The sequence below is a fragment of the Bacillus sp. 2B09 genome (assembly GCF_003946835.1).
Taxonomy (GTDB): Bacteria; Bacillota; Bacilli; order Bacillales; family Bacillaceae; genus Bacillus; species Bacillus altitudinis.
This window is the reverse complement of record NZ_RPSG01000001.1, coordinates 516,399-573,050: the sequence shown is the minus strand read 5'-3', so window position 1 is coordinate 573,050 and position 56,652 is coordinate 516,399. Positions and strand designations below refer to the sequence as shown.

The window sequence follows — 56,652 nt, the reverse complement described above, 5'->3', positions numbered from 1 at the left end:
ATTGTGACTGTTCCAATGGAGAAAGGCAACATATAATAATGGAAAGACAAGCTTGCCTTTCAGATAGGAGAGATAGAGATGAACAAAGGGAAGATACTCGTGGTAGAAGATGAAAAGAAAATTGCAAGAGTGCTGTCATTAGAACTTGAATATGAAGGATATGAGGTCACAGTCCAAGATACAGGGATGAAAGGACTCCAGGCACTCGAGGAGGAGAGTTTTGATTTAGTGCTTCTAGATGTCATGCTTCCAGAATTAAGCGGACTTGAAGTGCTTAGAAGGGTTCGAAAGACAAATACGGCAACACCGATCATTTTGATTACCGCAAGAGGAAGTGTTCCCGATAAGGTCAGCGGTCTTGATCTTGGGGCAAACGATTATATTACAAAACCCTTTGATATAGAAGAATTATTAGCGCGAATTCGTGCACAGCTGAGGTTCAATCACAATGCGCAAGAGGAAAAGGAAATTGAGCTAAGTATTGCAGATTTAACGGTGAATGAGAAAACAAGAGAAATTCAAAGAGGCGATCAGACGCTTGAGCTGACACCGAGAGAATATGACTTGCTTGTTCATTTATTGAAACATCAACAGCAAGTGCTCACAAGAGATCAGCTTTTAACAGCTGTTTGGGGTTTTGATTATTTTGGTGACACGAACGTGGTTGATGTCTATATTCGCTATTTAAGAAAAAAAATCGATTACCCGTTTGAAAAACAATTGATTCACACAGTGAGAGGTGTGGGTTATGTGATGAAAGGATAAAGCATGAGATTAAAAAATAAGATCCAGCTTTATACATCGTTGTCCTTGTTTTTAATGGTGCTGCTGTTTCATACAGCGATTTATTTTATTTTTTCGATGACCTTGACGCAAAAAGATATGTCCAGACTGTCGGAAGTAGCTGAAAATATTGCGATTGCACTAAAGAAGTCAGAAGAAGAGGGGCTTCCATCTTCAGAGCTTCTGAAAGCGTATCTGCCTCAAAATGGTATGATCCGTGTCGTCACAGAGAAAGGTGAATCAAAGCTGACCGTCACGAAGGAATCTACGTTTAGCTCACTTCCTTTTACATACGAATCTGGTCAGACAGCAGAAATTCAAGAATACAATAAGCATATGATTGCGTTCGCGGCTATCCCTGTCATTTGGACAAATGGGGACATTGTGTCGCTGCAAGTATATGAAGAAATTGAAAATACAGAAGAGAACTTGGCGTTATTAAAAATGATTTTAATCGCTACTGGCGTTTTGTTTATTGTGCTTTCTTATTTTGCAGGCCACATTTTAACGAAACAAATTGTCCGCCCAATTAGTCGAATGACCAATACGATGAAAGCAAGTATGAGAGAAAAGGCATTTAAACGAATTGAATTAACAGGCGATTCAAAGGATGAACTGTATCAAATGGGTCAAACCTTTAATGAAATGGCCGAAATTCTCGAGAAACATTATGAGAAAGAGCAGCAATTTTTGCACGATGCTTCTCATGAATTGAAAACACCCATTACCGTCATCATGAGCTACAGCAATTTACTAAAACGCTGGGGGCAAAGCCGGCCAGAGGTCGTAGAAGAATCCTCTCAAGCCATTCATGATGAGGCGAAAAAAATGAAAAGGCTGACAGATCAACTACTCACACTGGCGAAAAATGGGCAGCCGCTTTACTTGGACATGAAGCCGGTTGATCTTGGTCATTTGTGCAGCCAAGTTGGGCATACACTTGAAGTGGCAACCAATCGAACCATCCTTACTCATGTACAAACAGATCAGCCTGTGATTGCTGAAGGAGACGAAGAGAAGATCAAACAGCTTTTGACCATCTTGATTGATAATGCGGTTAAATATAGTGCAGAGCCAGTTGATGTGAACTGCGGACGAGCAGGAGAGAAACCGTTTATTTCGGTTGTTGACAAAGGAATTGGCATAAAAGAAGAGGATCTGCCGAAAATCTTTGACCGCTTTTTCCGTGTGGATGAAGCGAGAAACAGTGAGACGGGCGGGACTGGACTTGGCCTGTCAATTGCGAAGCAAATTGCTGAAGAGCATGGGGCTGAGCTAAAGGTAGACAGCCGTATCGGTGAAGGAACCGTGATGACCATTCTTTTTCAGAAATAAGTAGGTCTTTTCTCATCAATTTCTCATTTCCTCCTTATAAAATAGGAAATAGGAAGGAGGCGCTGCATGTCTAAAAAAATGAAAATGCTGCTTACGCTCGCAGGATGTCTTTTCATTCTTGTGGCCTTTGCAATGCTCATGATTCAAACCATTGACAAAAAAATATTAAGCGAAGCAGACATTAAAAAAATCATCGCAAAAGACTACAATGGAAACATCACAAATATTGATCTGATCAATCATAAACAGGACTATACATTGACGCTTGAAAATTCAAATGGCATCTATCAAATCATTGCATCTTCCTCAAGCGGTCAAATGAAAGAGATGAAACAGTTAAAGAGCTATCAAAAACCAAATGAGAAAAATGCCGAACTCCAAGCAGAAGAAGTGGCAGTGAAAAAAGTGAAGGGTACCGTGATTCAAAAGAAAGAAAAATCGGATCGCTTTATCTTTACGATTCAATCAAAAAAAGAACTGTATCAAGTGGATGTTGAGAAAGACACGTTCAAGGTGATTGAAGCAGAAAAGAAAAAGCCAACCTCTAAAGAAAAGAAGCTGACAAAAATAACGGTAGAAGAGGCCATTCAGATTGCCGTAAAAGAAGTGGGCGGCACAGTGGATGATGCAGATCTTGAAACTTTTAGCGGAATGCTCGTGTTTGAGGTAGAGCTCGATTTGCCGGATGGAAGAGAGGCAGAGGTGTTAGTGAATGCCTATACAGGAGATATTGAAGGCATTACGTACGAAAACTAATCATTTTCTCATGATTTTCTCATGTTCCTTTCCTTCCTTTATCATCTTGTTTTTTTAAGATAAAGGAGAAATCAAACAGAGGAGGAGTTAAACATGATAAAAAAAGTACTAGTAGCTACAGCATTCACAGGAGCCCTTGTCGCAGGTGGTTTCACCCTTCAAGCGCAAAATACCAATCAAACGGCAAATGCCGAACAAGTGGTGCAAAAGAAATCTTCATTTGTCTCAAAGAAACAGGCTGAAAAAGCAGCATTAAAAGTTGTGAAAGGCTATGTAGATGATGTAGATCTTGAGCGTAAAAAAGGAAAATGGGTATATGAGGTCGAGATTAAAAAAGGCGGCTTTGAATATAAAGTATATGTCGATGCCAAAACAGGCAAAGCGCTCAATGATCCAGTCAAAGAAAAGAAACAAAATGTAAAAATCACCAAAAAACAGGCTGAACAAATTGCCCTTGCAAAAGTAAAAGGAACAGTCACAGATTCGGAATTAGATAAAGAAAATGGTGTGTACTTGTATGAAATTGAAATTACGACACCAAGCGGCGAAGAAGTTGATTTTGAGATTTCCGCTAAAACAGGCAAAATCCTCAAGCAAGAATGGGACGATTAAGCCATAAATGAACCTTACACTTTTATGTGTAAGGTTTTTTCATTGGGACAAACTACTGGAAAGGAGGCGAGAGAATATGATGAAGAAAAAAGAAGAAGAACAGACGATGGATCGTGCGGAATATGTTCCCCATCCTGATGGAGAGGGATATGCTTTGTTTTTGCATGATTCCTTTCATCTCCTCTCCCAAGAGGATATGAATCAGCCAGAAGAGGAATAAAAGACATGAAAGGGCGATGGTCAACTTGTCTATCGCTCTTTTTTTTGAAAAGTAAGCGAATACATCAGGAAACTTGGCATCTTGCTTATTGACATCATTGCGCTTTTTCTGTAATCTCAGTGTGTCAACAATATGAGACTTCGTTAGGTGAGGCTCCTGTATGGAGATACGCTGCTGCCCAAAAATGTCCAAAGACGCCAATGGGTCAACAGGAATCATCGACATAAGGTGATTTTTAATGCAGCTGGATGAATCCTATGCCATACAGTGCTAAAGCTCTACGATTGAAGGAGCAAGTGTTTATTTGTCATGCTTACAAAGCGCCTTCATTCGGTTGAAGGTGCTTTTTTATGAGAAAAGGAGGTGTGGGGATGGATCATCCCGATTCGAGACACATAGAGAGTATGTCAAAAGATCAGATTGACGCATCAGATAGAGGAGATCCTGACCCCCGCACAATCTAAGGGATTCGGGTATCTCCTGATTTTGGGGAGGTAACAGCGATGATACAGAACATTACGTACGATGAACTCATTTTACGCATCATTATTTTACTAAGAGATGGAAAACGTAAAGAATTTAAAAACATTATGGAAGAACTGCAGCCTTATGATATGGCCTACTTATTCAAGGAGCTTCCAGAAAAACACCGCGGCCGCTTTCTCAGCTTTTTAACAGTCGATGACGTGACGGAAATGATGGGTGAACTGGAGCGGGAATATCAAGAGATTGTTCTTGAAAAAGTAGGGAAAGACAAAGCCACCTTCGTCACAAACAAAATGGATAACGATGACCTTGCCAACTTGTTTGATGAGATGGAGGATGAGCTGAAGGATCAGCTTTTATCTAACATGGAGGCAGAGGAATCCAAAGCCGTCCAGCTTCTCATGAATTACCCTGCTGAGACAGCAGGTCGGATCATGACCAATCGGTACGTTTGGATTCCGCAGCATTATACGGTTCAAGATGCCGTGGTGAAGCTGAAAAGCTTTGCTGAAATTGCCGAATCGATCAACTACTTATATGTCATAAATGATCAAAAACAGCTTGTAGGGGTACTCTCATACAGGGATCTTATTTTAGGTGAACCAGATGAAAAAGTGCAGGATCTTATGTTTACAAGAGTCATTGCCGTTGGTGCCTTTCAAGACCAGGAAGAAATCGCAAAGCTCATTGAACGATATGATTTCCTTGCCATCCCTGTTGTAGAAGAGAACAATGTCTTAGTCGGAATTGTGACAGTCGATGATATCATTGATGTTGTGATTCAAGAGGCAGGAGAAGACTATGAAAAGTTTGCTGCCTCTGGTAAAGATATCACGTTCGACACACCGGCATTTGTGGCGGCATACCGCCGTCTTCCATGGCTCATTTTGCTCTTATTCATTGGGCTGATTTCAGGTAGTATCTTAAATTATTTTGAAGATACCCTGCAGCAAGTCGTTGCTTTAGCATTCTTCATGCCGATGATTGCAGGTATGACAGGGAATACAGGGACACAGTCTCTAGCGGTTGTCATTAGAGGATTGTCAAAAGAAGAATTAACGAAAAAAACCATTATGCGCTTGATTTTCAGAGAGCTGAGAACAAGTATTTATATTGGGATTGTTTGTTCAATCATTATTACGGTCGTTGCCATGGTATGGCAGGGCAATATGATTTTAGGTTTTGTTGTTGGTTCCTCGCTTCTTGCAACACTGATTATTGGGACAATGGCAGGTACGGTCGTGCCGATTATTTTACACAGATTAAACGTCGACCCAGCCATTGCATCTGGACCGCTGATCACAACATTGAATGATATTTTATCCTTACTCATCTATTTTGGAATTGCAACAGCATTTCTTCATACACTGATGTAGTCAAAAGACTGTAAAATGTAACGTTTTACAGTCTTTTTTGAATAAAGATTGCATATAGCGCTTCCATCCTTTACATTTTAAGGAGAAGGTGGGAGAGAAAAATGAAGAAGCTTTTATTCATTTTCATGTGCATTGTTTTGCTAAGTGCATGTTCAAGAGAAGACGAGGGAAAAGATAGAAGACTGGTAGCATCAGAGCATATGCTTGAAGCGATAACTGAAGGAAATAAACGAAAAATGGACAACGTCTATGTCGAAGGCGCAGTCCCAAGTCCAAGTGACATTCTTAAATCGAAAAAGGAATGGGGAATTGAGACGCTTTCTTATGAAGATTTTCAATTGGAAGAAGCCAGCATCCACGTCTTTCATGCAAATTATAAAGATGCAAACACTGGAGAAAAAAAGGCGCTTGCCTTTCGGGTGAAAGAAGATCCTGAAAAAGGCGGCGTACGAATTGACTTTGTAGGGGTTGTTGAAGGAACTGATGCTTCATCTAAATAAAAAGAATCGTTCATATGCTTGGCATAAGTTGAGATAATGTAAAAGGATAGAAGAGCTGAAAGAATGTCGCTCTATCTATCCTCTTTTTTGTATCACACATGATCTTATTAATGAAAACAATGATCTGTCTCAGATCACATATTCGTAATGCCTATTAACTCCATAAATTGTGACAGGGCACTGGTCATGTACGAATCACGTCGCCTGATCAACACAGTGGGTACGATTCGATGTGGTTCTGGTAATGGATGACAGGTAAATTTGCCTTCTCCCCGAGATTCAACCATAGATTTTGGTAATATAGTCACTCCCAGCCCGCTTTCAACACATTTAAGGACGCCCTCTAACGTACCATATTCCATGACCTTCATAGGGGGATAGCCGTTGTTCTCTAGCCACTTTTGCCATCGTCCTAAATAAATACAATGGGCGAATGACGAGAGCAACGGCTCATGTAAAATAGATTCTACCTGGAATTGCTCCGTGGAGTAGCTTGTAATGAGAACGAGGGATTCTTCCAATACAGGATACTCGATGATTTCTGGATGAAGAATTGGCCCATCTACCAAGGCCCCGTCTACTTTGTAGTTGAGGATAGCGCTAACTTGGTCGACTGTAGGTGCCATATACAAGCTCAATTCTACTTGTGGAAATTTTTTGTGATATTCTGTGAAAATGCTGGGCAATCTTGTAGATGCGGTAGACTCTATAGATCCAATGTGTAAAGATCCCCGCGGAGTAGAGGAAAGCTTTACTGCTTCTATCGCTTCTTCGTAATCGTATAGTAATTTATTTACATAGGGCAGCAGTTCACGTCCTGCAGGCGTTAAAGATATTTTCTTATGATATCGATAGAGAAGAGGTACACCTAACTCTTGTTCAAGACGTTGGATTCTTGCGGTGACATTGGACTGCACATAATTTAATTTTTGAGCAGCTTTTGTGATGCTTTGTTCAATGGCAACGGATTTAAATACTTCCAAAGATTTAATATCCAAACTAACTCTCCTTTTTTTGCATCACAAATTGTGATGATCTATATACTATTTTTTGATTTTACGTGATCCAAAGAAGTATGTAAACTAAATGATAGAAGAGGTTGAGGCTCATTGCGTCCCTTTTATCTGATCGAGAGGAGAAAATGAGAATTTTTTAGCTGTGACAATTCAAACAGATGTTTCCATTTAATGAGGAGGGAATCGATTGATTTCAAAGGTAAATATCGAAGAAAAATTTTCGCAAATAAATGATTATTGGAATCCTAGAATAGGTGGAGAGTTGAACGACTCATACATGAAAATGGTGAAAATTAAGGGTGAATTCATTTGGCATCACCATGATGATGAGGATGAAATGTTCTTTGTGTGGAAAGGCAATCTAGTCATCCGTTTTAGGGATAGGGAAATAACGCTTCATGAAGGGGAATTTCTTGTGATTCCAAAAGGAGTTGAACATCAGCCAATTGCTGAAGAAGAAGTTCACTTGCTCTTAATAGAACCCAAAACGACGCTAAACACGGGGAATGTGCTCAATGAACGAACTGTTTCGATTCCTGAACAAATTTGAAAAACTAAATCGTTAAAGATCAAGTATCTTAGGTGATAAATAGTTGAATGGTTGTTTTAGCTAATAACGAGGCTGCAATTGCTGCCTCGTTTTGTTGCTTCAATGATTCAGATGAGCTGTAACGCATTTGTTTTCGCTACCTGAAACTCTTCAGCAAGAATCGGTCTTTGGGTCGGTTTGTGCTTTCATCGTTTCATATTCAGGACGATCAGATACTAAGTCTATTTTGCTGAGTAAGCGATTGTTATTTAGTTCATCGATTCTTGTACCGGAAGTGCGCGTTAATTTGACCTTCCAGCATCTTTTTCTTATATTGTCCGCTTTTTAATGCCTGTTCTTTTTTCTTCATGTCTTTCAAAATCTCCGCTGTCTGCACACCATCTTCCCGTTTATTGGCGATATCCATTAAACGTTCTACATCAGAAAAAGAATATTTCCGTGTGCCTCTTGTTGAGCGCTGGGGATAGATGAGTTTCCGTTCCTCATAATATCGGATTTGCCTGACGGAAAGTCCTGTTAATTCACTGACAATCCCGATTGAAATGACTTTTTTATCTTTATAAGATACATCTTCCTGCGTCATATCCTCACCCCTGCAAGTCTTTTCTTCATATTATATCCAACAGTCAGTAAAAAAACCTAACGTTTGTTAGATAATATAACACAAAAATGAATAAAGTGAAAAACAATGGAAGGAAAATTGACATATAAAGTGCAAATCATATCACGTAAACATATGATAAGAAAAAGAAAAAATGAGGAGGAGGCGCACTTGATGGAGGAAACACAGATCATCCGTATGGCAAAAGAAATCATCGCATTAGATGTGAAGAGGGATGAACTGCTGGAGCAGTTCATGCAGGCTGCGGGTCAGAATGCACATGCTCTTCTTAGAGCCGTACAAAATGATTTGTATAAAAAGTCCTCATAAGCACCCGATCCATATCCATTGATAGGAGGGGAGATGTCATGCGGCGTATATTAAAAGAAGCTTTAGCGAAAGAAAGACATTATTATACGAAGCAGCTTTGCTCACTTGGGGTGTACAGCCCTGATATGACCAAGAACATGACAATTAGTGACTTAAAAAAAGAGTATCATTTCTTTTTCAACAAAACCGATCGCTATCTTTAACATCCCTTATCATGTGCGTTGTCACATGAAGGGTCTTTTTTTGTGTGTTTAATATTATAGCAATATTGAATTTTGTAGAAATTTGACGAATCAAATGTAAGAAAATATAGAGCCTTTACAGATTATGTTAAAATTTGTCGTAACATGATGGTTTGCTGGAAAAGCTTTTTTTCGAGATGATTGTGAAAAATAAGAAGGATTTTAAAAGTTTATATCGAAATCTTATACATAACACGAATGGAGTCACTTATGTGGTTGAAAGGGTTTTCAAAAACGTACTTCTATTTTTTACGAAAGGCTCCAACTGCACCGCAAGAAAGCCTTGAAGTTAAAAAAATATTATAAGAGGTAGATATGTGATGAGACTATCGTTTAATGAAGAAGAAGTAGAACGTTCAATGACGCTTTACAAAGTTTTTGCAAGGGCATTTAAAAGCGTTTCCGAACACAGTATTAGAGACAGCAAGGAGCATGGATTCAATCCAACTGAATTTGCCGTTCTCGAATTACTGTATACGAGAGGTGCTCAAAAACTTCAGCAAATCGGCTCAAGACTCCTGCTTGTCAGCGGGAATGTGACGTACGTAATTGACAAGTTAGAACGAAATGGTTTCATTGAAAGAGAACAGGACCCAAAGGATAAACGGTCAGTTTATGCCCATTTAACGGATAAAGGGCGCAGTTATTTGGATAAAATTTATCCAATCCATTCTCTTCGAATTGCGCGGGCGTTTTCTGGTCTTTCGCGTGAAGAACAGGAGCAATTAATTAGTCTGCTGAAAAAAGCAGGTATTCACAGTCAGCATTTGTTATTTAGATAAAACGAAAAGGTGCCACGATGGGCACCTTTTTTATGTATCCAGCTGATGAGCAGGATAGGCGATAAATTTTTCAATATCACTAGCTGGAAGTGGCTTGGCATAATAAAAGCCTTGTAGATCGTCACAGCCCTGCGCAGATAAAAGTTGTGCTTGTGCAAAAGTTTCAACACCTTCAGCAATGACTTCTAGAGATAGCTGGTGCCCCATTGCAATAATAGCCCCTGTGATTTGCTCAGACTTTGAATCGCTCAAAATATCCTCGATAAATGATTTATCAATTTTCAGGCGGTGAATCGGCAAATCCTTCAAATAGCTTAAAGAGCTGTGGCCTGTACCAAAATCATCAATACTAATACGGACGCCAAGTTGTTTTAGAGATGTCAGTACTTGTTTTGACTGCTTGATGTTGTCCATTGTCATGCTTTCTGTCACTTCAAGCTCAAGAAGTGATGGTTGAAGGTCGTATTTTTTTAGCGTTAGTTTGATCAAATCAATTAAGTCTTCAGAGTTAAACTGCTTAGCAGATAAATTGACCGCTACAGGGATTTTCAATTGCTTGTCATACCACAATTTTGCCTGCTGACATGCCGTGTCAATGACCCACCTTCCAATATCGATAATCAGGCCGGATTCTTCAGCAAGTTCAATGAAAGCCTCGGGTGATTTTAGAGAACCGTCTGGTGCTTTCATTCTTAATAGAGCTTCAACACCTGTCATCTGTCTTGTTTTGGCGCTGATTTGCGGCTGATAATGAAGCACAAACTGCTTTCTTTGAATGGCATCTCGTAGCTCCAGTTCGCGATTGAGTCTGTCCTCACTCAATCTTTCCATAGATTCAGTAAAGAATTCATAGCGGCTTTGTTTATGTTTCTTTGATAAATACATGGCCATATCTGCTTTTCTCATCAATTCCATACCATTCTTTCCATTTTGCGGAGAGATGGCGATTCCAATACTAATGGATGTAATGAGCTGATGGTTTTGAATGAAAAAAGGACGTTCAAATTGGCGAATGATGTTTTTCAAAAGCTGTTCAATTTTATGTGTGTTATGCTCCATGTGAGGAAAGATCATTAAAAATTCATCCCCGCCAATTCTTGCAATAAAGCCATTGTCAGGCAAACATTTGGTTAGTCTGTTTGCGGCGGCTTTCAACAGCAGATCGCCTATGTTATGACCAAGGGCATCATTAATAATTTTAAACCGATTTAAATCAAGAAAAAGAACTGCCGTTGACGTTTTTGTCTCTTCTTGAGCGGATAAAACATCATTTAAATGATTAATTCCGTGACGACGGTTCGGAAGTTCAGTTAATGCATCATAATGTGCCATCACATGAATTTCTTTTTCAGCAATCTTCTGCTGGGTTAAATCCTTTAAAACGAGATAAATGCTGTCAAGTGTATGGTTGACGTGTACGGGTATGTATGTAACATGATAATAATAAAAACGATCTGCTGCTTTCAGTTCTGCTTCACGCGTAATTGCTTTTTTTGATTGATAAATAAAGTCTTCCCACATCTCAGTCGGCATGACGTATTGACTCACATCATCACCAATCCAGGAATTGCACATTTTCAAAATGTGTTTGCCTGGGTCATTCGCAGATATCACTTTTCGATCAACAGATAATACGATAATACCATCTATATTATGCTTGATCAGTGATTGGAACCGCTGTTCATTTTCTTTTAGCTGATCTGATTGTGACATAATCCGGTGATCAATATAGGCGCCGAAAATCATGAGTGATTGGACGATAAGTGTCATCAGGCCGATGAAAATGGACAGGCTAAATGGTGACATTTCAAGAGAACCACCCGCAGCGACCTGACCATCTGAATGAAAAAACATCGTCGAAGACGCCATGCTAGTGTAATGCATGCCCGCAATAGCACTGCCCATCATCAGTGCACCCGCTATTTTTAACAGCTGATCCTCCCGCCTTTTCTCAGAGCGATGGAGCCGGAAAAAAAGGTGTAATGAAAAGAATGAAGCGAGCGCACCAATAAAAAACGAAAGAAAAAAGAGAACAGGGTCATAGCTGATGGTGACATTCGCCATTGATTCCAATCCGAGATAGTGCATGCTGCAAATAGCTGAGCCCATCGTGATCGAACTAATCAAAAGTCGTCTTGTGGAAAGTTGCTGCTGAATACATATTGAAAAAGCAATGAAAGAACCGATAAAAGAGGCCAAAATCGATAAAATGAGTAAGGGTGTTTCATATGTGATACCAGAGCGTAGATGAAACGCCATCATGCCAATAAAGTGCATCGACCATATCCCCATCCCCATGATCATCGCACCAATGATCAACCATACTCTTTTCTTTGCGCCGCTCGACTGGATCACCCGGCTGGCTAATTGAAGAGCTGAGTAGGAGGCGACAGCGGCGACAGCGACTGACAGAAAGACAAGCCATCCGTTGTAGCTTCCTGTTAAATGTGTCATGTAAGAAAACCTCCTGTATCTAAAAACAGACATATACTTAATATATCGGATCAAGTGGCGCCTGTGTTCACTTTTCCTTTACTTAAAAAGGGCATTCAGCATTTTTTTTGACCATTTTTTATAGTAAAATCAAATTTAATGTAAAAAAACGAAGAAAAGTGAATCGTTTTTGGTTTTAAATTCGTTTAATAGGTGGCACGGTACGATTTGCAAGCATAGCCTGTCAAACTGATTATGTGTGAAAGGGATTGATAAACATCGAAGATTTTATTATTTCATTAGCTGATGCCTTTAAGAATTTGTCGTACTTCGGCATCTTTCTTGCATTATGCATTGAATTTGTTCCTGCTGAAGTGGTGTTGCCTCTTGCAGGTTACTGGGTTTCAAAAGGGGACATGGCCTTCATCGGTGTTGTGGCTGCCGGTTCTATTGGCGGTGTGGCAGGCCCCTTGACCTTGTACTGGTTAGGGCGTTATGGAGGGAGACCCTTTTTAAATAAATATGGGAAATATTTCTTTGTGAAACCTGAGTCACTTGATAAATCGGATGCCTTTTTTGAAAAGCATGGCGGATTTGTTGCGTTTAGTGGCCGGTTTATTCCAGGGGTCAGAACCCTTATTTCCATTCCGTGCGGGATTGCGAAGATGAATGTGTGGGTTTTTTGCCTGTATACGTTTTTGGCGATTACGCCAATTACATTTGTATATGTGTACCTAGGATTTGTCCTTGGGGAGAACTGGCAAGAGGTTGGAACCATTTTAGAACCATATGTATTGCCGATTGGAATTGGTATGCTCTTATTGTTTGTTCTCTACGTGTGGCTGAAACGAAGAAAAAGAAAAACAGAAACACCAACGGCTTAATCAGTGGGTGAAGATGAAAAGTCACCTGTTGACAATACGGGGTCTGTTGATTATGATATAAGTAATCTAAATATTCTTAATCCCACCAAAGGGGAGTAGCGTCCGGTTTTTACCGGAAACAAAGTCGTCATTACATGGAACCTCATTCCATCGGCTTTGTTGGCATGATTTACATATCACATGTCTAGCAAGACCTTTGCCATTACAGGCAAAGGTCTTTTTTGCATTCATAAGCCTTTGTCTGTTGTGGGACAATAGATAAAAAATAAGGAGGAATGATGATGGATGCAGCAATTATTTTAGAGTACGGGTGGGTTCTTCTCGTATTGATTGGATTAGAAGGGATTTTAGCAGCTGATAATGCGCTGGTTATGGCTGTGATGGTCAAACACCTTCCTGAAAAACAAAGAAAAAAGGCATTATTTTACGGACTTGCGGGAGCATTTGTCATGCGATTTGGTTCTCTTTTTCTTATTTCGTTTTTAGTAGATGTGTGGCAAGTTCAAGCCATTGGCGCAATATATCTTCTCTATATTTCGATTCACCATATTTTAAAATCGCACGTATTTAAGAAAAAGGAAGCAGACACAAACATGAAACAAAGCGGCTTTTGGGCAACCGTCGTGAAAGTTGAGCTTGCTGACATTGCATTTGCAGTAGATTCTATTTTAGCAGCTGTTGCATTAGCTGTGACTCTGCCAGCAACAAACCTTCCACAAATTGGCGGGCTTGATGGCGGTCAATTTATTGTCATTCTATTGGGCGGTATCATTGGTCTAGTGATCATGAGGTTTGCGGCGACTGTATTTGTGAAACTGCTTAAAACGAGACCAAGCCTAGAAACAGCAGCATTTGTCATTGTCGGATGGGTTGGCGTGAAGCTGACGCTCTATACACTTTCTCATCCAGCCATTGGGGTCGTGTCCTCTCATTTCATTCATTCAACATTATGGAAAGTCATTTTCTGGACGGTTCTTCTCGCAATTGCAGCATTTGGTTGGTTTTTATCAAGTCCATCAAGAAAAGGCGGCCAGCAAAACGAGGAAAAACAAGAGATGCGGCTGGAAGAGTAGGTTTTTTGAAAGAAATATCATTTCATTTTCATAACACGTATATTACAAAAAAGGGGGGATACCCCCTTATTTCTTTGCTTTTAAACGAAACGTTGTAAAGTAGATAAAGAAATACATGTCACAATTGAGTAACAGGAAATGAATTCCTCATTTCTTCCTTTGCGCTTCCCTCATAAATTAGCTATCATAAATGAGTAATATAGGGAGAACTGAGGTGAAACCATTGCTTAGCCTTTTGTTTAAAAAGGGAAAGAAAAAGCAAACATTAGAGCAGTCGGCAATCAACATCCAACAGGGTGATACCGAGCTGCAAAATGCATTAATCGAGCAATACAAACCATTTGTCGCTAAGACGGTTTCATCCGTTTGTAAACGATATATAGATGAAAAAGATGATGAATTTAGCGTAGGCTTAATTGCCTTTAATGAAGCGATAGAAAAATACTCTGCCGAAAAAGGCAACTCACTCCTTGCATTTGCGGAGTTAATTATTAAAAGAAAAGTAATCGACTATATTCGAAAAGAAGCAAGAAACGCGCCAACGGTTCAAATGGACCTTCAAGAAAGTGAGAATGGCGAATACTCACAAAGCATGATTGAAGCAGAGCTTTCTGCAAATGAATATAGGCGTTTAATTGAACAAGAACATAGAAGAGAAGAGATTGAACATTTTAAAGAACGATTGAAAGTATATGGTCTTACGTTTCAAGAACTGCTTGAGCATTCACCAAAGCATGCGGATGCGAGACAAAATGCCATTAAAGTGGCCCATACACTCGTGAAGCACGATGAACTGAGAACCATTTTATTTCAGAAAAAACAATTGCCAGTCAAACAGCTGGAAAAGCTAGTGGAAGTCAGCCGCAAAACGATTGAGAGAAATAGAAAATATATTATTGCGATGGCGATCATTATGACAGGTGATTATGTGTATTTGAAAGATTACCTAAAAGGGGTGCTTAATTCATGAGAAGAGGCATTATAGTAGAGAAAAACAAAAAATATGTCACACTGCTGACCCCTGATGGACAATTTCTGCGGACAAAGTATGAACAGCAAGACTATGAAATCGGTCAAGAAGTGACGTTTCCGAATGAATCACGTCTCGAAAGAAAAAGAGCCGGTTTTTTTGACCTGCTTCGTTTACGTCCGTTAAATGCAGGAATTCTATCAATTGCAGCAATTATTGTCGTGATTTTCACTATGATGCCATCTTTCTCAAGTCAAAAAGCATATGCATATATGACGATTGACATTAACCCAAGCTTTGAGCTGAAACTCGATCACAATTATCAAGTGATCGGTGTCACTCCGCTGAATAAAGATGCGAAGCAAGTACTGGCCAGTATGAAAGATTTAGAAAAAAACGACATGACCAAAGTCGTGCAGGAAATCATCGATGATTGTGATAAAAAGGGATACGTGAACCACTCTAAAAGCATTTATATTTCAACTGTTTATGAAAACAAGCAGGATCATACATACAAAACAAACGTAAAAAGTAAAATCAGCACCATCTCGGGGGAATATCAAAAGCGCAATTATAAGCTAGAAACTGTGGAAGGTGACCTGGAAACAAGAGAAAAGGCACAAAAAGCAGGCATCTCAACAGGAACTTATATTAGAAATCAAGAAATGCAAGACAACGAACAAGAGGACGTTAAAAAAGAAGATGAAGATCCAGCAGATGATGAGGCTGTCAAAGAAGAAGAGCCGAAAAATGCTGATGAAGATCAAAAAGACGAAGACAAAAAAGAAGACATCAAGACAGACGGTAGCGATGAGATGCAGCCGGATAAAGAGGCTCCAGAAGGCGAAGACAAAGAGCAGAAGGAAGTTGAGAGGGAAGAGCAAGGAGCTGTTCAAAAGCCTCACCAAACAAGCCCTAATCATGAAAATAAAGAGAAAAAGGGAAAAGAAGAAAAGGACCGCCCTTTTGAAAAAGACAAAGAGCAAAAAAAAAATCACTCGACTGATCCTGATGAAAAAAGACATCCAAATGGCACATCACGTGGTGATGCTGAAAAGCATGTAAAAAAAAACGACAGTGGTCAGAATCGTCCGTACGTCGAACGTAACAGAGATGGCGTCAAACAAAAAGAAAAAAACACACCGCCCTCATACCGTGAAAACCGGGATGAGCCTACATATGAACAGTAAAAAAACGCCAGAATAGATCCGGCGTATTTCACCATGTCTTTATTTAGTTGAATGGCCCATTTGAGATTGCGCCTGCTGTACGAGTCTTTTTGTCATCTCGCCGCCAACAGAACCGTTTGAACGTGCGACTGTATCTGAACCGAGATTCACGCCAAATTCTTGAGCGATCTCGTATTTAAATTGATCTAAAGCTTGTTCTACTCCAGGAACAAGAAGTTGATTTCGATTTGCCATCACATATTCCTCCTTTCACCTCATGTTTGTTGCGCCTTCTTATTTTGAAAAAAACAGCCTGCAATTATGCTGGCAATTGCTGCACAAAAAAGCCGAGGTGATGAAGGTCACCTCGGGCTCAGTTTTAAGCCTTTTTCAGCTGAAGCGTATTCAACATCATTTCTTGCGCTGTGCTTTGCAAGTGAGAAGTGAAAACGGAGAACACGGTAGAACTGATAATGCCTTTAATCAAATGCCATTGCGGCTTCGTCAATTCTGTAAACTCTTCGTGGAGTTTGTCCGTCTGCTCTTCTGTCATTTCTCGTAAATTCGTTTCCTTTAATGGAAAATGTGTATGGTGATAAATAAAATCAAGGACGTGCGCATATGCTTCATAAAAACGGATGGGGCTGATAATATCATCCGTTCGATCTGTGATCGTATTAAATAAGGCAGATAAGATCGTACGAATAGAATCAAAATCAAATACTGATTTTAAATCCCGGACAATTAATAAAATAACGACTTGATCAATGGAGTACTTCTTGCCAAGCTCTGGATGGCCGATCATATCTTTAATATCGCGCTTGATCCAGTTTTGAATGGCTGTCGATTTAAGAGAAGTCAGTTCACACAAGTTGCCAAGCTCAACGATTTCGTTCGTTGAAAGCCCGTGCTCTGATTTTTGCTTCCGCCGTTCGAGTTTTTCAAAAAACGAAGGGATTCTTAATTCATCATATTCATGTTCCTTATCGCTTTTTACAGATAAATTCAAAAGCTGAAGCGGAGTCAGATCTCCCTCGCCTTTTAGAGAATACAGAAGTCTCGTCATGTCAATTCTCGTTAATTTAAAAGTCACCATGTTCCACCTCATTTTGTACGTCAAAAACGTGATTATTGATCTAATTCAACATCATAATCTCTTTTTAATGAAAATGCAAAATAAACTAAAATAGGACCGGTGCGTCACAATTTGTTCACTTGTTTGCGGATGCAAGTAGCGTAATCATTGAAATGACGAGGTTTTAGCCAGTATGATAAACATAGAAAACGATTCCTTTTTCCTTGCAATTTGAGACGTTTATTTTTATAATTTTATTAATAAGTTCAAATGAACTTAATATGACAGCGGAGGTTATGTATGGGTAAAAGAATATTTCTGTTTATATTAACGAACATTCTTGTTATCACTACGATTGGTATTGTCCTATCGGTTATTAGTGCAGCAACTGGTGTTGGTTCTTATATAGGAGCAGACGGAAGACTTAATATCCTTTATCTTCTTGTATTCAGTGCAGTTGTTGGTTTTGTAGGCTCGTTTATGTCACTAGCGATGTCTCGCTGGATGGCAAAAATGATGATGGGTGTGCGTGTGTTAAATCCAGAAAAGGATTCACTAACATATGATGAGCAGCAGCTTGTTGACCGCGTTCACAGACTATCAAGAGCAGCAGGCCTTTCTAAAATGCCTGAGGTCGGTATTTACCAATCATCTGAAGTAAATGCATTTGCGACAGGTCCTTCTAAAAGAAGATCGCTTGTTGCCGTATCAACTGGATTGCTTCATGAAATGGATGATGCAGCAGTTGAAGGGGTTATCGCTCACGAAGTCGCTCACGTAGCGAACGGTGACATGGTTACAATGACGTTACTTCAAGGAATCGTCAACACGTTTGTTGTCTTCCTTTCAAGAATTGCGGCATGGATCGCAAGCCGTTTCGTTCCACGTGAAGAGCTTGTGCCGATTGTTCACTTTATCGCTGTGATCGTCTTCCAAATTATTTTCTCTATCTTAGGAAGCCTTGTCGTATTTGCTTACTCTAGACATCGCGAATTCCATGCAGACCGCGGCGGTGCGGACCTTGCAGGAAAAGATAAAATGATTCATGCGCTCCGTTCACTAGAGGCGTATACATCAAGAATTAAAGATGATGATCAAACAGCTGTTGCTACACTGAAAATCAGTGGTAAAAGAAAAGCTTCTCTTTTCTCAACACACCCTGATTTAAACGAAAGAATTAGAAGACTCGAAGCAAAATAAGAAAGATCAAAAGACATTCTGCCTAAGGATGTCTTTTTCTTTTTGATGAAAAAGTAAATAAAGCACAAAATACCTTTAAAATCTTCTTTCTTTTCATTAAAATGATATAGTATTCGAAAAGAAAGATAAAAGAAGGAATAACCATGAATCCAATGAAAAAACTAATCGACCGGCTGTCGGCTTTTCAGCTGATTGCCCTTTATTATTTTCTTGCTGTGACCGTGTCGTTCATTCTACTCAGTCTGCCAGTGGCTCACCAAGAAGGAGTCAAATGGACATTTATTGATGCGCTATTTACAGCTGTGAGTGCTGTCAGTGTCACGGGTCTGACTGTTGTCGATACGTCACAAACATTTAGTGTGACCGGGATGTGGATCCTTGCATTTGTTTTGCAAATTGGGGGTATCGGCATTATGACCCTTGGTACATTCGTCTGGCTGGTTATGCGAAAAAGGATCGGCATTAAAGAAAGAAAATTAATTATGGCAGACCAAAACCAGAGCAACTTATCAGGAATTGTAAAACTCATGAAGCAGGTCTTATATTTAATCTTACTGATTGAGTTTGTAGGCGGTCTGATTTTAAGTATGTATTTTCTAAAGTATTACGATGTGCAAGGCGCTTTTTTACACGGATTTTTCTCTAGTATCAGTGCCACAACCAATGGAGGCTTTGATATTACTGGGAATTCGTTAATTCCTTATAAAGATGACTATTTCGTCCAATTTATTACGATGCTGCTCATCATTTTTGGCGCTATTGGCTTTCCGGTACTTGTCGAAGTAAAGGATTATTTATTCAATCAAGACCGAAAACATGCATCGTTTTCATTGTTTACGAAAATTACAACAATCACGTTTGGTCTCCTTGTTGTCGTTGGGGCAATTGGGATTTATGCACTTGAAGCTCGGTTTACTTTTCTAGGGAAGAGCTGGCATGAAATCTTGTTTTATTCTTTGTTTCAATCAACAGCTACTAGAAGTGGCGGGCTTTCGACATTAGATATTACGCAATTGACAGAGCCGACACTGTTATTTTTATGTTTGCTGATGTTTATCGGGGCATCTCCAAGCTCGGTAGGGGGCGGAATTCGGACAACCACGTTTGCCCTTAATTTACTTGCTTTGTTTCATTTTGCGAGAGGAAATAAGTCCATTAAAATCTTTAAAAGAGAGCTTCATCAAGCGGACATTAATAAATCCCTCATGGTGACGATGATGGCCTTTATTTTAGTGTTTGGTGCTACGTTTCTGTTAACTTTATCAGACCATCATACACTTCTTGAAACTTTATTTGAAGTTTGTTCTGCCTTCGGAACAACAGGACTGTCGCTCGGAATTACGTCTGACTTGTCCGTATTTGGTAAGTGTATTATTATGGTCGTCATGTTTATAGGACGGATTGGAATTCCAAGCTTCTTGTATTTAATTGGCCGCCGGGAAAGTGAAGCGAATTATCATTATCCGAAAGAGCGTGTGATCATCGGCTAACCAGCATTCCTACTGAATACTGGTTTCAGCGTGTAGACCAAACCCTCGCATTCGTTGTCAAATCTGTGCTCCGGTGCTCACGAATGTCAAATTCGCTCCGCTCCGGTGCTCGACTTTCCTAGACTGCAAAGGTTTTCTATCACGCTGAAAAGAAGAAGAGCTAAAATAAAGATCATTTTAACTCTTTATCAACAATCAGACCAGCATTCCTACTGAATGCTGGTTTTTTATTTCCATTATATAACTGGCTAAATCACAAAGGATGTTCGCAATCTATAGGTAAGAGGTGAAAGAGACGTGCTGGATGTGTTATGGAAAGCAATTGTAATGCTGCTCGTTGGTACTTTGCTGCTGAGAATAGCAGGGCCTAAATCCATTAGTCAATTAACGGTTCAACAGACAGTCATCATGATTTCGATTGGATCGATTATTATCCAACCCTTTATTGAGCATAATTTACTTGAAACCATTTATGCGGCCGCCATTTTTATTGTGGCGCTTGTGATTATGGAAAAGCTGTCGATTCAATTTGATTTTTTTGAAAAATTGGTTTCAGGGAAGTCTGTGGTGATTTTAGAGGATGGAGAAATGCTTGATCACAAGCTGAAAAAAACGCGGCTGACAAGGGACCAATTCAAAATGCGCTTAAAGCAGCAGGGCATCACAGACATCAGCAGTCTCAAAAAAGCAACGCTAGAAGCGAATGGGCAAATTGGATATGAGTTAAAGCCTGAGGAAAAACCAGTGACAGTCAAACAAATGAAAGAGCTATTTGATCAATTGAGCGAAGAACTAAACATGTTAAAAAGGAATGATGACAAATGAAAAGAAAAACAGCAAAAAATGAAGCACTCACGAATAATATGACGCCTACAGAAAGCATGGCACACGATCAAGGACAAACACAATTTGACGAGCAATCAGAAGACCGCCAGGCGAACCGAAATTCTCATCAAGGGAAACAGGGGGGAGCATCTCGTGACTAAAAAACATGTGAAAAGTAAAGATATGAAAGACCATAAAAAACCGATGAACCCCGATATCTTGGAAGAGGAATTTGGCAGCGAGCTGGGAGATATAAACAGCAGTAAATGGATTGATACCTTAATGAAGCCTAAAAAAAACGATGAATGTCACACTGAACAGAAAAACAAAAAATAAATAGAAAAAAACGATCCAGAGAGATCGTTTTTTCTATTTAATATAACTGTTTTGTCTGCCAGTAATGGTTCGCATTAGACTGGTCATTTTGAGCTCGATGACTGGTTGTGCAACAGTTTTAACAAATGTACTAGATAGGGTAAAGGTTAAGAGGACCGTAAGTAGCAATAGAATCAATACACTTGCCGTATTTAGAGCCCAATCATCAAACCAAGTCGTTCTTAAAAGCTTAATCACAAAGCCATGAAGTAAATAGACATATAACGTTCTTGTGCCCCATTTGGTAAAGAAAAACCGGCGTGTAGGGACTAATGCAAAGAAACTAAAGGTAGCAGCAAATGCAAGTAAATACCATGCCATTCGTTTCATCGCTGCAATGAGTCCTTCATCTCCAAGAGAAGCGTAAGACTGTGACCCAAATAAAAAGGAATAATCGAATTCATAAAAATAGCAAAACATGAACACGGCCATCAGTACAAGAAGTGCAGTCAGTTTCCCTTTGCTTGTTCGGATAAATTCAAAGTGCTGCTTTTTTAAATAAAAGCCAGCTAAAAACATCGGCAAAAAGACAAATGTACGAGATAGGCTGAGTGTATCGCTAATGCTGTCCACGTAACCGACAAGTAACGCCATCGATAAACTGACGATCATTGCCCAGTGGAATGGCAGTTTTGAAAAAGGAATGAGTAGTAAGTTCCAAAAGAATAAACTGATTAAAAACCATAAAGACCATTGCGGATCAATCGGATTTAAGTTAGAGATGCTTTGATCCTGTAAGAAATAATAATACACAGAATAGATTACCTGAAAAATCAAATATGGGATGATCAGCTTAACTGCGACTTTTTTCATAAAACCTGGTTTTCTAAAACCTTTGGCAAAGAAGCCAGACACCAATATAAAAGCGGGCATATGGAATGTATAAATAAATTTATATAAGTAGAGTATCCAGTCATTATCATGTATGAATGACCGTAACAAATGACCAAAAACAACTAGAAAAATCAGAAGAAATTTTGCATTATCAAAATAACTGTCTCTCGTGGACGTCATAACATCACCTTTCCTGCTTCATTTCGAACATAAACGTTCTAAGTGCACTGTTCCCTCATTTGCCCCATTTTAAAATACAAATTGGCTCATTTCGCTATTTGATGTGAAATTGTAGAGCGGTTGTAAAAGAAGCGTAAGAAAAGAGAATCGTTATACAATCGTGTCATCCAAATGAAACAAATGAAGCAAGCCTCGTGTAAAAAGTTCTCTTTTTTTATGAGTCGAATGAAGGAACAATGAAAATCTTGTAGAAATATTGTAGAGGAATGAGGCTGGAAAAGGAGTGTAAGAGAATGACTGAAACGCTCGATGGTGCGAAAAATATCAGAAAATTAGAAAAAGAAAACGAATATTTGCGAAATGAATTGATACAGCACAAAATGCTGTTAAATAAGACGTTAGATGCCATTTTTATATTTGATCAGCACCTCAACATTATCCAAGCCAATGAAGCGACATGCAGGCTTGTCCAAACACCGAAAGAAGACCTCCTCAATAAATCCGTTCTAGATTTCCTATACGGCATCCCGAAAAACAAAATTGACTGCTCACTTGAGATTTTTTTTCGAAAAGGAACTTTAAAAAGAGAGATCTCTATTCAACTAGAAAATGGAGAGACAAAATATATTGAATTTGCAGCAGAGCACGACGTGGTGAATCAACAATATATTGTCGTCATGCGTGATATTTCTTCAAAGAAAATATTAGAGCGAGAACGCTCGATGAATGAGCAGCTGTTTAAAGATTTATTTGATCGAGCGATCGACGGTATGGTCATTTTTGATCAGGATGGTTGTATGATTGACGCCAATCACTCTTTTTGCCAGAGCTTTGAACTTCAAAAAACAGATTTAACAGATCGCTACTTAAATGAATTTGTTGAAGAAGAAAATCTTCCAGCGCTCCAGCAGCTCTTAACTTCATTGAAAGAAACAGGGAAAGCAAAGGGAGAACTTCCTGTTACCCTTCAATCTGGGCAGAACAAATTATTCGAACTGACCATCACATCCAATGTGATGAGTGGTTTTTACATGTCCATCATGCGTGATATTACAGAAAAAAGATTAATGGAAGAAAAGCTGCTAAAAAGTGAAGAACGTTTTAGAGAAATATTCGAAAATGCGATGGATGCCATCATCATTTGGGCGGATGATGGAGAGATTGTCAGGGCAAATGAATCCGCCTGCCGAATTTTCGAATTACCGATGCAGCAGCTGATTGGCAAGAAACTCATGGATTTTCTAGTCAAATCTGATCGCAGATACCGGCCGACAAGAAGACGGTATATCAGGAATCTTGAAATCAGAGAAGAACTCCTCTTTAGAATGGCGAATGGCCAATTCAAAGAGCTTGAGTTCACCTCTAAGCATGCGGTATTAGAAGGGCAGCACTTAACCATTTTACGGAATGTCAGTGACAGAAAGCGAATGGAAGAGGAGCTGCGAGAAAGTGAGCTCAAATTCCGTAAAGTATTTAATGGCTCTATGGATGGCATTGTTCTTTTCGATAATCAATACCGGATTATTGATGTGAATCCTTCCGCAAGTGAACTGCTTGGCCTCAAAGATGATCACTTAACGGAAATGAACCTTTTTCATATCCTTGCGCCATATCAAATTGAAAATTTGGCGCAGCCAGCTCAGGCGATGTCATTAGACGAGATGGACAATGAAGTTCCATTTGTGCTTAACCATCCAGATCAACGTATTTTGGAGTTTTCTTTTAAACGAAATATTATTCATAACATGAATTTGGCCATCTTTAGAGATGTGACTGAACGCAAGGAATTAGAAGAGCGGGTAAGAAAATCGGATACGCTTCATGTTGTCGGAGAGCTTGCCGCTGGAATTGCTCATGAAATTAGAAATCCAATGACAGCTTTAAAAGGCTTCATTCAGCTGCTCAAAGGAAACATTGAAGGGGAGTATTCGCTCTATTTTAATGTCATCACATCAGAGCTAAAAAGAATCGAATCCATCATTACAGAATTTTTGATTTTAGCGAAACCGCAGGCCATCATCTATGAAGAAAAAAATGTCGTGCAAATTGTCAAAGACACGATGGACCTTCTTCACGCACAGGCCAATCTTGGCAATGTGCAAATGCACTTAAATGTGCTGGATGATATTCCGCTCATCTACTGTGAACAAAATCAGTTAAAGCAAGTCTTTATTAACATTTTGAAAAATGCGATTGAAGTAATGCCTCAGAAAGGAAATGTTTACGTGAGCATTCAAAGGAAGGGGGAGGAGCACATTGTGATTTCTCTTCGTGATGAAGGCTGCGGCATGACAGAGGATAAACTAAAGCGTCTCGGAGAACCATTTTATACAACAAAAGAAAGAGGCACTGGACTTGGGTTAATGGTTAGTTATAAAATTATTGAAGAGCATCAAGGAACCATTGAAGTAGAGAGTGAAGAAGGGGTCGGAACAGTGTTCCATCTCACGCTTCCACTCCGGCAGCAGAAACAAGAAGGGGAGCTTTAATGTGTATTATACAGTCTATACCGCACCAATCGGGGCATTATACATACTAGAGAAAGATGGTGCCATCATTGAAGTGAAGTTTGATGATGAATCGTTTTTGGTCAAAGAACAGAGAGGCCATTTTAAACAAGAAGACACGCCTGTATTAAAAGAAGCGAAAAAACAGCTGGATGAGTATTTTAAGGGCGATCGGAAAGTGTTCGATCTCCCGCTCAAGCAAGCAGGCTCTCCGTTTCAAGAGCAAGTGTGGGAGGCACTTTCTACTATTCCGTATGGTGAATCAAAAAGCTATGCTGATATTGCAGAAGCGATCGGCAATCCAAAGGCTGTCAGAGCCATTGGACAAGCTAATAGACGCAATGCATTGCCAATTTTTATCCCGTGTCACCGGGTCATTGGAAAAGACAGGACTCTGACTGGCTATGCAGGGACGAAGACAGGGATGAAAGCGATCCTGTTAGAATTAGAAGGCATCCCATTTGTTCAAAAATAAATGAATTGACCTGTTCCAAATGTTTAGTGAGCGACATATCCTTTTATTAAGCTAAAAAAGTTGGTCTAGGGAAAAAGGAGGCTGCTAACATGTTATGGGGCAAAAAAGATAAAATGTACGCCGTCACATCACTATGTGTCAAAATGAACGTGTTGACAGAAGAACAGAAAAAAGAAATATTAGCAAAAACAAACGAAACAAAAAAGCGCGGTGCTCTTAAATGATAAGAATCCCGCGCTTTTGTTTGATTAAAGTGACACGCTTTCAGTAAATAGTGCATCAATCTCTTCTGTATAGTTGGAAGTGATAATGCCTTTTTCTGTAATGATCCCGGAAATGAGATGGTGAGGAGTGACATCAAAGGCAGGGTTAAATACCTGCACCTCAGGAGGCGCAATTTGGATGCCGTTTAATTCCTTTACTTCCTGCGGGTCGCGTTCTTCAATCGGAATATCTGATCCATCCTGAGTTGACACATCAAAGGTCGAAAGAGGCGCTGCCACAAAAAATGGAATTTGAAAGTGTTTAGCCAAAATAGCCAGACTTAACGTTCCAATTTTATTTGCTGTATCACCGTTTCTAGCGATTCGATCTGCACCAACAATAACGGCAGAAATTTGTTTTTCTTTCATCGTATGGGCTGCCATATTATCCGTGATAAGCGTCACATCTACACCGCCCTGCATCAATTCCCATGTCGTCAGACGAGCGCCTTGAAGGACAGGACGTGTTTCACATGCGTAAATGTGAAGATCGAGGTTTTTCTTTTTCGCTAAATAAAAGGGTGCAAGCGCTGTTCCGTACCGGCTTGTGGCAATCGAGCCTGCGTTACAAATGGTCATAATTCGATCACCAGATTTAAAGAGCTGAAGAGCATTTTGACCGATTTGCCGACATGTTTCTTCATCTTCGATTTGAATTTGAATGGCTTCATGGACAAGATCAGTTTTGGCTGCATTCACCGAAGCAGCACGCTCAATGCGCTGATAAAGCCGGTCTAATGCCCAGGCAAGATTCACAGCGGTTGGACGAGCACTGTTTAAATATTCTTTCAGGCGAGCGACTTCTCGCTTAAAGAGATCAATGTCTTCTGTATCAATCTCTTGTGCACTGAGTGCGAGCCCAAAAGCCGCTGTAATGCCAATAGCAGGTGCTCCGCGCACTTTTAGCGTCACAATGGCATCATACACATCTTCTTTTGTATATAAATGCTCAAACACGGTTTCAGCGGGTAATTTTTGCTGATTCAAAATGTTGATACGGTTTTCTTCCCATTCGACGGAACGGGGAACTTCAAATTCTTTAGACAAAACTCGTCACTCCTTTACAGTTTGCTGGAATAATGCGACGAGGTCAGACGCTGTTTCCACTGCTTGATATTGTTTGATGAATGTTTTTCCTAGTGTAAGTGCTGCTTTTTTCTGCTGAAGCCTTCTAGAATGTGATGGAATCGCATCGAGATCAGCCGCATGTGCAAGACCGATGGTTCGGCGAACAAGCTCACAGCCAGCAAAGCCGGTGGCTTCTTTTAAAATACGGTCAAACGTTGTTTCTAAAAAGCTGTCCGATACACTAAACGCTTCAATACTGTCTTCTTTCCATGCTTTTGTGAACACTTCTTTGAATGTTGCCCACACATTGACGACATGATCAAAAAGGTGCTGCTGATCCTGCTCATTCTCATGAGATAAAGCATTTATGAACAGATTGGCAATAAAGTGACCGATATCGAATCCGAAAGGACCGTAAAAAGCGAACTCTGGATCAATGATTTTCGTTTCCGTTTCGTTTGCAAAAATACTGCCTGTATGAAGATCTCCATGTACCAGTGTTTCAGCAGAGGTTAAGAAGATCCGTTTCAATTCGGCTGCTTTTGCTTGCAGTTCAAGATCAGCCCATAGTGCTTGTGCCTCTTCTCTTAATTCCTCTTCGAAGTCATTCGTTTCGCTGTCAAAGAAAGGATCTGTGAAGACGAGTTTTTCTGTAATGTCACAAAGATCAGGGTTCGTAAACTGTTTCACGAATTGTTTTTTGATTTTAGGATTTGTGGCAAAGTCAGACGTGTAAAATAGTGTTTTGCCTAAAAATTCTCCGACATGATCTGATAAATACGGATAATGTTTTCCGGCAATTAGCCCTTTTCTGACGATTTCAAGGTGTGATAGATCCTCCATTGCCGTCACTGCAAGAGCTGTATCCGAATAATAGACGGCTGGTACAAGATGAGGTGCATACTCTGATTGCTTGATGAGTGCTGCACTTTCAATTCTTGCACGATCTAATGTCAGCGGCCAGCTTTCTCCAACGACTTTTGCGTAAGGAAGGGCCTGTTTGATAATCAGTCCTTTTGCTTGTTTGTGATCATAAATATGAAAGACGTAATTTAAATTTCCGTCACCGATTTCAGTGCATGTTAAATGACTGCTCTCCTGAATCAATCCAAGTCTAATGGCAAGTGCAACTGCCGAACTCTCTGTTAATTCTTCATATGATGCCGTAAGTGTAACCAATTGCTTCCCCTCCAAATCATATAAAAAAGCCTCTTTCTCCTGAGAGAAAGAGGCTTGATGGCGTGTATGCTCGAAGCCTCTCTTATCTCTCAGCACATACGTCTGATGGAATTAGCACCGTGCCCTATAAGACAATGAATTGTCTTGGCGCTGTTCTTGCTGCGCCCCACTTCACAGTGGTATTAACGGTCGGTTGCTGTTGGGGTCAAAAGGCCAAATCCCTCGCCCAACTCTCGATAAGAGAAATCAATATGTAATTGTTTCATGTCTGCTTGCATTTCTTAATTCTAGATATTATCAGAGCTGCAGTTCACATGTCAATCTTTTTTCAAAATTGCTTTACAATTCATAAAACAATCCATTACAGTGATTGTATTGTCACGTAACTTGAATAGAAGGTGAAAAAATGGAATTCCAGCAATCAGATGTATTGAAACATTTACCGAAACAATTTTTTGCGTCGCTTGTACAAAAAGTACAGAAAAAAGTGCAGGAAGGGGCAGATGTGATTAATTTAGGTCAAGGAAATCCTGATCAGCCCACTCCTCCACATATTGTGAAAGCGATGCAGGAAGCGGTAGCAAAACCTGAAAATCATCAATACTCCTCATTCCGCGGGACAGCGAAACTAAAAAAAGCTGCAGCTGCTTTTTATGAAAGAGAATATGGCGTCACGCTTGACCCAAAGACAGAGATTGCCATCTTATTTGGAGGGAAAGCGGGACTAGTCGAGCTGCCGCAATGTTTACTGAATCCAGGTGATACGCTGCTTGTTCCAGACCCAGGATATCCTGATTACTGGTCAGGCGCTGTGCTTGCCGGAGCTCATATGGTCACAATGCCTCTTCTTGAACAAAATGACTTTTTGCCTGACTACCACCAACTGTCTGATGAAGATAAGGATCAAGCAAAATTGATGTACTTAAATTACCCAAATAATCCGACTGGTGCGACTGCAACCCGGACATTTTTTGAAGATACTGTTGCGTTTGCGAGTGAAAATAAGATGTGTGTTGTCCATGATTTTGCATATGGCGGCATAGGATTTGATGGCGAAAAGCCCCTCAGTTTCCTGCAAATAGACGGAGCAAAAGAGACAGGTATTGAAATCTATACATTGTCCAAAACGTATAATATGGCTGGCTGGAGAGTCGGTTTTGCAGCAGGGAATGCCTCTGTTATCGAAGCCATTGAGCTTTATCAGGATCACCTGTTTGTGTCACTGTTTAAAGCAACTCAAGATGCAGCAGCAGAAGCACTTTTAAGCGATCAAACGTGCGTCCAAGTACAAAATGATCGGTACGAAAAAAGACGAAACACTTGGATTGCTGCATGCAAAGAGATTGGCTGGGACGTCAGTGCGCCAAAGGGCTCGTTTTTTGCTTGGTTAAAGGTGCCTGAAGGGTATACATCGGAAACTTTTTCTGATGTATTATTAGAAAAAGCACATGTTGTTGTGGCACCCGGGAATGGCTTTGGTGCTCACGGTGAAGGCTACGTCAGAATCGGACTTTTAACAAGTGAGGAGCGACTAAAGGAAGCCGCTGATCGTATCGCTGCCTTGCAGTTATTTGAAAAAAAGCCATTGACAACGTAAAAAAATGGTGCGATAATTCAGGCAATATTTAAGAAAATTGAATATTCTTATCAAGAGTAGGCAGAGGGACTAGCCCAATGAAGCCCGGCAACCGACTTCCATGAAGCACGGTGCTAATTCTTGCAGCAAGCGCTGAGAGATAAGATTCGGATGAATGAGACGAAACCTCTTTAACGCGCTGATCAAGCACTTAAAGAGGTTTTTTTATTGACCATATACAGGACGCAATCGAAAGGGGATTCCTAGTGAGTGAACTACTGGCAACATACGTACTAACACATCGAGAGGATGAACAAATAGACCGAAAAGCAGAGCAGATCGCACTTGGGTTAACGGTCGGGTCATGGACGGACTTGCCGCAGCTCAAAAAGGAGCAGCTGAAAAAACATAAAGGCCGTGTGGTGAGCGTAAAAGATCAGTCTCCCGCAAATGGTGGTCTGTATCAATCAGAGGTGACCATTGCTTATCCTGAGGCAAACTTTTCAGCTGATATACCAGCGGTGTTGACGACGATTTTTGGTAAACTTTCACTGGATGGAAAAGTAAAGCTAGTCGATATCGAATTTTCGGAAAGGTTTAAACGCTGTCTGCCAGGACCGGTATTTGGCATTGAGGGGATACGAAAGAAAGTAGGCGTGTTTGATCGGCCACTATTGATGAGTATATTTAAAGGCGTGATCGGCCGTGATATGGAGGATTTAAAAGAACAGCTCCGCTTACAGGCTTTAGGTGGAGTAGACTTCATCAAAGATGATGAGATTTTATTTGAAAGCCCATTAGCGCCTTTTGAAGATCGAATCAAGGAAGGAAAAAAGATATTAAAAGAAACATATGAAGAGACAGGACATCGCACGCTTTATGCTGTTAATTTAACTGGTAGAACTTTTGATTTGAAAGATAGAGCAAGAAAGGCAGCCGAACTCGGGGCTGATGCGCTTTTATTCAACGTTTTTGCCTATGGACTTGATGTCATGCAAAGCTTGGCTGAAGATCCAGAGATCCCATTGCCGATCATGGCACATCCGGCAGTGAGCGGTGCAATGACATCCTCTCCAGACTATGGATTCTCGCATTCCCTTCTTTTAGGCAAATTAAATCGATATGCTGGCGCTGATTTAAGTCTTTTTCCCTCTCCTTATGGATCAGTCGCCCTTCCGAAAAAAGATGCCATGGGCATTTTCGAAGCATGTGTGAAAGAGGATACAGTTCAACAAACATTTCCTGTTCCTTCAGCAGGCATTCACCCGGGTATGGTGCCGATCTTAATCAAAGATTTTGGACTTGATCATGTCATTAATGCAGGCGGGGGAATTCACGGACATCCGCGGGGAGCAATCGGAGGAGGGAAAGCCTTTCGTTCAATCATTGATGCGGTGGTCAAAAAAGAGTCTATCGAAGAAAAAGCATCAACTTGTCAAGACTTACAAGCAGCACTTGATCTTTGGGGAAGGGTAGCAGAATAAATGAAAAAACCAATTGTATGTTGTGATTTTGATGGCACGATTACGAAAAATGATAATATCATTCGCATCATGAAGCAGTTTGCTCCAAAAGAATGGACGAAATGGAAGGATGGTGTTCTAGCAAAAGAGATCACGATCCAAGAAGGCGTCGGACAGATGTTTCAGTTACTGACGAGTGATCAGAAAGAAGCCATTCGGTCATTTATTTTAGAGGATACAGAGATTCGTGAAGGATTTGAACAGTTTGTCGATGATGTCAAAAAAGCAGACATTCCTTTCTATGTACTCAGCGGCGGTATGGACTTTTTTGTCTATCCCATCCTTGAAGGGATTGTCGAACAAGAGAATATTTATTGTAACCATGCATCATTTAAAGAAGACCATATTCAAATTGAATGGCCGCATGCCTGTGATTCAGAATGCCAAAATGGCTGTGGCTGCTGCAAGCCTTCCATTATTCGAGAGCTGACGCAGGAAGATGATTTTATTATCATGATTGGAGATTCAGTGACTGATATTGAGGCAGCGAAACATGCGGATCTCACGTTTGCGCGTGACTATTTACTGAACGAATGTAAAGAGCTAGGGCTCGTACATAAAGAGTATGAAACATTTGTTGATCTAAAAGCGCAATTTGATCAAATAAAGGAAGTGAAGGAATGGCAGACGAGAAGAGTAAACGCTGGAAGGAACTAGCAGACGTCAAACGTGAATTGGCACAAAGAGACTGGTTTTACGGAACGAGCGGCAATTTATCGATAAAAGTGTCGGATGATCCCATTACGTTTTTGGTGACGGCAAGTGGCAAAGATAAACGAAAAGAAACCGATGAAGATTTTGTTCTTGTTGATGCAGCAGGTCAGCCGGTTCATCCGAATGAGCCGCTCAGGCCATCAGCTGAAACACTGCTTCACACATACGTTTATGAGCGGACGAAAGCAGGATGTTGTCTTCACGTCCACACGATCGATAACAATGTCATTTCTGAGCTGTATGGCGATAAAGGAGAAGTTCGTTTTAAAGGCAACGAAATCATTAAAGCGCTTGGTTATTGGGAAGAGGATGCAGAAGTTGCTGTTCCTATTATTGAAAACCCAGCTCATATTCCGCACCTTGCAGAGCAATTTGCAGTGCACCTGACGGACGATGCTGGTGCTGTACTCATTCGTAATCATGGCATCACCGTTTGGGGGAAAACCGCATTTGAAGCCAAACGAGTCTTAGAGGCTTATGAATTTTTATTTACCTATCATTTGAAAGTAGCGCTTTATCAAAAGCAGCTTGTTAAATAAAAAGGAGGAAACACACATGGCGACCATTTACATTCATAATGAAGAGAACACGTTACTTGAGAACGAACAAGAGGTCCGGGCGTATTTAGAACAGCAAGGGGTCATTTATGAACATTGGGATATTGAAAAACTACCAAAACAGTTATCAGAAAAGTACGATTTAACAGATGATGAAAAGGAAGAAATTTTAACTGTGTTTCAAGAGGAAATAAAGAGTATTTCCGAGCGAAGAGGATACAAAGCGCAGGATGTGATTTCATTATCAGATGCGACCCCTAACCTTGATGAGCTGCTTCAAAACTTTAAACGTGAGCATCATCATACGGATGATGAAGTCAGATTTATCGTGAGCGGTCATGGAATCTTTGCCATTCAAGGCAAAGACGGCGTCTTTTTTGATGTGAGACTGAATCCAGGTGATTTAATTTCTGTGCCTCCAAATATTCGTCACTACTTTACACTTCAAGAAGATCGTCAAGTCGTCGCCGTTCGTATATTTGTCACAACTGAGGGCTGGGTGCCAATTTACGAAGAAGAAACGGTTTAATAGTGGGAGCTGATCATTTCGCATGAGGCGGAAGATCAGCTTTTTTTTAGGAAAATAGACATAAAATGAGAGAGAAAATAGTTGATTTTGGTCTTCTGCATAGGATAAAATTCTGTTTAATCAATGTGTCAGTCCTGTCCAATTTTGAAGTTTACCCCCAGAATTCATTGGGTAAAAGGTCTTTAGGCTGTAAAAAATTAAATAAAATAAGCATATTTAATTTAATTTACAAATAAAGTATAATTTTGGTGTCGGATCATTTAGAGCGTAGACAGACGAATTCATAGCGGGAGCTGAGATCATGAATATTTATGTACGGAAAGAACAGCTATTAATGTCAATTGATGAAAAGAGAAGACAAATGGTAGAAGCTGCTCAAGTAGAAGGCTATACAGGTGAGACGACAATTAAATATAGTCAAGAACTGGACAACTTGATGAATGAGTATCAATATCTTCTTTTTCATGAACAACAATCTGTTGCTTCCTTTCATGATCTTGTATCACAAATGAGTCTCCTTTCTGTCAATCGTCCTTCTTATTGACATCAAAAAACCGGTCTTGCCATTAGCAAAACCGGCTGAATGTTTCAGCTATTAGTGTGCAGAAGGGAGCATGATGATCACGGTTGTTCCTTTATTCACTTCGCTCTCGATATCGATTGTCCCCCCATACATCGAAATGATTCGTTTACACACAACAAGCCCAAGACCTGTTCCTTTTTCCTTCGACGTAATAAAAGGGAGGAAGATATGTTTCAGCATCTCTTCTGGTATACCTTCACCTGTATCTTTCACTTTTATGATGACCTGTTCTTTTTCAGCCTCAATGACAATCTTCAAATGACCGCCATTTGGCATCGCTTCTAACGAGTTTTTCGCTACATTCAATACCACTTGTTTAATGTGATCCTTCGTGCAATACACGCCAACATCTTGAATGGTATTGATTTGCAAATCAACCTCGACATTATAAAGGTTCGCCTCAGAAAATACAATTGGCATGATCTCACTCACAATTTCTTTCACAGAATTATTTTGCCACTTTTCAGCCGTTGGTTTTCCTAGCACAAGAAACTCACTGACGATTTGGTTAATCCGTTTAATTTCTTCCTCGATGACAGAAAAATAAAGCTGATCCTCTTCTGAACGATACTTCTTTTGCAAAAGTTGAATAAACCCGCTAATGCCTGTTAATGGATTGCGAATTTCATGCGCTGTACTTGCCGCGAGTGTTCCAATGAGTTCAAGTTTTTGTGCTTCATTTTGGTGGCGTTCCTGCTGGGTTTGTCGTCTTAAAATGATATATTGGACGAGTGTGAATAAGATATTTAAGAGAATAAATGCACTGGATAAAGGAAACAGCATCACAGACAGTACTTCACTTGTTGTCGCACGCTGCGGAAAAACCTCCAGCTTCCAGCTGTTTTCATCTAAATATGTAGACACGGTACTATCACTTTCAGATGCTGGCTGTGGACCACTTGTAAACACAACGTCTCCATTTTGATTCAGCATCTTAAAATGAAGCTCTGGGTTTAATACATTCATAATATTTCTTAAATAATCAATTTGAATCGCAGCGACTAGCACATCCGTGACTTCGTCGTTTTCATTCAAAACAGGGACACAAATGGAGAGAATCCGCTGCTTAGTAATGCGGCTTACATAGTTATCTGTGATGACGGTCTGTTTTGTGACTTGAATACGTTTAAAGTAATCTCTAAATGACAGGTTGATTTTTTCCTTTAATGGTGTGGTGCTGGCTGTGACATTTCCTTTTTGGTCTAGGAGATACAGGCCTGAAAAACGAGGTTCTTGTTTATAGATTTTCTCTAGGATGTTTTGTACTCTTTTCGTTTCAAGCGGCTGGTCAAATCCCATGGCAAGGGAAGTTAATCTTGCTTCTGTTTCACTGATTAAATAATTCATTTGGTTTTTGTGAATATTTAACATAAGTGTAGCGGTTTGTTTGTTTTTTACATCAATTTTCTCAGTTTCTTTTTCGTAGATAAAATAACTAATGATGAGGGTTGGAATCACGACCAAAATAAGGTAAAGCTTGATCTTCTTCCAAAACCCTTTCAGTATACTCATGATTCATCGCTCCAACGTATTACCTAATAGACTTATTATAGCATTGAACCTATCTTTATTACGATGACTTGTGAGATTTTTAAAAAATTAGGTGATTCGTTCTGGTCTCTTTTTCATGCTAAAAATGGTTCAACATGTTGACATTTTACTTATTGTTTATTAATGTCACATTAGTGGGTTGCATTTCATAAAGGATGATAAAAAATGGAAAATCATAATGTTGAGAAATCTTTGAAATTATTTATTGTACTATCACGTGCCTATCGCTCCATTAACCACCACATGAACAAACATATTGTGAAGCACGGTCTGAATCCAACTGAATTTGCTGTATTAGAATTGCTTTATCATAAAGGTGATCAGCCGCTTCAGCAAATAGGTGATAAGATCTTACTCGCAAGCGGAAGTATCACGTATGTGGTTGATAAATTGGAGAAAAAAGAACTCCTTAGCCGGAAAGCTTGTGCAGAAGACCGCAGGGTGACATTTGCACATATTACGGAGCAGGGAAGAGCTTTGCTTGATGACATCTTCCCAGATCATGCAAAAGAGATTCACGAGATGATCAGTGTGCTTAGTGAAGAGGAAAAGGATGCCTGCATCGATATGCTCAAACATGTAGGGCTGCGTGCCAAGCATTTATATGATCATAAAGAATAAACACATAAAAAAGGAAGCCGCTGGCTTCCTTTTTAGTATGTAGACTAATCCTCGCATATGGTGTCAGTCCTGCGCACCGATAAACGACAAGCGCTTTCAATCGCGCTCATAAGAAAAACAAAGGACTAAAATAAACATCATTTTAGCCCTTTGTCATGATCTGAAAGGAAGCTGCTGGCTTCCTATTTATTTTGCTTTTTTCTCAATTGGCAAAATAAGAACTTCGACGCGTCTGTTTTTACTTCTGCCTTCTGCGGTATCGTTAGAGGCAATCGGTTTAAATTCACCGTAACCTTTTGTGCTAAAGTTCTCTTGGTCTAGGTTGCTGTTTTCAAGGAGAATATTTAAAAAGTTGACCGCACGAATGGCGCTTAAATACCAGTTGGATTCAAATTCAGAATTCCGAATCGGAACGTTATCTGTATGTCCGCTAATGACGATATCACGAGCAGGGTTAATGACGAGCAGTTTTGATATTTCTTTGGCTAACGGAACATCCTGCGAGCGGATCACCGCTCGCCCAGAATCAAAGAAGATGCTGTCTTCAATTGTAATAAGCAGACCTTCATCCGTCAGCTTTGTTTCAAGCTTCGAACCAAGTTTTTTATCCGCAATGAATGAATCTACTTGCTTTTTAACCTTTGTTAAAACCGCTTGGTCACGAGCTTTCGCTTTTGCTTCTTCTTCTTCATCTTCTGCTGATTTTTTGGTTTGATTACTGTTTTCTGTTTCTTCGGTGCTCTGCATGCTCGATTGGTCCATTACGCCAGTGCCGCCAGTAAAGACAACATTAAACGATTTAGCCATCTGTTCATATTTTGCCGCATCAATGGAGCTAGATGCAAACAGCACAATGAAGAGGGCGAGAAGAAGCGTAAGAAGATCGGCGTAAGGGATCAGCCAAGACTCATCTACATGGTCTTCATGATCATGTTTTTTACGTTTCCTAGCCATTCTGTTTTTCTCCTTCTTCAATGACAAGATTTGCACGTTCTTTTGCTGGTAAGTACATCAGAAGTTTTTGCTCAATGACCTTTGGAGACTGGCCTTCAAGGACAGAAAGAATCCCTTCAATCATAATGAGACGCAGCTTTACTTCTTCCTTTGATTTACGCTTCAGCTTGTTGGCAAATGGATGCCACAACACATACCCTGTAAAAATCCCTAGCAGTGTGGCGACGAAGGCAGCACTAATCGCATGTCCAAGTGCTTCAATGTCTCCCATGTTTGCAAGTGCGGCAATAAGTCCGACAACGGCACCAAGTACCCCTAGAGTCGGAGCGTATGTACCAGCTTGTGTAAAGATTAATGCGCCTGACTGATGTCTCTCCGACATGGCATCGACTTCTTCTGTTAAGACGTCGCGAATAAATTCAGCACTTTGACCGTCAACTGCCATGCTTAAGCCGTTCTTTAGAAAATCGTCATCGACTTCCTCAAGATTTGCCTCTAATGCCAAAAGACCTTCACGACGAGCAATTTGTGCCCAGTTTGAAAATAGAGGAATCATTTCTTGTATCGTTGGAAGCTTGCTATCTTTGAAAATTTTGCCGAATAATTTTGGTGTTTTCTTAATTTCACTAGATGGGAAGGCAATGACAACAGCTGAAATTGTCCCAACCACAATGATCAATATAGCCGCCGGGTTGATAAGAGCGGTTAGACTCACACCTTTCAAAACCATACCGACACTCAGTGCAATAAATGCTAAAATAATACCAATTAACGATGTTTTGTCCATTATCTCACCAAATCCTTTAACTATCTTTTTCTATAGTTAATATCGGTGTCTTCTAGAAGGGTTTTAGTCAGAATATAAAATTAAGACAGTTTATGTGAAGAAATTTTGACAAAAGCGCTTTCTGGAAGCCGTAAAAAAAGAAAACTCCCTCATATAAAAGGGAGTTTTCAGCGTGTAGGCAAACCCTCGCATTCTTTGTCAGTCTTGCGTGCTGGTGCTCACGAATGTTACATTCGCTCCGCGCCAGTACTCGTCCTTCCTAGGGCTGCAAAGGTTTTCTATCACGCTGAAAAGAAGACAAAGGGCTAAAATCAAGTTCATTTTAGCTCTTTGTCAACAATCTGGAAACTTCATCTTTTTTGAGCTGTTTCATCTAAGAGCAATTCTTTTAATTTTTCTTCATGTATGATTTTGATCAAATCGTAGTTCCAATTGATCATGTGATCCATGTGATCCACCTCTTTTTCTTTTATCGTAAAGGAAAAGAGGCGGGGGAGCGTCGGCGCTCAGATGGAATTTAGACACTGCCACATGATGGAGCTGAAGATCCTCCTTAGGATGTACTTAGCTCTTTTTCACAACAATTTCGTCATGTTCAACATCGACTGTAAATCCAGTAAGTTTTTCTTCTTCAAGCAAGATGTCCGTCATTTGATCTTCAACATGCTCTTGAATCGTTCTTCGTAACGGACGAGCCCCAAATGCTGGATGGTAACCAAGTTCAGCGATTTTTTCTTTCGCTTCGTTTGTGACGTGAACAGTTAGATTTTGTTCTTTTAACTGCTCTGACAAATCTTTGAGCAGAAGATCCACAATTTTGACTAAATCGTCTTTATCTAATGAATCAAACTGAATGATGCTGTCAAAACGGTTCAAGAATTCCGGTTTGAAATAAGCGCTCAGTGAATCAATCAATGATTGTTCTTCGATGGCTTCTTCTTGTTCAGACTGGAATCCGACTTTGACTGCTTTTTTATCTGTGCTGCCAGCGTTACTTGTCATAATGATAACTGTGTCTTTAAAGCTGACGGTTCTGCCTTGACTGTCTGTTAGACGGCCATCTTCCATGATTTGAAGGAACATATGCTGGACATCAGGGTGCGCTTTTTCGATTTCATCGAGCAAAATGATGCTGTATGGTTTTCTGCGAACCTTTTCCGTGAGCTGTCCGGCTTCATCATGTCCAACGTAACCAGGAGGAGAACCGATGATTTTGGACACGGAATGTTTCTCCATGTACTCACTCATATCTAAACGAATGATCGCTTCTTTTGAGCCAAATAATTCTTCCGCTAATGTTTTAGACAATTCGGTTTTCCCGACGCCTGTTGGCCCAACGAAAAGGAAGGAGCCAGTTGGTCTATGTTTTGATTTTAAGCCGGCTCTGCTTCTTTTTACGGCTTTCGCCACTTTTTCAACCGCATGTTCCTGACCAATGACGCGGGCTTTTAAGCGGACATCAATTTCTTTCATTTTTGTTTGTTCGTCTGCTTGCAGTTTGCCGACAGGGATACCTGTTTTTTGTTCTACAATCGACTGAATGTCCTCAGCTGTGACGACATGTTCTTTGACATTTGTTTTGTTTTGCAATCTCGCTTCAATCGCTTCTTCTTCGTCTCGAAGCTTCGCTGCTTTTTCATATCGTTCTTCATTTAAAGCAGCTTGTTTTTCAGCGGCGATTTGCGCAAGACGGTTTGTTAATTCATCTTCACTTGCTGCATCAATGGAGAGATTCGCTTTTGAACCTGCTTCATCCATTAAATCAATGGCTTTATCCGGCAAGTGGCGGTCTTGAATATACCGCGAAGATAATTGAACACACGCTTTAATGGCTTCGTCAGAATAGGTGACGCCATGATAGGCTTCATACTTATCTTGAATGCCTTTTAATATCTCGAATGCTTCATCCTGTGTTGGCTCATCAACCATGACGGGCTGGAACCTGCGTTCAAGGGCAGCATCTTTTTCAATTTGACGATACTCTTTTAATGTTGTCGCACCTACTAGCTGCAGTTCCCCTCGAGCTAGAGCTGGTTTCAAAATGTTTCCGGCATCCATTGACCCTTCGGCAGAGCCTGCGCCTACAAGAAGATGAATTTCATCAACGAATAAGATGATATTTTTACGGCTTTGCAATTCTTTGATTAATTGCTTCATCCGTTCCTCAAATTGACCACGTACACCTGTGTTTGCCACAAGTGAAGAGACATCTAATAAATAAACTTGTTTGTTCTTTAATTTATTTGGTACATCTCCATTTGCAATTTTTAGTGCTAGTCCTTCGGCTATGGCCGTTTTACCAACACCAGGTTCACCAATGAGGACAGGATTGTTTTTATTTCTTCTATTTAAAATCTCAATGACTCTTGTGACTTCTTCATCACGGCCAATGACAGGATCGATTAAACCAGCATGTGCGCCATCCGTTAAGTTCCGGCCAAGCTCATCGAGTAAGCCTTTTTGTTTAGGCCGCTCTTGGCTCGTCGCATGTCCTGCTTGCTCAGAGAAGAATGAACCGCCTCCGAAAAGGTTAGGACCCATTTTCATTTTTGACTGTTCCATCAAAGAGGTATAGCAGTCTTCACATAAAACCATTTGGCTACGGGACGAATTTACTTGCATATTCAGGCGAATCGTTGCTTCATTTACTTGACAATGTTGACAACGCATGAGCCATGACCTCCTTAAAATAAAGTTTGACTTTATTTGACCAATGAATGTTAAATAAAATGGTCTGTTGTTTGACCATCTTTGACTATAGTATACTCTGACCTATTTTGACTTTCAACTGTTTTGCTCATAGCTGAATGAAAAATCCTTTTTTGCATTTAATCATGGTTTGTCCTTCTTTTCAAGGAACTTGTCTCATAGGATAAAAAAGAGACAATCGAAAGTGATGGGTGCGGAGGGGTCATATGAAACGTTCAAATGAATCCGCTTTTCAGCTTGCCTTTGTATATGTAGGAACAGTGGTTGGAGCTGGGTTTGCGACAGGAAAAGAAATCGTAGAATTTTTTGTTCGTTTTGGCTGGATTGGATTGATCGGGATTTTGATTAGCGGTGTTATTTTTACCGGCCTTGGCGCAAAAATGATGCTGATTTCCAAACGAATTGAAGCGGAGTCTTATCAAGATATGAATCGGTTTTTATTTGGAGCTGCTGCGAGTCGATATATTAACATCGTCATGTTTTTTATATTACTAGGTGTTACGTCAGTGATGATTTCTGGAGCAGGCGCTATTTTTGAAGAACAACTTGGCATCTCAAAAGAATATGGTATTTTTTTAACGATTATTTTAAGTGTCATTGTCCTTTTTAAAGGGTCAAAAGGGTTATTTGGTGTCAATGTACTTGTCGTTCCAATGCTGATTTTCTTTTCGCTGATTGTGTTTCTAGACTCATTTGTGTTTAGTAGCGGTGAAAGCCACGTTCTGGGGCTGCAAATGGGAGAGGGCGAATGGATGTTGTCTGCGATTTCATATGGTGCATTTAATTTAGCGCTGTCTCAAGCCGTATTAGTGCCGGTCGCAAACGAAATGACATCCGAAGCCGTTATAAAAAAGGGAGCGGTGCTTGGAGGTCTGATGTTGACACTCATTCTGCTCGCCTGCTTTTTATCCCTTTCTTCATTAGAAATGCTGGAGGCGTATGATATCCCGATGGCTCAAGTGGTGTATCAAGTCGCAAACTCCATTCATCTCATCTATTTATTCGTGATCTTCGGTGAAGTCTTTACATCCGTTATAGGGAATTTATACGGTCTCGAAAGACAAGTGAGGGTGTATATCCGATTGAACAGTACGTATACGATATCCTTTATTCTTCTTTGCTGTTATGTGATCAGTAAAATTGGATACGGCACACTCATTTCAACGGTTTACCCTGTTTTTGGCTATGTCAGTATCTTTTTTATCCTCTTCCTTTGTCTGAAAAAAGTGCCTGCATCAGGTGATAAGTAAAGAAGGGATAGCTTGTACACCAATTATGTGGTACACTATCCTCTGTGAAAATTGAACAAAAATCCGTGAAAACGGGAGAGGTTCTAGCAAAACCCTCTATAAAAAACTAAGGACTTGCCGTATCCTTGGATGTGGCATTTTTTATTTTTTATGGCTGGGACACCTCATACACATGTAAAGGTGTCTTTTCTTTTGAGAAAATAGGGGTTTTCATGAACCTTTCAGATGCAGCTTTGTGCGGTGGTACGGGTCTGCAAAAGGAGGAAAAGGAAAAATGAAAAATGAAAAAGCGGTCGTTGTCTTTAGCGGGGGACAGGACAGTACGACATGTTTACTATGGGCACTTCAACAATTTAAAGAGGTTGAAACGGTAACCTTTCATTATAATCAGCGTCATCAAGAAGAAATTGATGTCGCCAAAAGAATTGCTGACAAACTAGGTGTGAAAAATCATCTATTAGATATGTCTCTTTTAAATCAGCTTGCACCCAATGCCTTAACAAGAGATGACATTGATATTGAAGAAAAAGAAGGAGAACTGCCTTCCACATTTGTTCCGGGGAGAAACTTAGTTTTCTTATCCTTTGCATCCATTCTTGCGTATCAAATTGGAGCACGTCATATTATCACGGGTGTGTGCGAGACAGACTTTAGCGGCTACCCAGATTGTCGAGATGAGTTTGTGAAATCTTGTAACGTCACGGTGAATTTGGCAATGGAAAAACCATTTGTCATCCATACGCCGCTCATGTGGCTGAATAAAGCTGAAACGTGGAAGCTGGCTGATGAACTGAATGCGCTAGATTTTGTGAAAAATGAAACGCTCACTTGCTATAATGGCATCATTTCTGATGGCTGCGGGGAATGTCCTGCATGTAAGCTTCGGAAAAATGGCTATGACACGTATATGAAAATGAAGGAGGCAAACTAAATGCTTTCTCAAATTTATCCACAAACGGATCACCCATTTTCGTTTGAATTGAATAAAGATATGCATGTATCGGCAGCACACTTTATCCCAAGAGAAGATGCTGGCGCCTGCAGCCGTGTACATGGTCATACGTATACCATCAATATCACGATTGCGGGAGACGAGCTAGATGAATCGGGTTTCCTTGTCAATTTCAGTACATTGAAGAAGCTTATTCATGGGCAGTACGATCACACGCTGCTCAATGATCATGAGGAATTCTCATCAAACGATCGATACGCGATGCCAACCACTGAGGTTGTCGCAAAGACCGTACATGACAAAGTCGCAGCGTATTTATCGACTTTAGCGAACAAGCCGACATGTGTTCAAGTTTTTGTCAGAGAGACACCAACAAGCTACTGCATTTACCGTCCGAAACGAGTTGAGCTCAATGACTAAAGCGATTCCTGTCTTAGAAATCTTTGGTCCAACCATTCAAGGAGAAGGAATGGTCATTGGCCAAAAAACCATGTTTGTCAGAACGGCTGGCTGTGACTACTCTTGCAGCTGGTGTGATTCATCTTTTACATGGGATGGATCAGCTAAGCATGATATTCAGTGGCTTCAGGCAGAGGACATTGTAAAAGAGCTGAAGAGAATAGGTGGAAAGGCATTTTCTCATGTCACCATTTCAGGTGGGAATCCTGCGCTTTTGAAACAAATGGAATCACTTATTGATTTATTGCATGAAGAAGGAATTGATACGGCGCTTGAAACGCAGGGAACGATGTATCAAGATTGGTTTTTGAAGATAGATGATTTAACCATTTCTCCAAAACCACCAAGTTCAAATATGAAAACAGATTTTACGAAACTAACGCGTATCATAGATGAATTGAAAAATGGAAACAGATTACATCATGCAAGCCTGAAGGTCGTCATCTTTGATGATTTTGATCTAGCCTATGCAAAGGATGTCCATGCGAAATACCCAGAACTTCCTTTTTATTTGCAGGTGGGAAATGATGATACAACAACAGCTGATGATGCGTACCTATTGACGCACTTATTAAAGAAATACGAAATGCTTGTAGATCAAGTAGCGCAAGACCCTGATTTGAATCGTGTGAGAGTCTTACCACAACTGCACACGCTATTGTGGGGAAATAAACGAGGCGTATAGAAAGGAAGAGAGACAAAATGACGACAAGAAAACCAGAAGAATTAGAAGGTGTCACTTTACTAGGAAACCAGGGGACCAATTACTTGTTTGACTATGCACCACAAGTGCTTGAAACGTTCCCGAATAAACATACGAATAGAGATTATTTTGTGAAATTCAACTGCCCAGAATTCACATCACTTTGCCCGCAAACAGGGCAGCCAGATTTTGCGACCGTGTATATCAGCTACATCCCAAATGAAATCATGGTCGAAAGTAAATCATTAAAATTATATTTGTTCAGCTTCCGTAACCACGGTGACTTCCATGAGGATTGTATGAATATTATCATGAACGACCTCATTGAATTAATGGACCCAAGATATATCGAAGTATGGGGCAAATTTACACCAAGAGGCGGTATTTCAATTGATCCGTATACGAACTACGGAAAACCTGGGACAAAGTATGAAGAGATGGCATCGTATCGTATGATGAATCACGATATGTATCCAGAAACGATTGATAATCGCTAATAAATAAAAAAAGATATGCGGATGACATGTCTTTTTTTATGGAGTAGATTATGATGGCATATAAAAAAAGAGAAGAGTCATGTCACTCTTCTCATACCAATAGGAATAGAACTTGCTAGGACGGCTGGGGGCTACCAGCTCGTATGTATAGTATACACGACAGAACGTATGTTTGTAAAGGTGAATCATGCTTTTATTCTTGATATATTTACTTTAAGATAAAATTGAAACGAGCGAATGAAAATGGAGGCGTTTGTGTTGGCAAACAAAGAAGACAAAACAGAGAAGCTGCTGATGGAATTGAGGGAAGAGCTTCAAATGCTTGAACATCAAAACAAAGAACGATATAAATGGAGTGCCTCCACATTACTTGGAGTGATCGCCCTTTTAATTGATAAAGGCGTGATAACACCTGAAGAAGTTGATATGTACAAAACAAAAGCGGAAATGCAAACCTTTCACGCGCAAAAAGACTGACGCCTTCATCAAATGATGTAAGAGAAAATAAGAAAAAGACATAATAAATTGATGATTCAATTTATTATGTCTTTATTTCTGCAATTCTTTTTCATCGTATTAAACGAGCTTATACATTAATACATCATCCCAGTATTCATGATCATTTATTTTAAATTCATTGATTTTACGCCCTTCTTCTAAAAAGCCCATCTTTTTATACAAAGAAATAGCTTTTTGGTTTGTGGAGAAAACGGCTAAACTAACCTTTTCAATTGAAGGGTTCTTTTCTGCCCAATTTAATAATGCTGTTAGTAACATTTCCCCTATGCCTAAACCTCTATAGCTCTTATCAACCATCAAGCCGAAAGAACCAACGTGAGAAGTTCTTTTTCTATTTGATGATTGTTCAAAGGCTATCCATCCAATGACTTGATCGCCAGTTTGGGCAACTATGTACGTCTCATTTTCGTTTTCTATTCTTTTCTGTATCCATTCCTTGTGTTCTAACAAGGTTTTTTTGTATTCTTCCGGCGTTGTCAGTAAATAATCTGACTCAGCAATCACTGATTTTTGAATTTCTAAAGTAGTTTCAGCATCTTCTATTTTTCCAAAACGTACAATGATATCATTTGAATGTTGCATATTAGTTTCTCCTATCTAGAGCTAATATTGCATCAGATCACTTTTTTTACATAAAACATAAAAAGTAAGGTATTGTGATCAGCTCTGCTTCGTATATCCTTATGTAACGGTAGGCTGAATTGAGGATTGCAAATTAATGTACGGAGTCTTTGATGATTTTATAGTTTTTATGATTAACGACTGTTAGTGAATCCAGTTCTAAATCTCTATAGTTGTCCATAATGGTGACATCCACAATAACAGAGTTTTCATTCACTTTTTCAACTACACCTGTTAAACCATTTCTAAATTCGATCACATTCCCAATTTTTGCAATCTTCAACCGATCCCTCTCCTTTAAAAACAGATTTCATTCCCTATTAAAAAGTATTTTGCAATATTTTCATACCAATGTAAAGGATAAAGACGTTTTTCTTTCGTTTTCGTTGTACGCTTTGAAAACGAATGGTATATTTAATATTTGATCAAGGCTGAAAAGGAGCGATTTTTTTGACTGAAGAACACATCAACACAATACTAGAATCATTACGGAATGGTACTGAAAAACAAGTGACCATTCAAAAGGATGATTTTTTAACATTTCGTTCTGTATTGGTCAATCAAGATGATTTTAAACATTTTCGCGGAATCGCCAAGCATGGTGGAGATGTTATTTTTGAATATCTTAAAGAAGCAAGAAGCTAAAGCTTTTTCTCATTCATGAGAAAAAGCTTTTTATTTTGGTTCTTTTGTCACACTTCAAACCAGCTTGATACATATGAAAAGAAAATGTAATAACCCATAATCAGGAGCATAAGGATGATTATAGGCTAAAAAGAGACTATATTAAACGCTTACATTACCAGTTCATGCGTATTTCAACTAGGACATGCCATTTAATGACGGAATTTGGACAGGCATGCAAATCTTTGTGCGTGAAAATAGAAGAAGCTCTTGTTAGAGTGGACAAGTATCTTACGGCCTACATTGATTAAAGGAGGAATGAGGCGAATGATCAAAATTCATACAGCTCTTTTTGCCATCCTTATGCTCATCTCAGCGATCAAGATGGACAATATACAAGAGCAAGAAGGCACATTAAGTCAGAAACTTGGACAAGCACCTGTAAAGCATCAGCTTTCATATATAGATCAAGATGAAAAGCATACCGTGATCCCAGCGTTTTCAGAGGAGAAACATCAGCCTAAAGTGAAAATGCTAAGCACGTCAACAGAGGAAAAGGCATCAAAACCGAAGCCGAAGAAAAAGGAAACGGCAAAGCCAGCAAGCTCAAGAAATCAATCACACTATTCTAATGAAGAAATGGACTTGCTTTCTCGGTTGGTACATGCCGAAGCAAAAGGTGAATCTTACGCCGGGAAAAAAGCTGTAGCAAGCGTCGTCTTAAACCGCGTGGAACACCGCTCTTTTCCTGACAGTGTCAGAGGCGTGATTTATCAGCGAAATGCCTTTCAGCCCGTATCAAATGGAAGTATCAATGATAAGGCAGACCAGGATTCCGTAAAAGCTGTGAAGCAGGTTGTCAAAGAAGATGACAGAACAACAAAGGCGATATATTTTTATAATCCAAAAACGGCGACAGATAACTGGATTCGTTCTCGTAAAATTGTAGAACGCATTGGCCGTCATGTGTTTGCAGTGTAAAGAAAAGCAGCGATCAATCAGTCGCTGTTTTTTTGTCTTCAATTATTAAAATATTTTCAGGACTTGTCTCATAGAATGTGAAAAGAATTTGCTTTTAGACAAGGGGAGGCTACATGAATCGATTTGTAAAAGGGGTCATTCTGCTATCTGTCGCAGCTTTCATTGCTGAGTGTATCGAGTTTTTAGTCAATATGATTTTAGCGAGAGAGCTTGGAGAACATGGAATGGGTTTATATATGAGCATCCTTCCCATCATCATGCTTGTGCTTGTGATCGCCAGCTTAGAGCTGCCAGTCTCCATTTCAAAATTCATTGCAGAATCGCATGAGCGGCTTCATAAAAGTATGCTTCGCCATGCATTTAAAATGACGCTTGTGGTGACATGCACAACAACGGCAATAGCAGCCATTGTACTGCCTTTCATTCCTGTATTTCAATCGTATCATCCGCTGATGAAGGGCTTGGTTCTGTCACTCATTCCAATCATCGCATTTACTTCCATTGCACGTGGCTATTTTATGGGCAAGCAACAAATGGGCAGAATTGCTCTAGCCAATATGCTGAAAAAAACGATCCAGCTTATCTGTTTGTTTTTGTTTTTTCATTGGTATTCGTTTGATATTGAAACAGCAGTGCTTATCGCGATTGGTGTGATTGTTGCAAGTGATCTCGTCGTCTTTATCTATTTATATTCCCAATACGTCATGGCAAAAAATGCTGTGAATGTCAGATCGGTTGAGTTAAGAGGGATTGACGTCAGAAAACGTTTGTTAGCAGTCTCCATTCCGACAACAGGTATGCGTATCTTTCATGCCATTGCCAATGCGATTGAACCGTTTTTAATCAAAGGAGCCCTCGTTGCAGCGGGCATTTCTGGTACGCTTGCTGTTGATCATTACGGAATGCTTGCTGGCGTAGCGATGTCGATCGGTTTTTTTCCGGCGTTTATCGCTCATTCCATTATGATTGTGATGATTCCGAATGTATCAGAAGCCTATGCCTTGGGGCAGTATGATCTCGTGAAAAAACGTGTCAGACAAGCGATTCTCATTACGTTTGGATACGGGGTGCCAGCGGTGATGATCATGTATTATTTCGCTTATCCGCTCACGCAGCTCTTTTTTGACTCACCTCAAGCAGCCGTCTACTTGCAGCTGCTATGGCCTTACTTCTTATGCCACCTGTTCGTGATGCCGTTTCAAGCGTGCTTAATTGGTATGGGTCTTATTAAAGATGTGTTCCTACATAATATATGGGTGCACGTGGTGTCGTTCTCTATGGTGTATTTCCTAGGATCCATCGAATCCTTAAATATGATGGGCGTTATCTTAGGAATGAACACGGGGATGCTGCTATTAACTGCTTTGCATTATGCGACGATTTGCAAGGAACTCGGCGTCTCCATGTTTCTTACATTGAAAAAAGCTTGAATGTCATGTGCAGCTAGCGGGCAAGCTATAGGAAAATCAGGAAGGAAGATGCTGATGAATCGTAAATATCTACCCGCCAGTCTTCTCATGATGACCCTTCTTTTATTTCTGATGAACATAGAGGCTGAAGCAAAAGAGCCTGTCATGGCGCCGAGGATAGAAGCTCCTACATTAACAGGTGAAACGCAGGTGATCCCGGTGAAAGGGAAACGGACCATTCTGCATTTTTGGACAACGTGGTGCCCGTCCTGCAAAATGGAGCTGCCAGCCTTTGAACAGATCGTGAAAGAAAATCAAAGTGATGTAGACATACTGACTGTTAATTTACTTGGTGCTGAGCAAAGCAAGCATGCTGTTGCCCAATTTGTGAAAGACAGAAAGTTTACATTTCCGATCGTTCTCGATGAGCACGGCGAAATGATGAAGAAATATCAAATCATTACGATCCCGACGACTTTTTTCATCAATGAAAAGGGTGAAGTGGTCAAAAACCATGTAGGTCCGCTGACGAAAAAACAAATCAAAGAGTGGACAAATTCTTAGAACACAAGCTTTCTGTAAAGAACCAATGGTCGATCCGTTGGTTCTTTTTTGTGTTCAATTACCTTTCAGATGAATAAAATGTGCTCAGAAAGAGGAAGAAATGTCGGGTGCTAATAATGATAATTATTATCAAAAAGAAATTATAATAATTATTAATTGAAAATTGATCAGAACCTGTTATAATGAGTTACAGACCTATAAAAAGCTTGAAATAGCAGAAAATATAGATGATAAACGGAACGGGCAACGATTGATAATGTGAAAATCATTATCAATTAGAGAGGAGAAAGTAATCATGAATGAGAATACAGCACTTTATCAAACGACAGATCAAAAGGGTTCCAACTCGCTCTTTCAAAAATGGGCACAGCACGGAGAATTAATCGCAGCAGGCATTTCGGGGATTCTCATCTTGATTGGATGGTTTCTAAAGGATGAAACGATGTGGAGTATTCCTCTTTTCATTCTTGCTTTTGTTATTGGTGGTTTTGCAAAGGCAAAGGAAGGAATTGAAGAAACCATTTCATCCAAGACATTAAATGTAGAACTTTTAATGATATTTGCTGCGATAGGCTCAGCGATCATTGGCTACTGGGCAGAGGGCGCCATTTTAATTTTTATTTTTTCTTTGAGCGGTGCGCTAGAAACGTATACGTCAAATAAAAGTAAAAAAGACTTAACGGCTTTAATGAGTATCGCTCCAGATGAAGCCACTTTAATTGAAGAAGATGGCACCACCATCCAAATCGCTGCTTCTTCACTTACGCCAGGCGACCGTATTTTAATCAAAGCGGGCGAACGAATTGCAGCAGATGGTGTGATCATGAGCGGAAGAACAAGTGTAGACGAATCTGCCTTAACGGGTGAATCGGTGCCTCAGGAAAAAGGGCAAGGGGAAGATGTGTTTGCAGGAACAGTGAATTTAAATGGTTCATTAACAGTAGAAGTAACAAAACATAATGAAGAAACACTTTTTCATAAAATCATTAAGCTGGTGGAATCTGCACAAGAAAGTGTATCGCCAAGCCAAGCGTTTATTGAAAAATTTGAAGGTGCATATGTAAAAGGTGTGCTCATCACTGTAGCGATTTTAATGTTCCTACCTCATTTTGTACTTGGCTGGAGCATGAGTGAAACGTTTTACCGTGCGATGGTGTTTATGGTGGTTGCTTCGCCTTGTGCACTTGTTGCCTCAATTATGCCAGCAGCTCTTTCACTCATCTCAAACGGTGCAAGAAACGGTATGCTTGTAAAAGGAAGTGTCTTTTTAGAAAAACTGGGCACAAGTACGATGATTGCATTTGATAAAACGGGTACGATTACAAGTGGAAAACCAGCTGTTGAAAAAGTGGTTTTGGCAAAAGGGCAAGATGAATCGACCTTTTATCAAGCGCTCTATCAAATTGAAAGTCAGTCAAACCATCCATTAGCTAAAGCCATTTCTGATATGGCAAAAGAGCATCATACAGAGCGGGCAGACCACGTAACCATTGAAGAAACATCAGGTTTTGGTGTGGAAGCACAATTAAATGAGGACACATGGCGGATTGGGAAGAAAGATTTTGCCGGAAAAGCTTCAATGGATCGTGACATTGAAGAGAATGGTGATGTTCTTTCATCCAAAGGATATACAGTTGTCTATGTTCAAAAAAATCAAGAAGTTGTCGGCTGTCTCGGTTTGAAGGATCAAATCAGACCTGAGGCCAAAAAAATGATTCAGGAACTGAATGATTTAGGCATCCAAACCGTCATGCTCACAGGGGATCAGCAAAAAACAGCTGAAGCGATTGCAGAGGAAGCAGGCATCCAAACCGTTGTCGCTGAATGTCTTCCAGATGAAAAGGTACACGAAGTCAATCAACTGAAAAAACAAGGTGATTCGATCATTATGGTCGGAGATGGAATCAATGATGCACCTGCACTCGCCACAGCGGATGTTGGCGTCGCAATGGGCGGAGGCACAGATGTTGCTTTAGAAACAGCAGATCTCATTTTAATGAAAAATAACTTAAACAATCTAACAAAGATGATCCGTCTTTCAAGAAAGATGAACCGGATCATTAAACAAAACATCATCTTTTCATTAACAGTTATTTGTTTGTTAATCTGTGCGAATTTCTTACAAGTTCTTGATTTACCTTTTGGTGTCATTGGGCATGAAGGCAGTACGATTTTGGTTATTTTAAACGGACTTCGTTTGCTTCGTGCTTCTTAAGCAAATCACAAAAGCGCACTAGCTTTAGGTTAGTGCGCTTTTGTGCGAAATACAGTGAAAACTGATACAATAGATCAGTAGTCAAACGTGTGAGGAGGATCACGATGAATCGAATGAAAAACTTGTCTTCTTGGCTTAAGAAAAAAGACATTCAAGGTGCATTTATACATACAAAGGAGAATGTATTCTATCTATCTGGATACTTCACAGAGCCGCATGAAAGAGTGATGGGGCTGTTTGTTTTTCAGGAAGCAGATCCATTTTTCATTTTGCCTAAGATGGAAGTTGAGCAAGCAAAAAATGCGGGATGGGCTGGAGATCTCATTGGATATGAAGACCATGAAAACCCCTTTGATTTCATACAAAAGGCACTAGAAAAACGAGGAGTAAAAGCGACTCGCCTAGCGATTGAAAAAGAATCCATTCCTTTGCAAAGAGCAGAGCAGCTTCAAGCTGTCACTGGGGCAGAAACATTTCTCCGGGCAGAAGATGTGCTCAATCAGCTAAGACTAATTAAAGACGAAGCTGAAATTGAAACATTGAAAAAAGCTGCTCAATTGGCAGACGAAGGCGTCAAAATTGGGGTTCATGCCCTAAAAGAAGGGGTGACGGAAACCGAAGTTCTTGCTGTCATCGAATATGAACTGAAGAAAAAAGGCATTCAGGGCATGTCCTTTTCAACCATGGTACTATTCGGAGAAAAATCAGGAGAACCTCATGGAAATCCGGGGCAGGCAGCCTTGAAAAAAGGTGATTTTGTTTTATTTGACCTTGGTGTGATTGTGGATGGCTACTGTTCAGATATTACAAGAACCTTCATCTATCAAGAAGCGTCTGAACAACAAAAGGATATTTACAACACCGTCTTGAAAGCCGAATTGGCAGCACTTGATATGAGCCAGCCGGGTGTGAGAATTGGTGACCTTGACTTAAAAGCAAGAGGGCTGATCGCAGAAGCAGGATATGGCGAATACTTCCCTCACCGTCTAGGGCATGGACTCGGGGTTTCTGTTCATGAGTTCCCTTCTATGAGTCAAGCAAATGATGACCTTCTAAAAGAAGGGATGGTCTATACGATCGAGCCGGGTATTTATGTACCAGGAGTCGGCGGGGTTAGAATTGAAGACGATGTTCTCATTACAAAAGATGGCCCAGTCACCTTAACCAATTATCCAAAAGAGTTGACGATCATCAAGTAATGAAAAAAATCACGATGAACGTCCAAGTATTGGGAGCGTCATCGTGATTTTTTTGTCACTCTTTGCGATCCTTATCAACAAAGAAATCATCAATTGATTGAAACGGCTTGATTTTATGTTCTTTTCCTAAAGGATGTAGTGCGAATCGAGCAGAAAACAAAATAGTCAAACATAATATGATCCATATGATAATACCCATCTTGAATTCCCCTTTCCACCCAGTGATTTGTTCAGCTCACATACATCTTAAAGTATGAAACGCTTACCATATCAAGAGAAAGTAGGAGAAAAAATGCCTAACATAAGGGATATTGCGAAAAGAGCGGGTGTATCTGTTACCACCGTATCACGAGTGATGAATGATCATCCTTATGTCAAAGAAGAAAAGCGAGAGCGCGTACTTAGTGCGATGAAAGAGCTCAAATATACACGGAATATTCAGGCAGTTCATTTAGCAAAGGGATATTCCAATATGCTTGGAATTGTACTTCCGACAATTGATCACTCCTATTTCAGCGGAATTGTCACAGGGATTGCAGAGAAAGCACAGGAGTGCGGAATGCATTTTGCCTTGTTTCAAACAGGATATGACCCAGTAAAGGAAAAAGAAGCATTAATGAGCTTAAAAGAGCAACGTGTGGATGGTTTAATCTTTTGCTCAAATGCGTTAAGTGATCGAGACATTTTAAAGTGGCAGGAATCTGGTCCTATTATCTTTTGTCATCCTACTCCGCATGATACATGTTCATCGGTATCGATTGCGCATGATCAGGCTTTTAAGGAAGGGCTTGAACACTTAGCGGCATGCGGTCATGAGCGAATCGCAATCGTTCTTGCTAGAACAGAAGGGGAGAATAGCCAAGTTCGCATTCAGACTTATCAAGAAATGATGCGGTCGCTTGGGCAGGACATTGATGACGAATGGATCATAGAAGGAAAACTGACCATTTTTGATGGCAAGCAATTATTTACAGAATGGAAAGAGATGAAAAATCGTCCGACAGCCTTACTGATCACGAACGATGATGTCTCAGCAGGTTTTTTACTAGAAGCACAGCGTCACCAAATAAACGTTGGAGAATCACCAGCCATACTTGGCTTTCAAAACGATCAATTGAGTGAAGCATTGGGGATTTCTAGTATAGACATTCCTCTTAAACAAATGGGGCAGGAAGCATTTGACTTGTTCAAGCAAGCATTACAAGGTGAGGCACCAGAAAAAAGAGTGCTGTCATATCGACTCGTTGAGCGCACAACGACTATTTTGAAAAACAATCGTTGACGCACGTTTCATCTGTTTTGTACGATAAGAAGGATTGAATAAGAAGGAGGTGGGGATGTTCATGGAATCCTTCACCGTTGATAAAGCGTTAAATAATAATGTCATCATCGCAAAACACCCTTCTTTAGGTGAAGTGGTCCTGATTGATAAAGGGATCGGCTTTGGGAAAAAATCGGGTGACGTTCTCGATCAAGCGGCATTTGAGAAAATGTTTGTGTTAAAGAATACAAAAGAGCAAACAGAATACAAACAATTGCTGCACCACATAAATGAGGACATGATTGAGCTTGCCAATGACGTCATTTATCATATACGAGAAAAAATGGGGCATCGTTTAAATGAGCATATTCATATTGCACTGACAGATCATATTGCCTTTAGTTTTAAGCGAGTTAAGCAAGGCTATGATATCACCAATCCTTTTATGCTTGAAACGAAATCCTTATACCCGAAAGAATACGAGGTCGCAAAGGAAGTCGTGGAACTGATAAATGCGCGGCCAGATGTTGAAACAAAGCTGCCCGAAGGAGAGATTGGCTTTATTGCGCTCCACATTCACTCTGCTTTAACGAACCGGCCTTTATCCGAGGTCAACCGTCATTCGCAGCTTATGACACAAATGGTCCAAGTTATAGAAGATGCATTTCATATGAAAGTAGATAGAGAAAGTATTCATTATTTACGCTTACTGCGCCATATTACGTTTTCGATTGAGCGTATTAAACGGGAAGAATCATTAGAGGAGCCAGAAAAGTTGCTTCATCTATTGAAAAATGAATATCCTTTATGCTACAATACTGCTTGGAAAATGATCAAAATTTTGCAACATGCATTGAAAAAGCCTGTACAAGATGCCGAAGCTGTCTACTTGACACTACACCTGTACAGATTGACGAATAAAATTTCATAGTTTCCTTGAAACGTGTAACTGATTCGATCAGGCATGAGTGACTTAAGGTAAATACAGGATAAGATCCTGTTATTTGCGCAACCTTATATCACCATGCCTTTTTTGTGTTCTGAAAGTGAAATGTAAACGGTTAATTATGAAATGTACGTCAATATGTGATTGAAATGTATGTTGTAAGCGAAAACAAAAGGAGGTTCAACCAGTGTTTAAATCACTTTTTGGTGTGTTGCAAAAAATTGGACGAGCACTTATGCTTCCAGTTGCGATCCTTCCTGCTGCTGGTATTTTACTAGCACTCGGAAATGCGATGCAAAATCCGCAGCTGATTGATGTCGCTCAATTTTTAAGCAATGATACAATTCAGCTTGTTGCTAGTGTTATGGAGAATGCGGGGAATATTGTCTTCTCGAATCTTCCACTCCTATTTGCTGTAGGGGTTGCCATCGGTCTTGCCAATGGAGACGGTGTGGCAGGGATTGCCGCGATCATCGGTTACCTTGTCATGAACGTAACGATGAGTGCCGTATTAATGGCCAACGGTTCTATTCCATCCGATTCAGTCAAATTGGCTAAGTTCTTTAAGGAAAGTCATCCAGCATATGTGAATATGCTCGGCATACCGACCTTGTCTACCGGCGTTTTTGGCGGAATTATTGTCGGGGTATTAGCGGCTTATATGTTTAATAAATTTTACAAAATTGAGCTCCCGCAATATCTTGGCTTCTTTGCTGGTAAGCGTTTTGTTCCAATCGTTACGTCGATTTCAGCACTTATTTTAGGGCTTTTGATGCTCGTCATTTGGCCGCCAATCCAAGGTGCATTGAACTCATTTTCAACAGGACTGCTTGCAGCGAATGAGCCGCTGGCTGCCTTTGTATTCGGTGTCATTGAACGGTCATTAATTCCGTTTGGTCTGCACCACATATTCTACGCACCATTCTGGTATGAATTTTTTAGCTATAAGAGCTTATCAGGAGATATTATCCGTGGTGACCAGCGTATTTTCATGGCGCAAATCAAAGATGGTGTTCAGCTGACAGCTGGGACATTCATGACAGGGAAATATCCGTTCATGATGTTTGGACTTCCAGCAGCAGCACTTGCGATTTACCATGAAGCCAAACCTAAGAATAAAAAGCTTGTAGCAGGAATTATGGGATCAGCGGCCCTTACTTCTTTCCTAACAGGGATCACTGAACCGCTTGAATTCTCATTCTTGTTTGTTGCACCGATATTATTTGCGATTCACTGTGTATTTGCTGGATTATCCTTTATGATAATGGATATTCTAAACGTGAAAATCGGGATGACCTTCTCAGGAGGGTTAATTGACTTCTTCCTATTTGGTATCCTGCCGAATAGAACCGCTTGGTGGCTTGTCATTCCAGTCGGTCTCGTACTGGCTGTCATTTACTACTTCGGATTCAGATTTGCGATTCGCAAGTTTAATCTGAAAACGCCAGGACGCGAAGATGAAGCAGCTGACGGTGCAAGCAGCGCTCAATCTGGAAAAGGCGATGACTTACCTTATGAAATTCTTGAAGCAATGGGTGACCAAGAAAACATTAAACACCTAGATGCTTGTATTACGCGTTTACGTGTCACTGTAAATGATCAGAAAAAAGTGGATAAAGACCGTTTGAAAAAGCTTGGCGCTTCAGGTGTCCTTGAAGTAGGGAATAACATCCAGGCCATCTTTGGTCCACGCTCTGATAATTTAAAAACACAAATGCAAGACATTATTGCAGGGCGCACACCTCGACCAGCGAAAGACCCTTCTGCAAAAGAAGAAGTTAGCCAGCAGGTTGAAGAAGTCATTGCAAAACCGCTTCAAAACGAACAAGGGGAAGAAATGTTTGCTTCACCAATTACAGGGGAGCTGCATCCAATTACAGATGTGCCAGATCAAGTATTTTCAGGGAAAATGATGGGTGACGGTTTTGCTATCTTGCCAAAAGAGGGAACAGTGGTTTCACCAGTAAGAGGAAAAATCTTAAATGTGTTCCCAACAAAACACGCCATCGGCCTCCAGTCTGATGGTGGACTTGAAATCTTGATTCACTTCGGGATTGATACAGTCAGCCTCAAAGGAGAAGGATTTGAAGCATTTGTACAAGAGGGAGATCAAGTAGAAATCGGTCAGAAACTTTTAGAGGTTGATATTGATAAAATTAAGTCAGAAGTACCATCTTTAATGACACCAATTGTATTTACAAACTTAAGTGAAGGACAATTTATTGACCTTCAAGAATCCGGTGAAATCAAAGCTGGCCAAGAAAACATCATGAAAATTTCAAAATAATTTTCATAACTGCCGTTCTTGTTAGATGACAAGCTCGGCAGTATGATATAATATTGTGGATGTATGAAATGTATAAAAAGGAGATTGATAAAAATGGCTCAACAAACATTCAAAGTAACTGCAGATTCTGGAATTCACGCACGTCCTGCAACAGTTCTTGTACAAACTGCTAGTAAATATGATGCTGATATCAACTTAGAATATAATGGTAAAACAGTGAACCTGAAATCTATTATGGGTGTAATGTCTCTAGGAATTGCGAAAGGTGCTACAATCACAATCTCTGCTTCTGGTTCTGATGAAAATGATGCACTTGCTGCGCTAAAAGACACAATGAAAAGTGAAGGCCTAGGCGAGTAATGCAACAACTGAAAGGAATCGGTGCTTCAGCAGGCGTTGCGATTGCAAAAGCATATCGTCTAGAAGAACCAGATTTAACAGTTCACCAAAAAGACATCAATGATCCAGAGAC

62 protein-coding genes and 4 riboswitches (1 of these 66 cut by a window edge) are annotated in these 56,652 nt (G+C 40.1%); of the genes, 47 read left to right on the top strand and 15 right to left on the bottom strand.

Annotated features, from left to right (window positions below; genetic code table 11):
• The first annotated feature begins 78 nt into the window (after window positions 1–78).
• From EBQ12_RS02915 to EBQ12_RS02885, 7 genes are all read left to right on the top strand, one after another.
• Entirely contained in the window at window positions 79–765 is a 687-nt protein-coding gene (locus EBQ12_RS02915; RefSeq protein WP_019743445.1) for a response regulator transcription factor, read from the top strand.
• A 3-nt stretch (window positions 766–768) separates the two neighbouring features.
• Complete coding sequence (locus EBQ12_RS02910) at window positions 769–2,118, top strand: sensor histidine kinase (RefSeq protein ID WP_024719631.1); 1,350 nt, start codon at window positions 769–771, stop codon at window positions 2,116–2,118.
• Between the two features lie 66 nt (window positions 2,119–2,184).
• Complete coding sequence (locus EBQ12_RS02905) at window positions 2,185–2,874, top strand: PepSY domain-containing protein (RefSeq protein WP_039170297.1); 690 nt, start codon at window positions 2,185–2,187, stop codon at window positions 2,872–2,874.
• A gap of 93 nt (window positions 2,875–2,967) precedes the next feature.
• A complete protein-coding gene (locus EBQ12_RS02900; RefSeq protein WP_008346169.1) occupies window positions 2,968–3,486 on the top strand; it encodes a PepSY domain-containing protein in 519 nt (172 codons plus the stop codon).
• Between the two features lie 76 nt (window positions 3,487–3,562).
• Window positions 3,563–3,706 carry a hypothetical protein gene (locus tag EBQ12_RS19310; protein WP_008346168.1) on the top strand — a complete coding sequence of 48 codons (144 nt, stop codon included), beginning with the start codon at window positions 3,563–3,565 and terminating at the stop codon, window positions 3,704–3,706.
• A gap of 132 nt (window positions 3,707–3,838) precedes the next feature.
• Window positions 3,839–4,002: riboswitch (M-box (ykoK) riboswitch) on the top strand.
• Window positions 4,003–4,209: 207 nt separating this feature from the next.
• Window positions 4,210–5,568, top strand: coding sequence for a magnesium transporter (gene mgtE, locus EBQ12_RS02890; RefSeq protein ID WP_007498785.1), 1,359 nt, complete (start codon window positions 4,210–4,212; stop codon window positions 5,566–5,568).
• Between the two features lie 101 nt (window positions 5,569–5,669).
• Window positions 5,670–6,068 carry a lipoprotein gene (locus tag EBQ12_RS02885; RefSeq protein ID WP_048002065.1) on the top strand — a complete coding sequence of 133 codons (399 nt, stop codon included), beginning with the start codon at window positions 5,670–5,672 and terminating at the stop codon, window positions 6,066–6,068.
• Between the two features lie 134 nt (window positions 6,069–6,202).
• Here the strand turns inward: EBQ12_RS02885 and EBQ12_RS02880 are convergent, their stop codons facing one another.
• A complete protein-coding gene (locus EBQ12_RS02880; RefSeq protein ID WP_125588981.1) occupies window positions 6,203–7,066 on the bottom strand; it encodes a LysR family transcriptional regulator in 864 nt (287 codons plus the stop codon).
• Between the two features lie 205 nt (window positions 7,067–7,271).
• On the opposite strand from EBQ12_RS02880, the gene EBQ12_RS02875 reads away from it, so the two are divergent.
• Entirely contained in the window at window positions 7,272–7,634 is a 363-nt protein-coding gene (locus EBQ12_RS02875) for a cupin domain-containing protein (protein WP_098680936.1), read from the top strand.
• A 253-nt stretch (window positions 7,635–7,887) separates the two neighbouring features.
• On the opposite strand, the gene EBQ12_RS02870 is transcribed toward EBQ12_RS02875, so the two are convergent.
• On the bottom strand, window positions 7,888–8,217 hold the full coding sequence (locus EBQ12_RS02870) for a MerR family transcriptional regulator (protein WP_007498778.1): 330 nt from the start codon (window positions 8,215–8,217) through the stop codon (window positions 7,888–7,890).
• Between the two features lie 192 nt (window positions 8,218–8,409).
• Here EBQ12_RS02870 and EBQ12_RS19305 point away from each other — a divergent pair, with 192 nt between their 5' ends.
• The 3 genes from EBQ12_RS19305 (at window position 8,410) to EBQ12_RS02860 (ending at window position 9,589) form a co-directional block, all read left to right on the top strand.
• Window positions 8,410–8,565, top strand: coding sequence for a hypothetical protein (locus tag EBQ12_RS19305; RefSeq protein WP_164511632.1), 156 nt, complete (start codon window positions 8,410–8,412; stop codon window positions 8,563–8,565).
• Window positions 8,566–8,603: 38 nt separating this feature from the next.
• Window positions 8,604–8,768, top strand: a complete 165-nt coding sequence (locus EBQ12_RS02865; protein ID WP_008346148.1) for a hypothetical protein — start codon at window positions 8,604–8,606, stop codon at window positions 8,766–8,768.
• Between the two features lie 356 nt (window positions 8,769–9,124).
• A complete protein-coding gene (locus EBQ12_RS02860) occupies window positions 9,125–9,589 on the top strand; it encodes a MarR family winged helix-turn-helix transcriptional regulator (RefSeq protein ID WP_088004396.1) in 465 nt (154 codons plus the stop codon).
• Window positions 9,590–9,619: 30 nt separating this feature from the next.
• On the opposite strand, the gene EBQ12_RS02855 is transcribed toward EBQ12_RS02860, so the two are convergent.
• Window positions 9,620–12,043: a bifunctional diguanylate cyclase/phosphodiesterase gene (locus EBQ12_RS02855; RefSeq protein WP_125588978.1), complete on the bottom strand. Its 2,424-nt coding sequence runs from the start codon at window positions 12,041–12,043 to the stop codon at window positions 9,620–9,622.
• Between the two features lie 248 nt (window positions 12,044–12,291).
• Here EBQ12_RS02855 and EBQ12_RS02850 point away from each other — a divergent pair, with 248 nt between their 5' ends.
• The 4 genes from EBQ12_RS02850 (at window position 12,292) to EBQ12_RS02835 (ending at window position 16,139) form a co-directional block, all read left to right on the top strand.
• Entirely contained in the window at window positions 12,292–12,906 is a 615-nt protein-coding gene (locus EBQ12_RS02850; RefSeq protein ID WP_007498772.1) for a DedA family protein, read from the top strand.
• 78 nt (window positions 12,907–12,984) lie between these two features.
• Window positions 12,985–13,155: riboswitch (yybP-ykoY riboswitch) on the top strand.
• Between the two features lie 32 nt (window positions 13,156–13,187).
• On the top strand, window positions 13,188–13,979 hold the full coding sequence (locus tag EBQ12_RS02845; RefSeq protein ID WP_048003405.1) for a TerC family protein: 792 nt from the start codon (window positions 13,188–13,190) through the stop codon (window positions 13,977–13,979).
• 214 nt (window positions 13,980–14,193) lie between these two features.
• A complete protein-coding gene (gene sigI, locus EBQ12_RS02840; RefSeq protein ID WP_008346139.1) occupies window positions 14,194–14,949 on the top strand; it encodes an RNA polymerase sigma factor SigI in 756 nt (251 codons plus the stop codon).
• Window positions 14,946–16,139: an anti-sigma factor domain-containing protein gene (locus EBQ12_RS02835; RefSeq protein WP_125588976.1), complete on the top strand. Its 1,194-nt coding sequence runs from the start codon at window positions 14,946–14,948 to the stop codon at window positions 16,137–16,139. The genes sigI and EBQ12_RS02835 overlap by 4 nt, the downstream gene beginning before the upstream one ends.
• A gap of 39 nt (window positions 16,140–16,178) precedes the next feature.
• On the opposite strand, the gene EBQ12_RS02830 is transcribed toward EBQ12_RS02835, so the two are convergent.
• Both EBQ12_RS02830 and EBQ12_RS02825 read right to left on the bottom strand, forming a co-directional pair.
• Window positions 16,179–16,373, bottom strand: a complete 195-nt coding sequence (locus EBQ12_RS02830) for an alpha/beta-type small acid-soluble spore protein (protein ID WP_008346135.1) — start codon at window positions 16,371–16,373, stop codon at window positions 16,179–16,181.
• Between the two features lie 124 nt (window positions 16,374–16,497).
• A complete protein-coding gene (locus tag EBQ12_RS02825; RefSeq protein ID WP_046343373.1) occupies window positions 16,498–17,214 on the bottom strand; it encodes a DUF1836 domain-containing protein in 717 nt (238 codons plus the stop codon).
• Between the two features lie 279 nt (window positions 17,215–17,493).
• On the opposite strand from EBQ12_RS02825, the gene htpX reads away from it, so the two are divergent.
• The 5 genes from htpX to EBQ12_RS02805 all read left to right on the top strand — a co-directional run bounded on the left by htpX (window position 17,494) and on the right by EBQ12_RS02805 (window position 21,044).
• The gene (htpX, locus tag EBQ12_RS02820; RefSeq protein ID WP_007498762.1) at window positions 17,494–18,393 is read left to right on the top strand and encodes a protease HtpX; all 900 of its coding nucleotides are present in this window, start codon (window positions 17,494–17,496) and stop codon (window positions 18,391–18,393) included.
• Between the two features lie 143 nt (window positions 18,394–18,536).
• A complete protein-coding gene (locus EBQ12_RS02815; protein WP_007498761.1) occupies window positions 18,537–19,883 on the top strand; it encodes a TrkH family potassium uptake protein in 1,347 nt (448 codons plus the stop codon).
• A gap of 297 nt (window positions 19,884–20,180) precedes the next feature.
• The gene (locus tag EBQ12_RS02810) at window positions 20,181–20,708 is read left to right on the top strand and encodes a DUF421 domain-containing protein (protein ID WP_017359458.1); all 528 of its coding nucleotides are present in this window, start codon (window positions 20,181–20,183) and stop codon (window positions 20,706–20,708) included.
• Window positions 20,705–20,869 (top strand): hypothetical protein, encoded by a 165-nt coding sequence (locus EBQ12_RS19300; protein ID WP_008346124.1) that lies wholly within the window; start codon window positions 20,705–20,707, stop codon window positions 20,867–20,869. Before EBQ12_RS02810 ends, EBQ12_RS19300 begins: the two co-directional genes overlap by 4 nt.
• Complete coding sequence (locus EBQ12_RS02805) at window positions 20,862–21,044, top strand: hypothetical protein (protein WP_008346122.1); 183 nt, start codon at window positions 20,862–20,864, stop codon at window positions 21,042–21,044. Before EBQ12_RS19300 ends, EBQ12_RS02805 begins: the two co-directional genes overlap by 8 nt.
• A gap of 33 nt (window positions 21,045–21,077) precedes the next feature.
• On the opposite strand, the gene EBQ12_RS02800 is transcribed toward EBQ12_RS02805, so the two are convergent.
• Window positions 21,078–22,097 (bottom strand): acyltransferase family protein, encoded by a 1,020-nt coding sequence (locus EBQ12_RS02800; RefSeq protein WP_007498757.1) that lies wholly within the window; start codon window positions 22,095–22,097, stop codon window positions 21,078–21,080.
• Between the two features lie 293 nt (window positions 22,098–22,390).
• Here EBQ12_RS02800 and EBQ12_RS02795 point away from each other — a divergent pair, with 293 nt between their 5' ends.
• From EBQ12_RS02795 to EBQ12_RS19600, 3 genes are all read left to right on the top strand, one after another.
• Window positions 22,391–24,586 (top strand): PAS domain-containing sensor histidine kinase, encoded by a 2,196-nt coding sequence (locus EBQ12_RS02795; protein ID WP_125588974.1) that lies wholly within the window; start codon window positions 22,391–22,393, stop codon window positions 24,584–24,586.
• Between the two features lies 1 nt (window position 24,587).
• The gene (locus tag EBQ12_RS02790; RefSeq protein ID WP_035700525.1) at window positions 24,588–25,079 is read left to right on the top strand and encodes a methylated-DNA--[protein]-cysteine S-methyltransferase; all 492 of its coding nucleotides are present in this window, start codon (window positions 24,588–24,590) and stop codon (window positions 25,077–25,079) included.
• Between the two features lie 89 nt (window positions 25,080–25,168).
• Window positions 25,169–25,303 (top strand): hypothetical protein, encoded by a 135-nt coding sequence (locus EBQ12_RS19600; protein ID WP_017359454.1) that lies wholly within the window; start codon window positions 25,169–25,171, stop codon window positions 25,301–25,303.
• Between the two features lie 24 nt (window positions 25,304–25,327).
• Here the strand turns inward: EBQ12_RS19600 and mtnA are convergent, their stop codons facing one another.
• Both mtnA and mtnK read right to left on the bottom strand, forming a co-directional pair.
• Window positions 25,328–26,389 carry an S-methyl-5-thioribose-1-phosphate isomerase gene (mtnA, locus tag EBQ12_RS02785; RefSeq protein ID WP_125588972.1) on the bottom strand — a complete coding sequence of 354 codons (1,062 nt, stop codon included), beginning with the start codon at window positions 26,387–26,389 and terminating at the stop codon, window positions 25,328–25,330.
• Window positions 26,390–26,395: 6 nt separating this feature from the next.
• Window positions 26,396–27,589 (bottom strand): S-methyl-5-thioribose kinase, encoded by a 1,194-nt coding sequence (gene mtnK / locus EBQ12_RS02780; protein ID WP_017359452.1) that lies wholly within the window; start codon window positions 27,587–27,589, stop codon window positions 26,396–26,398.
• A 406-nt stretch (window positions 27,590–27,995) separates the two neighbouring features.
• On the opposite strand from mtnK, the gene EBQ12_RS02775 reads away from it, so the two are divergent.
• From EBQ12_RS02775 to EBQ12_RS02750, 6 genes are all read left to right on the top strand, one after another.
• A complete protein-coding gene (locus EBQ12_RS02775; protein WP_052320890.1) occupies window positions 27,996–29,186 on the top strand; it encodes a pyridoxal phosphate-dependent aminotransferase in 1,191 nt (396 codons plus the stop codon).
• A 44-nt stretch (window positions 29,187–29,230) separates the two neighbouring features.
• Window positions 29,231–29,332: riboswitch (SAM riboswitch) on the top strand.
• A 99-nt stretch (window positions 29,333–29,431) separates the two neighbouring features.
• Complete coding sequence (mtnW, locus tag EBQ12_RS02770) at window positions 29,432–30,649, top strand: 2,3-diketo-5-methylthiopentyl-1-phosphate enolase (RefSeq protein WP_125588970.1); 1,218 nt, start codon at window positions 29,432–29,434, stop codon at window positions 30,647–30,649.
• Window positions 30,650–31,345, top strand: coding sequence for a 2-hydroxy-3-keto-5-methylthiopentenyl-1-phosphate phosphatase (locus EBQ12_RS02765; RefSeq protein WP_017367123.1), 696 nt, complete (start codon window positions 30,650–30,652; stop codon window positions 31,343–31,345). It abuts the gene before it with no gap.
• Window positions 31,309–31,941 (top strand): methylthioribulose 1-phosphate dehydratase, encoded by a 633-nt coding sequence (locus EBQ12_RS02760; protein ID WP_045034965.1) that lies wholly within the window; start codon window positions 31,309–31,311, stop codon window positions 31,939–31,941. The genes EBQ12_RS02765 and EBQ12_RS02760 overlap by 37 nt, the downstream gene beginning before the upstream one ends.
• A 16-nt stretch (window positions 31,942–31,957) precedes the next feature.
• Window positions 31,958–32,488: a 1,2-dihydroxy-3-keto-5-methylthiopentene dioxygenase gene (locus EBQ12_RS02755; RefSeq protein WP_008346104.1), complete on the top strand. Its 531-nt coding sequence runs from the start codon at window positions 31,958–31,960 to the stop codon at window positions 32,486–32,488.
• Window positions 32,489–32,789: 301 nt separating this feature from the next.
• Window positions 32,790–33,032, top strand: a complete 243-nt coding sequence (locus EBQ12_RS02750) for an aspartyl-phosphate phosphatase Spo0E family protein (RefSeq protein WP_008346101.1) — start codon at window positions 32,790–32,792, stop codon at window positions 33,030–33,032.
• Window positions 33,033–33,083: 51 nt separating this feature from the next.
• Here EBQ12_RS02750 and EBQ12_RS02745 read toward each other — a convergent pair whose 3' ends face one another.
• The gene (locus EBQ12_RS02745) at window positions 33,084–34,583 is read right to left on the bottom strand and encodes an ATP-binding protein (protein ID WP_008346092.1); all 1,500 of its coding nucleotides are present in this window, start codon (window positions 34,581–34,583) and stop codon (window positions 33,084–33,086) included.
• Between the two features lie 204 nt (window positions 34,584–34,787).
• On the opposite strand from EBQ12_RS02745, the gene mhqR reads away from it, so the two are divergent.
• Window positions 34,788–35,243, top strand: a complete 456-nt coding sequence (gene mhqR, locus EBQ12_RS02740) for a MarR family transcriptional regulator MhqR (protein WP_003211701.1) — start codon at window positions 34,788–34,790, stop codon at window positions 35,241–35,243.
• Window positions 35,244–35,429: 186 nt separating this feature from the next.
• Here the strand turns inward: mhqR and motB are convergent, their stop codons facing one another.
• The 3 genes from motB to EBQ12_RS02725 all read right to left on the bottom strand — a co-directional run bounded on the left by motB (window position 35,430) and on the right by EBQ12_RS02725 (window position 39,654).
• Window positions 35,430–36,197, bottom strand: a complete 768-nt coding sequence (motB, locus tag EBQ12_RS02735) for a flagellar motor protein MotB (RefSeq protein WP_024719648.1) — start codon at window positions 36,195–36,197, stop codon at window positions 35,430–35,432.
• A complete protein-coding gene (motA, locus tag EBQ12_RS02730; protein WP_008346088.1) occupies window positions 36,190–36,984 on the bottom strand; it encodes a flagellar motor stator protein MotA in 795 nt (264 codons plus the stop codon). Before motA ends, motB begins: the two co-directional genes overlap by 8 nt.
• Before the next feature lie 564 nt (window positions 36,985–37,548).
• Window positions 37,549–39,654 carry an ATP-dependent Clp protease ATP-binding subunit gene (locus tag EBQ12_RS02725; protein WP_074042069.1) on the bottom strand — a complete coding sequence of 702 codons (2,106 nt, stop codon included), beginning with the start codon at window positions 39,652–39,654 and terminating at the stop codon, window positions 37,549–37,551.
• A 245-nt stretch (window positions 39,655–39,899) separates the two neighbouring features.
• On the opposite strand from EBQ12_RS02725, the gene EBQ12_RS02720 reads away from it, so the two are divergent.
• From EBQ12_RS02720 to EBQ12_RS02690, 6 genes are all read left to right on the top strand, one after another.
• Window positions 39,900–40,943, top strand: coding sequence for a YkvI family membrane protein (locus tag EBQ12_RS02720; RefSeq protein WP_048003074.1), 1,044 nt, complete (start codon window positions 39,900–39,902; stop codon window positions 40,941–40,943).
• Between the two features lie 71 nt (window positions 40,944–41,014).
• A riboswitch (PreQ1 riboswitch) is annotated at window positions 41,015–41,059 on the top strand.
• A 158-nt stretch (window positions 41,060–41,217) separates the two neighbouring features.
• Window positions 41,218–41,874 (top strand): 7-cyano-7-deazaguanine synthase QueC, encoded by a 657-nt coding sequence (gene queC, locus EBQ12_RS02715; RefSeq protein ID WP_025207244.1) that lies wholly within the window; start codon window positions 41,218–41,220, stop codon window positions 41,872–41,874.
• Window positions 41,875–42,315, top strand: coding sequence for a 6-carboxytetrahydropterin synthase QueD (queD, locus tag EBQ12_RS02710; protein ID WP_035392251.1), 441 nt, complete (start codon window positions 41,875–41,877; stop codon window positions 42,313–42,315). It abuts the gene before it with no gap.
• Complete coding sequence (gene queE, locus EBQ12_RS02705; protein WP_035392248.1) at window positions 42,308–43,039, top strand: 7-carboxy-7-deazaguanine synthase QueE; 732 nt, start codon at window positions 42,308–42,310, stop codon at window positions 43,037–43,039. Before queD ends, queE begins: the two co-directional genes overlap by 8 nt.
• 17 nt (window positions 43,040–43,056) lie before the next feature.
• Window positions 43,057–43,554 (top strand): preQ(1) synthase, encoded by a 498-nt coding sequence (gene queF / locus EBQ12_RS02700; protein ID WP_003211403.1) that lies wholly within the window; start codon window positions 43,057–43,059, stop codon window positions 43,552–43,554.
• A 258-nt stretch (window positions 43,555–43,812) separates the two neighbouring features.
• Entirely contained in the window at window positions 43,813–44,031 is a 219-nt protein-coding gene (locus tag EBQ12_RS02690; protein WP_017367128.1) for a hypothetical protein, read from the top strand.
• 99 nt (window positions 44,032–44,130) lie between these two features.
• On the opposite strand, the gene EBQ12_RS02685 is transcribed toward EBQ12_RS02690, so the two are convergent.
• Window positions 44,131–44,655 (bottom strand): GNAT family N-acetyltransferase, encoded by a 525-nt coding sequence (locus EBQ12_RS02685; protein WP_035392243.1) that lies wholly within the window; start codon window positions 44,653–44,655, stop codon window positions 44,131–44,133.
• Between the two features lie 133 nt (window positions 44,656–44,788).
• Window positions 44,789–44,977, bottom strand: a complete 189-nt coding sequence (locus tag EBQ12_RS02680; RefSeq protein WP_003211747.1) for a YkvS family protein — start codon at window positions 44,975–44,977, stop codon at window positions 44,789–44,791.
• A 167-nt stretch (window positions 44,978–45,144) separates the two neighbouring features.
• On the opposite strand from EBQ12_RS02680, the gene EBQ12_RS02675 reads away from it, so the two are divergent.
• From EBQ12_RS02675 to EBQ12_RS02650, 6 genes are all read left to right on the top strand, one after another.
• Window positions 45,145–45,339 (top strand): hypothetical protein, encoded by a 195-nt coding sequence (locus tag EBQ12_RS02675; protein ID WP_008348081.1) that lies wholly within the window; start codon window positions 45,145–45,147, stop codon window positions 45,337–45,339.
• Window positions 45,340–45,645: 306 nt separating this feature from the next.
• A complete protein-coding gene (locus tag EBQ12_RS02670) occupies window positions 45,646–46,299 on the top strand; it encodes a cell wall hydrolase (protein WP_017359441.1) in 654 nt (217 codons plus the stop codon).
• 113 nt (window positions 46,300–46,412) lie between these two features.
• Window positions 46,413–47,729 (top strand): polysaccharide biosynthesis protein, encoded by a 1,317-nt coding sequence (locus EBQ12_RS02665; RefSeq protein ID WP_017359440.1) that lies wholly within the window; start codon window positions 46,413–46,415, stop codon window positions 47,727–47,729.
• A 54-nt stretch (window positions 47,730–47,783) separates the two neighbouring features.
• Window positions 47,784–48,272, top strand: coding sequence for an endospore biogenesis thiol-disulfide oxidoreductase StoA (stoA, locus tag EBQ12_RS02660; RefSeq protein ID WP_008348077.1), 489 nt, complete (start codon window positions 47,784–47,786; stop codon window positions 48,270–48,272).
• 295 nt (window positions 48,273–48,567) lie between these two features.
• Entirely contained in the window at window positions 48,568–50,487 is a 1,920-nt protein-coding gene (locus EBQ12_RS02655; RefSeq protein ID WP_125588968.1) for a heavy metal translocating P-type ATPase, read from the top strand.
• Between the two features lie 104 nt (window positions 50,488–50,591).
• A complete protein-coding gene (locus tag EBQ12_RS02650) occupies window positions 50,592–51,686 on the top strand; it encodes a M24 family metallopeptidase (protein ID WP_125588966.1) in 1,095 nt (364 codons plus the stop codon).
• Window positions 51,687–51,741: 55 nt separating this feature from the next.
• Here EBQ12_RS02650 and EBQ12_RS19295 read toward each other — a convergent pair whose 3' ends face one another.
• A complete protein-coding gene (locus EBQ12_RS19295) occupies window positions 51,742–51,885 on the bottom strand; it encodes a hypothetical protein (RefSeq protein ID WP_008348070.1) in 144 nt (47 codons plus the stop codon).
• A 93-nt stretch (window positions 51,886–51,978) separates the two neighbouring features.
• On the opposite strand from EBQ12_RS19295, the gene EBQ12_RS02645 reads away from it, so the two are divergent.
• The 5 genes from EBQ12_RS02645 to ptsP all read left to right on the top strand — a co-directional run.
• Window positions 51,979–52,968: a LacI family DNA-binding transcriptional regulator gene (locus tag EBQ12_RS02645; RefSeq protein ID WP_125588964.1), complete on the top strand. Its 990-nt coding sequence runs from the start codon at window positions 51,979–51,981 to the stop codon at window positions 52,966–52,968.
• A gap of 55 nt (window positions 52,969–53,023) precedes the next feature.
• Complete coding sequence (glcT, locus tag EBQ12_RS02640; protein WP_017359435.1) at window positions 53,024–53,878, top strand: glucose PTS transporter transcription antiterminator GlcT; 855 nt, start codon at window positions 53,024–53,026, stop codon at window positions 53,876–53,878.
• Window positions 53,879–54,080: 202 nt separating this feature from the next.
• Entirely contained in the window at window positions 54,081–56,180 is a 2,100-nt protein-coding gene (gene ptsG, locus EBQ12_RS02635; RefSeq protein WP_017367134.1) for a glucose-specific PTS transporter subunit IIBC, read from the top strand.
• A 93-nt stretch (window positions 56,181–56,273) separates the two neighbouring features.
• Window positions 56,274–56,540, top strand: coding sequence for a phosphocarrier protein HPr (locus EBQ12_RS02630; protein WP_003211078.1), 267 nt, complete (start codon window positions 56,274–56,276; stop codon window positions 56,538–56,540).
• On the top strand, window positions 56,540–56,652 hold the beginning of the coding sequence (ptsP, locus tag EBQ12_RS02625; protein ID WP_008348058.1) for a phosphoenolpyruvate--protein phosphotransferase. The gene runs 1,606 nt beyond the window's last position; the window shows 113 of its 1,719 coding nt (coding positions 1–113); the start codon lies at window positions 56,540–56,542; the stop codon falls past the right edge of the window. The genes EBQ12_RS02630 and ptsP overlap by 1 nt, the downstream gene beginning before the upstream one ends.

Bases quoted from the DNA above. Each gene is read 5' to 3' on its own strand.
- queE (WP_035392248.1), top strand. From the start codon at position 42,308: ATGACTAAAGCGATTCCTGTCTTAGAAATCTTTGGTCCAACCATTCAA.
- EBQ12_RS02910 (WP_024719631.1), top strand. From the start codon at position 769: ATGAGATTAAAAAATAAGATCCAGCTTTATACATCGTTGTCCTTGTTT.
- EBQ12_RS02750 (WP_008346101.1), top strand. From the start codon at position 32,790: ATGAATATTTATGTACGGAAAGAACAGCTATTAATGTCAATTGATGAA.
- EBQ12_RS02795 (WP_125588974.1), top strand. From the start codon at position 22,391: ATGACTGAAACGCTCGATGGTGCGAAAAATATCAGAAAATTAGAAAAA.
- EBQ12_RS02720 (WP_048003074.1), top strand. From the start codon at position 39,900: ATGAAACGTTCAAATGAATCCGCTTTTCAGCTTGCCTTTGTATATGTA.
- motA (WP_008346088.1), bottom strand. From the start codon at position 36,984: ATGGACAAAACATCGTTAATTGGTATTATTTTAGCATTTATTGCACTG.
- EBQ12_RS02905 (WP_039170297.1), top strand. From the start codon at position 2,185: ATGTCTAAAAAAATGAAAATGCTGCTTACGCTCGCAGGATGTCTTTTC.
- EBQ12_RS02665 (WP_017359440.1), top strand. From the start codon at position 46,413: ATGAATCGATTTGTAAAAGGGGTCATTCTGCTATCTGTCGCAGCTTTC.
- queF (WP_003211403.1), top strand. From the start codon at position 43,057: ATGACGACAAGAAAACCAGAAGAATTAGAAGGTGTCACTTTACTAGGA.
- EBQ12_RS02725 (WP_074042069.1), bottom strand. From the start codon at position 39,654: ATGCGTTGTCAACATTGTCAAGTAAATGAAGCAACGATTCGCCTGAAT.
- EBQ12_RS02885 (WP_048002065.1), top strand. From the start codon at position 5,670: ATGAAGAAGCTTTTATTCATTTTCATGTGCATTGTTTTGCTAAGTGCA.
- motB (WP_024719648.1), bottom strand. From the start codon at position 36,197: ATGGCTAGGAAACGTAAAAAACATGATCATGAAGACCATGTAGATGAG.
- stoA (WP_008348077.1), top strand. From the start codon at position 47,784: ATGAATCGTAAATATCTACCCGCCAGTCTTCTCATGATGACCCTTCTT.
- EBQ12_RS02755 (WP_008346104.1), top strand. From the start codon at position 31,958: ATGGCGACCATTTACATTCATAATGAAGAGAACACGTTACTTGAGAAC.
- EBQ12_RS02760 (WP_045034965.1), top strand. From the start codon at position 31,309: ATGGCAGACGAGAAGAGTAAACGCTGGAAGGAACTAGCAGACGTCAAA.
- EBQ12_RS02825 (WP_046343373.1), bottom strand. From the start codon at position 17,214: ATGGTGACTTTTAAATTAACGAGAATTGACATGACGAGACTTCTGTAT.
- EBQ12_RS02800 (WP_007498757.1), bottom strand. From the start codon at position 22,097: ATGACGTCCACGAGAGACAGTTATTTTGATAATGCAAAATTTCTTCTG.
- EBQ12_RS02855 (WP_125588978.1), bottom strand. From the start codon at position 12,043: ATGACACATTTAACAGGAAGCTACAACGGATGGCTTGTCTTTCTGTCA.
- mgtE (WP_007498785.1), top strand. From the start codon at position 4,210: ATGATACAGAACATTACGTACGATGAACTCATTTTACGCATCATTATT.
- EBQ12_RS02655 (WP_125588968.1), top strand. From the start codon at position 48,568: ATGAATGAGAATACAGCACTTTATCAAACGACAGATCAAAAGGGTTCC.
- queD (WP_035392251.1), top strand. From the start codon at position 41,875: ATGCTTTCTCAAATTTATCCACAAACGGATCACCCATTTTCGTTTGAA.
- EBQ12_RS02835 (WP_125588976.1), top strand. From the start codon at position 14,946: ATGAGAAGAGGCATTATAGTAGAGAAAAACAAAAAATATGTCACACTG.
- EBQ12_RS19295 (WP_008348070.1), bottom strand. From the start codon at position 51,885: ATGGGTATTATCATATGGATCATATTATGTTTGACTATTTTGTTTTCT.
- htpX (WP_007498762.1), top strand. From the start codon at position 17,494: ATGGGTAAAAGAATATTTCTGTTTATATTAACGAACATTCTTGTTATC.
- EBQ12_RS02845 (WP_048003405.1), top strand. From the start codon at position 13,188: ATGGATGCAGCAATTATTTTAGAGTACGGGTGGGTTCTTCTCGTATTG.
- mhqR (WP_003211701.1), top strand. From the start codon at position 34,788: ATGGAAAATCATAATGTTGAGAAATCTTTGAAATTATTTATTGTACTA.
- EBQ12_RS02745 (WP_008346092.1), bottom strand. From the start codon at position 34,583: ATGAGTATACTGAAAGGGTTTTGGAAGAAGATCAAGCTTTACCTTATT.
- EBQ12_RS02865 (WP_008346148.1), top strand. From the start codon at position 8,604: ATGCGGCGTATATTAAAAGAAGCTTTAGCGAAAGAAAGACATTATTAT.
- glcT (WP_017359435.1), top strand. From the start codon at position 53,024: ATGTTCATGGAATCCTTCACCGTTGATAAAGCGTTAAATAATAATGTC.
- queC (WP_025207244.1), top strand. From the start codon at position 41,218: ATGAAAAATGAAAAAGCGGTCGTTGTCTTTAGCGGGGGACAGGACAGT.
- EBQ12_RS02765 (WP_017367123.1), top strand. From the start codon at position 30,650: ATGAAAAAACCAATTGTATGTTGTGATTTTGATGGCACGATTACGAAA.
- EBQ12_RS19600 (WP_017359454.1), top strand. From the start codon at position 25,169: ATGTTATGGGGCAAAAAAGATAAAATGTACGCCGTCACATCACTATGT.
- EBQ12_RS02685 (WP_035392243.1), bottom strand. From the start codon at position 44,655: ATGCAACATTCAAATGATATCATTGTACGTTTTGGAAAAATAGAAGAT.
- EBQ12_RS02815 (WP_007498761.1), top strand. From the start codon at position 18,537: ATGAATCCAATGAAAAAACTAATCGACCGGCTGTCGGCTTTTCAGCTG.
- EBQ12_RS19310 (WP_008346168.1), top strand. From the start codon at position 3,563: ATGATGAAGAAAAAAGAAGAAGAACAGACGATGGATCGTGCGGAATAT.
- EBQ12_RS02650 (WP_125588966.1), top strand. From the start codon at position 50,592: ATGAATCGAATGAAAAACTTGTCTTCTTGGCTTAAGAAAAAAGACATT.
- EBQ12_RS02915 (WP_019743445.1), top strand. From the start codon at position 79: ATGAACAAAGGGAAGATACTCGTGGTAGAAGATGAAAAGAAAATTGCA.
- EBQ12_RS19300 (WP_008346124.1), top strand. From the start codon at position 20,705: ATGAAAAGAAAAACAGCAAAAAATGAAGCACTCACGAATAATATGACG.
- EBQ12_RS02870 (WP_007498778.1), bottom strand. From the start codon at position 8,217: ATGACGCAGGAAGATGTATCTTATAAAGATAAAAAAGTCATTTCAATC.
- EBQ12_RS02775 (WP_052320890.1), top strand. From the start codon at position 27,996: ATGGAATTCCAGCAATCAGATGTATTGAAACATTTACCGAAACAATTT.
- EBQ12_RS19305 (WP_164511632.1), top strand. From the start codon at position 8,410: ATGGAGGAAACACAGATCATCCGTATGGCAAAAGAAATCATCGCATTA.
- EBQ12_RS02645 (WP_125588964.1), top strand. From the start codon at position 51,979: ATGCCTAACATAAGGGATATTGCGAAAAGAGCGGGTGTATCTGTTACC.
- EBQ12_RS02630 (WP_003211078.1), top strand. From the start codon at position 56,274: ATGGCTCAACAAACATTCAAAGTAACTGCAGATTCTGGAATTCACGCA.
- EBQ12_RS02830 (WP_008346135.1), bottom strand. From the start codon at position 16,373: ATGGCAAATCGAAATCAACTTCTTGTTCCTGGAGTAGAACAAGCTTTA.
- EBQ12_RS02670 (WP_017359441.1), top strand. From the start codon at position 45,646: ATGATCAAAATTCATACAGCTCTTTTTGCCATCCTTATGCTCATCTCA.
- EBQ12_RS02900 (WP_008346169.1), top strand. From the start codon at position 2,968: ATGATAAAAAAAGTACTAGTAGCTACAGCATTCACAGGAGCCCTTGTC.